The sequence below is a fragment of the Scandinavium sp. NPDC088450 genome, assembly GCF_044900545.1.
In the GTDB taxonomy this organism is placed as follows: Bacteria; Pseudomonadota; Gammaproteobacteria; order Enterobacterales; family Enterobacteriaceae; genus Scandinavium.
Genome location: NZ_JBJDNI010000001.1, coordinates 450588 through 507399, shown reverse-complemented (window position 1 = coordinate 507399; position 56812 = coordinate 450588). Strand labels below are relative to the sequence as shown.

The window sequence follows — 56812 nt, the reverse complement described above, 5'->3', positions numbered from 1 at the left end:
CACTGACGGGATTTATGTCTTCTGGTCGAAAGGAGACACCGCGACAGTCTACAAACGCGATCGTATCGTCCTGAATAACTGTCAGTTACAAAATCCGAAGCGTTGAGATTTTGCCAAGGGCAGCGCACAATAGCACTACCCGAAGACAACACTCTCAAACGCCATGTCTGATAACGACGACCTGCAGCAAATCGCGCATCTGCGCCGTGAATATACCCGTGGCGGCCTTCGCCGCCGCGATCTTCCTGCTGAACCTTTGGCTTTATTTGAGCGCTGGCTCGGACAGGCCTGTGAAGCGAAACTCGCCGATCCCACCGCCATGGTCGTCGCGACCGTTGATGAGAATGGTCAGCCGTACCAGCGTATCGTTCTGCTCAAGCATTATGATGAAAAGGGGCTGGTCTTCTACACCAACCTCGGTAGCCGCAAAGCGCACCATCTGGAGCAAAATCCTCGCATCAGTTTGTTGTTCCCCTGGCATACGCTCGAACGTCAGGTGATGGTCACGGGCAAGGCGGAACGCCTTTCCACCCTTGAAGTGGTCAAATATTTCCACAGCCGTCCGCGTGACAGCCAGATTGGTGCCTGGGTTTCAAAACAATCCAGCCGTATTTCGGCGCGCGGCATTCTGGAAAGCAAATTCCTCGAACTCAAACAAAAGTTCCAGCAAGGCGAAGTTCCACTGCCGAGTTTCTGGGGCGGATTCCGCGTCAGCATTGAGTCGATGGAGTTCTGGCAAGGGGGCGAACACCGCCTGCACGATCGTTTTCTTTACCAGCGTGAAAGCGACGCCTGGAAAATCGACCGACTCGCGCCGTAATTGCGTATTTTGTTGTTTTAAGCGCTGGCACAACACGGGCTGGCGTTTTATTCTATGACCCTTTCGCATCTGGCGAAACGTCGTGTACCGACTAAGGTGCAGTCTGTTTTATACATGGAGACTTTGATGGCGAGCAGTAACTTGATTAAACAATTGCAAGAGCGGGGCCTTGTGGCTCAGGTGACGGACGAGGAAGCGTTAGCAGAGCGACTGGCGCAGGGCCCGATCGCGCTCTATTGCGGCTTCGACCCAACCGCTGACAGCTTGCATTTGGGGCATCTCGTTCCCCTGTTATGCCTGAAACGCTTCCAGCAAGCAGGCCACAAGCCTGTGGCATTGGTAGGCGGAGCAACCGGTCTTATCGGCGATCCGAGTTTCAAAGCGGCCGAGCGTAAACTGAACACCGAAGATACCGTTCAGGAATGGGTTGAGAAAATCCGCAAGCAGGTCGCGCCGTTCCTCGATTTCGACTGTGGCAGCAACTCCGCTATCGCGGCCAACAACTACGACTGGTTTGGCGGCATGAACGTGCTGACCTTCCTGCGTGACATCGGTAAACACTTCTCCGTGAACCAGATGATCAACAAGGAAGCGGTAAAACAGCGTCTGAACCGTGACGACCAGGGGATTTCCTTCACCGAATTTTCCTACAACCTGCTGCAAGGCTATGACTTCGCGTGCCTGAATAATCTGCACGGCGTTGCGCTGCAGATTGGCGGTTCCGACCAGTGGGGTAACATTACCTCAGGTATCGATCTGACGCGTCGCCTGCACCAGAATCAGGTGTTTGGTCTGACCGTTCCGCTGATCACCAAAGCTGACGGCACTAAATTCGGTAAAACCGAAGGTGGCGCGGTGTGGCTGGATCCGAAGAAAACCAGCCCGTACAAATTCTACCAGTTCTGGATTAACACCGCCGATGCCGACGTGTATCGTTTCCTGAAGTTCTTCACCTTCATGGACATTGCTGAAATCAATGCGCTGGAAGAAGAAGACAAAAACAGCGGGAAAGCACCACGCGCACAGTACGTGCTGGCGGAAAACGTCACCCGTCTGGTGCACGGTGAAGAAGGCCTGGTGGCGGCAAAACGCATCACCGAAAGCCTGTTCAACGGCACGCTGAGTGACCTGAGCGAAGCCGATTTCGAACAACTGGCGCAGGATGGCATGCCAATGGTCGAAATGGAGAAGGGCGCTGATCTGATGCAGGCGCTGGTGGATTCTGAGCTGCAGCCGTCTCGCGGTCAGGCCCGTAAAACCATCGCGTCCAATGCTGTCACCATCAACGGTGAAAAGCAGATTGACCCGGAATACACCTTCGTCGACAGCGACCGCCTGTACGGCCGTTATACGCTGCTGCGTCGCGGTAAGAAAAACTACTGCCTGATGTGCTGGAAATAAATTCAGGTGAAGTCATCGCCCGGTTGCGCAAGCTTACCGGGCCTACACGCCATCGCGTATCGGTGTCTACGTATTTCCAGGCCTGTGCAAACGAAGTGCCGCCAGGCATTTCTTCGGGCAAACAAAAGGCCGCATCAGCGGCCTTTTTTACGTCTGTCGAAAGCGATTAACTGATCCCTTCCGCTGCCAGGGCCGCCGTCACGCCAGGGCGAGCTGCCACACGAGCCATATAGGCTTCGATGTTCTTCAGCCCACTCAAATCCAGCTTAACCGCACGCGCCCAGCGCAGAACGGTAAACAGATAGGCGTCAGCAATGGTGAAGCGATTGCCGCTGATCCACTCGCCGTCGCGCAGCGCTTCATTGATGTAAGCCATCTTTTTCTCAAGCAGTGAGCGCACAGTCGGTTTGTAATCTTCTGGGGTATCCGGGCGGAACAGCGGCGTGAAGCCTTTGTGCAGCTCGGTAGCGATGTAGTTAAGCCATTCAAGCGTCTTGTAGCGTGCAATGCTGCCAGCCGGAGCCAGAAGCTGGCGATCCGCTTTGTTGTCCGCGATGTACTGCATGATCGCCACGCCTTCGGTCAGCAGCGTATTGTCGTCCAGAAGCAGGGCAGGCACCTGACCTTTCGGATTGACCTGCCAGTAATCTTCACCGTTCTCCAGCTGCTTTTTCGCAAGATCAACACCGACCAGCGAAAAGTCCATTCCGCTTTCACGCAGCGTGATGTGCGAAGCAAGGGAACAGGCGCCGGGTTTGTAGAACAATTTCATGACGAACTCCTTTAGACAGAGATGTGCCTCTATCCTAGTGTGCTGACAGATAAAAAAAAAGCCGCTGAACGTGTCAGCGGCTTAATTAATTTTGTTTCCCGGAGGGGTTAAGCAGTGGCTGCTTCGCGAGCTTTCTCGGCAGCATCATCGCTCAGGGTCATACGGTTCAGTTTTGGTGCCGTCAGCAGCATCAGGACAGCGATAACCGCGGTGGCGATACCAATCTGCATGAACACATGGCCGTAGACATTCAGAGACAGCAGTGGGTCAGTCACGTTCTCAGGAACGGCCATCAGGTTTGCGATTTTACCTGCAATGATGGCTGCACCCGCAGTGGTCAGGAACCAGCTACCCATGATGAAGCCCATCAGACGCTGTGGAACCAACTGTGCCACCATCGCCAGACCCAGACCGGAGATCATCAGCTCACCGATAGACTGCAGTGCATAGCTCAGGATCAGCCAGTTTACAGACACGATACCCGCGTCACTGGCAAACTTGGTACCCAGTGGCAGCACCAGGAAGGCACCGGAGCACAGGACCATACCGATAGCAAACTTGTGCGGCATCGGCATACGGTCGCCCATCTTGTTATAGATAGCGGCCAGAATCGGGCTACCAATCATGATCCAGAATGGGTTCAGGGCCTGGAACTGCTCTGGCTCGAACGCGATACCCAGAATGGAGTGCTCAACGTTACGGATAGCAAAGAAGTTCAGAGAAGTTGGCATCTGGCTGTACAGCACGAAGAACACAATCGCTTCAACCATCAGGATGAACGCCACGATCATTTTACGACGTGCAGCACCCTGCATTGCGAAGGTTTCTTTCGCAAAGACACAAACGATACCCAGAGCGACGACACCCAGAACCATACGAGCGATGCCCTGGTTGTGCAGCAGCCAGGTAGCGATAGCGACCAGAACCACGACACCAGCGATGGTAGCCAGCAGTTTGCCGTAGTTAACCGGCGCAAAGTCAGGTTTAGAACCGTAGTTTTTGACCCACTTCTGGCAGAACGCAAAGTTCACAACGGTAATCAGCATCCCGACAACGCTCAGTGCGAACGCAGTGCTCCAGCCGTATTTCGCGGCGAGCCATGGCGTTGCCAGCATAGAGAAGAAGGAACCGATGTTGATGGACATGTAGTACATGGTGAATGCACCGTCCAGACGCGGGTCATCCTTGTCATAGCAGGTAGACAGCAGGGAAGACGGGTTCGCTTTGAACAGGCCATTACCGACAGCAATGGCGGCCATACCCATGTAAACCATACCGGCATCGTGTCCAGAGAAGGCAACCATCGAATAACCGATAGCCAGCACGATGGCACCCAGCATAATGACGCGTTTGGTACCCAGAACTTTATCACCCAGCCAGCCACCGACGGCAACCAGGCCATAGACCAGAGCACTGAAAGAAGAGAACAGTGTGATGGAGTCTGCTTCGGACATACCCAGTTGTTTAACCAGGTAAACAGCCATGATTCCTTGCAGGCCGTAATAACCAAAACGTTCCCAAAGTTCGATAGAGAAAATGAGATAGAACGCTTTAGGTTGTTTGAAAGCGTTCAGACTGACACTTTCTGTTGGTTTGTTGTTTGCAGTAGACACATATACCTCTTTTTTTAAGTCCCGCAGTAACGGGGGTCATCCGGCGTGACGATCGTGTAGTCATCCGCCTTATAGTTATTCTTGGAGGGGAAAACGGCAGGTAATGTTCACTATCCTGTTCAATCACACAAGTGCTTTGTAATACTCTGTTACACATAACGAGGGCGTTATAATCGTCCGTTCATACAAATGTTATTCAGCGTTTAACTTCGCCGTTTCGTTTCTTCCAGATTTTTTCACTATTGAAGTGGGGGTTTTATCGGCAAATGGCGATATGTTCTGCTGGTTTGTCAATATTGTAGTGATATAGGCCATTAATACGAAAGTTAGTGGTGATATCTCTGGTTAAAAAACAGTTAACCACTGCATCGGCAAAGGCTTAAGCGTTTTCTCGTAACGATAATTTAACGTGATGTTATCGAAGTGATCTGTGTCACATTTGTATAGAAATTTTCGTTGATAAAAAAACGATTAACCTGCCTGAGCGGTAAACAACCCGATCATCGGTTAGTTTTAGGTGTGATGTGTGGTCAATAAAACGGCAAAAGCGCCGTGCAGGAACACGGCGCTGAAAGAGTCAGACGTCGGTCTTCTCTTTGAATTCGCAAAGGTCTTCAATCAGGCAGGAGCCACAGCGGGGCTTGCGGGCAATACAGGTATAACGTCCGTGCAGAATGAGCCAGTGATGGCAATCCACTTTAAACTCGGCGGGAACGACTTTGAGCAGTTTCTCCTCGACCTGTTCGACGTTTTTACCGGGCGCAAAGTTAGTGCGGTTACAGACGCGGAAGATGTGCGTGTCGACAGCAATGGTCGGCCAGCCAAAGGCAGTATTGAGCACGACGTTCGCTGTTTTACGCCCGACACCGGGCAGGGCCTCGAGCGCGGCACGATCTTCGGGTACTACGCTGCCGTGTTGTTCAATCAGGATCCGGCAGGTTTTAATCACGTTCTCGGCTTTGCTGTTAAACAGACCGATGGTTTTGATGTACTCCTTCACACCGTCCACGCCAAGTGCCAGCATGGCTTCGGGCGTGTTGGCGACAGGGTAGAGTTTTGCAGTGGCTTTATTGACGCTGACGTCGGTTGCCTGAGCAGAAAGCAGCACGGCAATCAGCAGCTCAAACGGCGACGTAAAATTGAGTTCGGTCGTCGGGTGCGGGTTATTGTCCCGCAATCGCGTGAGGATTTCCTGACGCTTCTCTTTGTTCATTACGCTTTCCCTGTCGTGGTTTTCACATCCGGCGCGACTTCACAGTGATTTCTGACAGCACTGGCTTTTTGTTTGGCGCGCTGATCAATCAGGTATTTTACGGCCAGCAGCATGCCAAGGCCAATAAATGCACCGGGTGGCAGCATCGCCAACAGGAAAGGCGTATCAGTATGGAAGACTTCAATGCGCAGCACTTTCGCCCAGCCACCCAACAGCCCATCCGCGCCATCAAACAGCGTGCCGTTACCCAGGATTTCGCGCAGAGAGCCCAGCACAAACATAGCGCAAGTTGCCCCCATGCCAATGGAGAATCCATCGAGAGCGGAAAGCATCGGCCCTTTTTTAGCCGCAAAAGCTTCGGCGCGACCGACCACAATACAGTTGGTCACAATCAGCGGAATAAAAATGCCCAGAGACTGATACAGCCCGAACGCATAGGCGTTGATCAGCATCTGCACACAGCTCACCACCGAGGCGATGATCATCACATAAATCGGGATACGAATTTCGGACGGCGTCCAGCGGCGAAGCAGCGAGATAAACAGGTTGGTCAGTGTCAGCACCAGCGTCGTTGCCAGGCCGAGACCGAGGGCATTCGTCGCGGTGGAGGTCACCGCCAGCAGCGGGCAAAGGCCCAGCAGTTGCACCAGTGACGAGTTGTTTTTCCATAATCCCTGGACAATAACGTCTTTAATTTCGCTCATGATTTACTCTTCGCAGGGGCTAAGTTCATTGATCTGTGAGGGCAGGGTTTGCGCATACAACCCGGCACGCTTAACGGCATTCACGACGGCTCGTGGGGTGATCGTCGCACCGGTGAACTGGTCAAAATCACCGCCGTCTTTTTTCACCGCCCAATGGCTGTCGTCCGCACCATGAATCATCTTCCCGGCAAAGCGGGTAATCCAGTCGGAATGGCGCATTTCGATTTTGTCACCAAGGCCAGGCGTTTCATGATGTTCCGTCACGCGAGAACCCAGAACTGTGCCAGTAAAGTCGGCACCGACCAGAAGCTGAATGGCACCGGAATAGCCGTCCGGGGCGGTCGCTTCCATCACCACGGCGACCGGCGTATCGTCTTTGCGGGCGATATAAATTTTATGGCTGCCTTTGCCAAGCGTTGGCTCGGTGACCACATAACAGCTTTTCAGCAAATCGTTATTATAGCGATCTTGCGGGACCACCTGGTCGAACAGGGCCATCTGCTGTTTGGCAGACTGCTGGTCGATGGTGCTTTTGGTCATCTGGTTGATGACTGCCGTCGCGCCCGTCGCGCCAGCGGCGAAAAGGGCAAGGGTGATACCGTGTTTGCGAATAGTCGTCAGCATGGTCTGTCTCAGCGATGTCCGTAAACGCGTGGGCGTGTGTAGTAATCAATCAGCGGAACGGTGATGTTCGCCAGCAAAGTGGCGAAGGCCACGCCATCCGGATAGCCGCCGAAGCTGCGAATCAGCCACACCAACACACCAGCCAGAGCACCGTAGAGCAGTCGACCCCGGTTAGTGGTTGAAGCCGTGACCGGGTCAGTCAGAATAAAGAAGGCGCCCAGCATGGTTGCGCCTGAGAGTAAATGCATCTGCGGCGAAGCAAGGCTTTCTGGCGAAAATACCCAACCCAGCGTAGAACAGACCGCCAGCGTCAACAGGAAGCTGACCGGAATGTGCCAGCGAATAGTGCGCTGCCACAGCAGGAACAGCCCGCCGAGAAGGTACGCTGCATTCACCCACTGCCAGCCAATGCCTGCCAGCGCGCCCTGATAAATGGCCGAATGCATAATTTCATTGACGCTATGACCCGCGTGAAGCGACGTTTTAAAGGTATCGAGCGGTGTTGCCTGGCTGATGCCATCCACACCCATGCGCAGCGTGTTGATATCCGCACCAGTGGCGGTGTGGCCAGCAAAAATAATCTGCAAAGTGTCCAGCAGGTCTGGCGTCGTAATCGCGATGTCATGCGGCGGGAGCCAGGAGGTCATTTGCACCGGGAAAGAAATCAGCAACACGACATAGCCAATCATCGCCGGGTTAAACGGGTTATGCCCAAGACCGCCATACAGCTGCTTAGCGATGATCACTGCGAAAGCTGTTCCCAGAACAACCATCCACCATGGCGCGAGCGACGGAATACTGACTGCCAGCAACAGGCCTGTCAGTAACGCGGAGTTATCAGCCAAAGACTGAGCCATGTTCTGTTTACGCAGACGTACGATAGCGGCTTCCGCAACCCAGGCGGTCAGGCTGGCGATCACGATTTGAACGAGGGTGCCCCAACCAAAAAACCAGGTCTGAACGGCGATGCCTGGGACCGTCGCCAGCAGCACCAACAGCATAATACGCGAGGTCTGGCGATGGTTGTGGGTGTAAGGAGAGCTTGCGATTTTAAAAACCATTTATTCCTCGTTCACTGCCTGTTTTTCTGCTTTGCGTGCTTTCGCACGGGCGATAGCCGCTTCGACGGCGGCTTTACGCGGGTCGACGTTTTCAGCCGTAGGTTCATTGGCTGCTTGTTGTTCAGCTTTGCGAGCTTTAGCGCGAGCGATTGCCGCTTCGACGGCGGCTTTACGCGGGTCGACAGCTTCAGCCGCTGGTTCTGCGGGCGCTTGTTGTTCAGCCTTGCGAGCTTTAGCACGAGCGATAGCCGCTTCAACAGCTGCTTTGCGTGGGTCGACAGCTTCAGCCGCTGGTTCCGCAGGAGCCTGCTGTTCAGATTTGCGAGCTTTAGCACGAGCGATTGCCGCTTCCACAGCGGCTTTACGCGGATCGACAGCTTCAGCCGCTGGTTCTGCGGGCGCTTGTTGTTCAGCTTTGCGAGCTTTAGCACGAGCGATTGCCGCTTCAACAGCTGCTTTGCGTGGATCGACAGCTTCAGCCGCTGGTTCTACAGGAGCCTGTTGTTCAGCTTTGCGAGCTTTAGCGCGAGCGATTGCCGCTTCAACGGCTGCTTTACGCGGATCGGTAGATTCGCTGGTTGATGTTTCTGTGGCGGAAGTCTGCTGTTTTTCAGCCTGAGCAGCACGTGCCTGGGCTTTACGAGCTTCACGAGCGGCGATCACTGCGCTGTTATTCGGTTTTTCGCCAGCCTGAATCACAATCGGTTCGTTGGCTTGTTGCTGCTTTTCACGTACGCGGTTCAGGGCGGCATTGATAGCGTCCTGATCTTTGGCGGCAGGTTGAACGGCAGACTGCTTATGGCGCTCAAGTCGGGCCGCTTTCTCACGCTCAAGACGTTCCTGACGTGCTTCAAAACGCGCTTTAGCGTCGGCAGCTCGCTTCTCTTCCTGACGAATCGCGGCAATCTCGGCTTTCTCCTGGCGGAAATACTGCACCAGAGGAATATTACTTGGGCAAACCCAGGCACAGGCCCCGCATTCGATGCAATCCGCCAGATTGTGGGCGGTCGCTTTATCGTGCTGCTGGCCTTTACTGAACCAATAGAGTTGCTGTGGCAGCAAGTCGGCAGGGCAGGAATCAGCACAGGCGCTGCAACGAATACAGCCTTTCTCTTCCTGAGTTTCGCCGATTTCATTCGCAGAAGGGGCAAGCAGACAGTTGGTAATTTTGACGACAGGCACATCCAGCCACGGCAAGGTAAAGCCCATCAGCGGGCCGCCCATGATCACCATCTGGTCGGGCGATGCACAGAAACCGGCATCTTCCAGCAGATGACGAACAGGCGTGCCGAGACGAGCCCAGACATTACCAGGACGAGACACGGCTTCCCCGGTCAGCGTGACAACTCGCTCAGTCAGCGGTTCACCATCGATAACTGCGCGTTTGACGGCAAAAGCGGTGCCGACGTTTTGCATCAACACGCCGATATCGGAAGAACGGCCACCGTGAGGCACCTGTTTGCCGGTCAGAATTTGGGTAAGTTGCTTTGCACCACCGGAAGGATATTTGGTGGGAATGACGCGCAGAGTAATGCCGTGTGTTCCCTCAAGAACAGCACGCATCATGGAAATCGCCTGCGGTTTGTTATCCTCGATGCCAATCAAAACCTGCTTAGGCTGCAGGATATGAGCAAGAATGCGCACCCCTTCAATGATTTGCGCCGCGCAATCCTGCATCAGACGATCGTCTGCGGTGATGTACGGTTCGCACTCCGCCGCATTGATGATCAGCGTGTCAATTTTGTCGCCGCCGCCGCGCAGTTTTGTCCCTGTCGGGAAACCTGCACCACCCAGCCCAGCCACGCCAAAATCGTGAATACGCTCAATCAGTGCGTCACGGCCTTTCTGCTGCCAGTCGTTCCAGCCGTCACGCTCCATCCACAGATCTTCGCCGTCCGCTTCAATGACTACGCTCATTTCTGCTAATGCAGAAGGGTGTGCGGTGGAGTGGGGCGCAATGGCGACGACAGTACCAGACGTTGGGGCGTGAATGGGAAGCATGCGGCCCCAGCCGCGCGTCAGCGGTTGCCCACGCAGCACGCGATCGCCGACCGCGACACTCAGTTCGCCTTCGCTGCCAATATGCTGCTTCAGCGGAATGACATAGCGTTGTGCCAGAGGAACCTGACGCAGCGGGGTGCCATTGGACTGGGTCTTCATCTCTGGCGGATGAATGCCGCCATTGAAGTCCCAGATTTTGTCCTTTCTGAACGCGGAAAATAACTTAAGCATGGTGTTCCACAGGAATAATACGGACTGGAATGGATTGCAGATCCCACTTCCAGCTTTCGGTCGTCTCGACGACCGGGCGTAATTCAATGCACTGCGTTGGGCAAGGGGCCACGCAGAGATTACAGCCGGTACAAAGATCGCTCACCACGGTGTGCATGGCGCGAGTCGCACCGACAATGGCATCCACCGGGCAAGCCTGAATGCATTTGGTGCAGCCGATGCAGTTAGGTTCGTCAATGACAGCGAGCATACGCACCGGCTCAACGGCTTGTTCATCACCGTCAATCGGCTGCGGTTCTACGTTAAGCAACGTGGCTATTTTGAGCATTACCGCTTCGCCGCCTGGTGCACAGCGGTTAATTTTTTCGCCGTTGCTTCCTACCGCTTCTGCATAAGGGCGACAGCCGGGATAGCCGCACTGCCCACACTGGCTTTGCGGTAAAATTTCATCAATTTTTTCTACGATCGGGTCGTCTTCAACCGCAAAGCGGCGCGAAGCATACCCGAGAATGCCGCCAAAAATCAGGCCGAGCAGGCTCAGAGCGGCGATGGCAATCCACACTAACGTCATTACAACTTCACCAGTCCACTAAAGCCCATAAAGGCCAGAGACATCAGGCCTGCGGTAATCAGCGCGATGGCATTACCCCGGAATGGAGCTGGCACATCAGCGACAACGAGGCGTTCACGAATGGCGGCAAACAGCACCATCACCAGCGAGAACCCGACCGCGGCGGAAAAGCCGTACAGCGCGGATTGCAGGAAGTTATGCCCAAGGTTGATGTTGAGCAACGCAACGCCAAGCACCGCGCAGTTGGTAGTGATCAGCGGCAGGAAAATACCCAACAGACGATACAACGCCGGGCTGGTTTTACGCACCACCATTTCGGTGAACTGCACCACCACGGCGATAACCAGAATAAAGGCCAGCGTACGCAGGTAAATCAGGTTGAGCGGAATGAGGATCCAGGTGTCTATCAGCCACGCGCAGACCGAGGCCAGCGTCATCACGAAGGTGGTGGCGAGTCCCATTCCCATGGCGGTTTCCAGTTTTTTGGAAACACCCATAAACGGGCACAGTCCAAGGAACTTCACCAGAACGAAGTTATTCACCAGAACAGTGCCGATAAAGAGCAGCAGGTAATCAGTCATATTGAGCCTGAAACGAAAAAAAGCCGCCTATTATCGGTCAAACCGCGTCAGGCGACAACAGATTATCTGTAGGGTTATTACGGGTTCACGAAGGTGCGTTTTACGCGCGCGGAGCGTTTGAAGTAGGGCACCAGTATGGCTGTCGCCAATAAAGGGAAAATCAGCTGGCGCACGGCGATGGCATCAGAGACAGGCGCAAAAGCAAAGGCTTTCACGGCCAGCAGCACGGAGATTAACAGCCAGATGATGTAATGCTTCGGCACTAATGACCGGCGCTTAAAGAACGCCGCGGTCAGCCAAAGGGTATAACACCACATCGCCACGGCGAACAGCGCGGACACCACCCAAAGGCTCAGGTTAGTGGGGTTCAGCGCTTTCAGGTTTGTCAGCGCCTGGGGTGAAACCACCACACCCACATACAGCAGAATGGCGAGCGATGCACTTAACAGCGCGACAAGAAGCCATGCCAGCGGGGCCAGCAACCAGCCCCCAATACGTTCTGCGGGTTGTGTCGTCATCACTACTCCTGAAAGCGTCAGTCAAAAAAGCAGGTCGGGAAGTATAAGCAACTGACGCTACAGAAAACAGTGTTTATTGCACGTAACGCCAGACTGTTTTGGGCACCTGGCCAATATCGAACAAGCGGCCGCCCGACACCAGTTCCGCGCGGCGATGATCAGCAGCCCGGTACATATTGACGATTTCGTGGGTATCACTGATTGAGTAATTAAGATGATCAAACAGTTTTTCCAGACTTTCGAGGGAACTTATCTTTCGGAATTTTAATAAATAGTCCTGAACGGTCATTTAGCGCGTTTCCATTTTATCGTATTGTATTTATTGGGTAAGAATAACCATCTTTCAGCATTATCTGGCGACTTCACAGCCAAATGAGCTCGGATAACTCGAACGGATTATTTCGGCTATAAATGGCAAAAACAAGAACAGAAAGTGGTTCTGTCGGTGTAAAATTTAATTTAAGATTTTTCTGGGGTAATAACAGGCGCCGGACGGCGCCTGGGAAAGAAGATTAACGCTGTTCACCGCGGGTGGCAATCACGTTTTGATACCAAAAAAAACTCTTCTTACGTTTTCGGGCAAGATTCTGATTATGATCAACATAAACGAAGCCGTACTGCTTTTTGTATCCGTTTAACCAACTGAGTAAATCAATAAACGACCAGGGATAATATCCGCGCACATCGGCGCCTTGCTGCATTGCGTTTTCCATTGCCTCAATATGCATCTTTAAATAATCAATGCGTGGATCATCCATAATCTCACCATTAATTATCGGGTCTTTTGCGCCCAGACCATTTTCGGTGATGTACATCGGGATATTGCCGTAGCGTTCCTTGATCATCATGATGCCGTCGGTCAAACCCTGCGGCCAGATTTCCCAGTCCCAGTCGGTGTAGACGCCATTCGGGTTACGCACAAACTTGAACAGGTTTTTGAAGCCAAATTCGTTGCCACTGTTCGGTTCGCCATCATGATTGCTGGCCGTTTTGGTTTCATCTGGATTGGCGACAACCGTTTCTCGGCGGTAGTAATTAAGCCCGATAAAGTCACAAATGTTATTGCGCAGCAGCTCATCGTCGCCCGCTTCAAAGTGCGGGACACCCCACAACGCCTGAGTTTGTGCCAGCAGTGCTTGCGGATATTCACCTTTCAACACCGGGTCATACAGCCAATGGGTATGAATGGCATCGGCAATGTCCGTCGCGATTTTATCTTCGGCGCTGTCAGTCAAAGCCGTGTGCGGTTGCAGCACGTTCACAAAACCAATCTGACCCGCCACGTTCATTTCACGAAACGCTTTTACCGCCAGCGCGTGAGCGATAAACACCTGATGACAGGCCTGAACCGCTCTGGCCGGATCACGGACAGAAGGAGGATGGCTACCGGTAATGTAACCATGACCAATAAACACGATGGTTTCATTGAACGTTGCCCACAGCTTCACGCGATCGCCGTAACGGGAATAACACAAGCGGGCGTACTCTTCGAAGGCTGTCGCGGTAGAGCGAACTTCCCAGCCGCCTTCGTCCTGCAAGGCCTGCGGTAAATCCCAGTGATACAGGGTGATCATCGGTTCGATGTTATGCGCCAGCAACGTATCTATCAGGTCGCTATAAAACTTCACGCCGGCTTCATTCACCTTGCCACGTCCCTCAGGCAACAGGCGAGGCCAGGAAATGGAAAATCGGTAGCTTTGCAGGCCCATTTCCGCCATTAACGCGACATCTTCCTGCATACGATGATAGTGATCGACGGCGACATCGCCATTGGTGTTTTGATAGGTGGTGCCGGGGAGATGAGAGAACACGTCCCAGATGGAAAGACCTTTGCCGTCTTCGTTGTGTGCGCCTTCAACCTGATAGGCGGCGGTTGCCGCGCCCCAGAGAAAGTCTTTCGGAAATGCAGCCATGACAAGCTCCTTATCGATGAGATAACGAGAGTTTACGAAGTCAGGCTTTGAATCTGCAACCGGTTTCAGAAACCGGTTACATAGTTGCGATCGCTATCACTTTCTGCGGTGATTTATTTAGGCTGATTCGCCACGACAGGGGGCTCAGGAGCCTTGTAGTTGTCAATATGATGCGCTGCAATAAGCAGCAAAACGCACACTCCCAGCACAATCCAGCCAACCAACTCGACGATGCGATTAAATACCATAGTCATAACAATCACTGTCCCAAAATATCCAGACTGCAAATGTTACCAGGAACAGGTGATCCGTGCCAGGGCAGGAAGCGCGCAAAGTGTCTCTTTTTTGACCTTTTGCCGAAAGATGCGCCGATTGCGCAAAACGAAGGGGGATAATGTTAATAAGGAGTTGTGAGGTTCTTGCAGATGTTGTGAAATGACAGGCATCCACAGATGAGGGCTACAAGATGAGCGACACTATCCGCGTCGGATTAATAGGGTACGGCTACGCGAGCAAAACGTTCCACGCGCCGTTGATTAGCGGCACGCCGGGCATGGAACTGGCAGCTGTTTCCAGCAGTGATGAAGCGAAAGTTAAAGCGGACTGGCCGGGCGTTAAAGTAGTCTCCGAGCCGAAGCATCTGTTCAATGACCCGAGCATTGACCTGATTGTTATCCCCACCCCCAATGACACGCACTTCCCGTTAGCCAAAGCGGCGCTGGAAGCGGGCAAACATGTGGTGGTCGATAAACCCTTCACTGTGACACTGTCACAAGCGCGTGAGCTGGATGCGCTGGCGCGCAGCCTTGGACGCCTGTTATCCGTGTTCCACAACCGTCGTTGGGACAGTGATTTCCTGACCGTCAAAGCGCTGATTGCCGAAGGCACGCTGGGCGAAGTGGCTTACTTTGAGTCGCACTTCGACCGTTATCGCCCTGAAGTCCGTAACCGCTGGCGTGAACAAGGCGGCCCGGGCAGCGGCATTTGGTACGATTTAGGCCCGCATCTGCTCGACCAGGCAATTTCACTGTTCGGTTTGCCGGTCAGCCTGAATGTCGATCTGGCGCAGTTGCGCCCTGGCGCACAATCAACCGACTATTTCCATGCGGTACTGACTTACCCGCAACGTCGTATTGTGCTGCACGGCACTCTGCTGGCGGCCGCAGAAACGGCACGTTATATCGTGCACGGTTCACGTGCGAGCTACGTGAAATACGGCCTGGATCCGCAGGAAGAACGCCTGAAAAACGGGGAGCGTCTGCCGCAGGAAGACTGGGGTTATGACATGCGTGATGGCGTGGTGACCCGTGTCGATGGCGATGAACGTCTCGAAGAAACCTGGTTAACCGTTCCGGGTAATTATCCGGCTTACTACGCAGGGATCCGCGATGCGCTGAACGGCAGCGGTGAAAACCCGGTGCCAGCAAGCCAGGCCATTCAGATTATGGAATTGATTGAGTTGGGTATTGAATCGGCGAAGCATCGCGCGACGCTGAGTTTGACCTGATTCCCGTCAAAAAACGAAGCCGCTCATTGAGCGGCTTTTTTTATATCAAATGAAATGACAATCAGGCGGCATTCACTTTCTCAATCAACGCCTGTTTTTCCTGAGCGGAGAGGAAAGCAATTTCCAGCCCATTGATCTGTGCCTGACGAATTTGCACCGCAGACAAACCAGCTGCCGGCGCGGCGATTTCATACTCGTGAATAATATCGACCCCCTGAACCGCCGGGTCATCTGTATTCAGGCTCGCCAGAACGCCGTGTTCGAGGAACGTTTTCAGCGGATGGCGTGTAAGCGTAGGGACCGTGCTGGTCTGAATGTTTGACGTCAGGCAAGATTCAATCCCGATGCGTTGTTCCGCCAGGAAGTCCATCAATGCCGGATCCTCAACAGCTTTCACACCATGGCCAATACGTTCCGCCCCAAGCTCACGGATAGCCTGCCAGATGCTTTCCGGGCCAGCCGCTTCACCTGCGTGAACGGTAATTCGCCAGCCCGCATCACGAGCACGGTTAAAGTGATTGAGGAACAGGCTGCCAGGGAAACCAAGCTCGTCACCGGCAAGATCAAGGGCGGTAATGCTGTCGCGATGAGCGAGCAGGGCGTTAAGTTCCTGCTCGCAGGCGGTCTCGCCAAAGGTGCGACTCATGATGCCAATCAGATTCGCTTTGACCGGGAAATCCTTGCAGCCTTGCTGCACGCCCGCAATAACAGCTTCCACCACACCGGCCACTGGCAGTCCGTGCGTCATGGCCATGTAGCCAGGGGAGAAACGCAGTTCGACATAGTGCAGGCCATTACGTGCCGCATCTTCGATGTTTTCATAAGCGACGCGGCGGCAGGCATCAAGATCGGCCAGCACTTTCACACCCCAGTCGAGTTTGCTGAGGAAGCTGACCAAATCGGGTTCCAGGCTGGTGACCTGAACATGAGGACGTAATGTTTCCACGGTGGTGGCAGGCAGAACAATATTATGCTGGCGACCGAGTTCGAGAATGGTTTGTGCGCGGATGTTGCCGTCAAGGTGGCGGTGAATATCAGTCAGGGGCAGGTCTTTATGAATCATGGTCGCACTCTTATTTTTAGGTAAAGTGCGACTCATTATAAATTCAAATACGTTGAAAAAGCTATTTTGCGCAACTAAAAATAGTGTTGCGCAACTTAATTAGCGAACGGCATGCAGCGCGTTGATTAAACCCTGAACACCTTTTTCGAGTTTGCTGCGCGGGCAACCAGCATTGAGACGCACAAAGCCATTCCCTTCTTCGCCGTAGGTGTAACCCGGCATGATGGCGACTTTTTGTTGCCCAATCAGCACTTTTTGCAGCAGCTTGTCGTCAATGTGCAACGGACGAAGATCAATCCAGGCCAGGTAAGTGGACTCCGGCGGCTGCCAGTTCAGCTCAGGGAACGCGGCGTTCAGCTCACAGGCAATAAAGCGCATGTTGCCTTGCAGGTAATCACGCAGCGCATCCAGCCAGCCTTCACCTTCGGTATAGGCCGCAATATGGGCCACCAGAGCAGGTACAGAAGGGGATGACAACCCATCGCGACCTTTTAAGGCGTTAAGATAAGCCGTGCGTGAGGTTTCATTGCCAATCAGGCCATAAGCCCCCGTCAGTGCCGGGATGTTGAAACTTTTGGAACCGGAAGTGAACAGCGCCCAGTCGTTACCCGCCACGTCGCACCACGGGATGTGCTTGCGACCATTCCAGGTCATATCCATGTGAATTTCATCGCTGATAACGCGAACGCCATGCTTCTCACAGAGAGCCGCCATGGTGGTCAGTTCTTCACGAGTCCAGACTTTACCGGTGGGATTATGCGGGCTACACAGCAGCAGGATTTTATTCTCTGGCTGAGAGAGCGCCGTTTCCAGCAGCGTCATGTCGCACTGCCAGCCTTCGGCTGTTTGATGCAGTGGCACCGCAGCGACTTTGCGGCCGTTACCTTCAATGGCTTTATAAAACGCATCGTAAGCCGGGGTGTGAACCACGATGCCGTCATCGGCATTCGACCACTGGCGGATCAGTTCGGCCACCATATAAATCACGGATGGGCCGTACACCACGTGTTCAGGGTTGATGCGGCTGTTGAAGCGTTGCTGGTACCAGTGCTGAATGGCGCCAAGAAACTCATCGTTTTTCCAGCGGCTGTAGCCCAGCACGCCGTGGCTCAGTCGCTTGCTGATGGCGTCAATCACGCAAGGGGCGGTGGCGAAATCCATATCCGAAATGGTAAAGGGCAGAAGATCGGCTGCGCCAAAGCGGTCAGCAACGTAGTCCCATTGTGTGCACCAGGTGCCGTGGCGATCGATAACCGTCGAGAAGTCAAACATCGGAAACTCCATTTCAGTCAAACAGGAGGGGAAAACATTGTCCCCCTTCAGGGCGAAGGGGGAAAGGGGAATTACGCTTCTACACTGTGCATCAGCGAGGCAATTTCATCTTTAACCGACTGAACCTGAGTGCCGATGACGACCTGCAGGCTGGTCTGGTTCAGCTTGATAACGCCAATGGCGCGGTTAGCTTTCAGCGCAGCGTCATCGACTTTGCTCATATCAATAACGGACAAACGCAGACGAGTCAGGCAGTTGTCGAGGCTGGAAATATTATCTGCTCCGCCCAACGCAGCAAGGATTGCCGGAGAGTTGTAACCCGATTTACCGGCCACGCCTGCCACGGCAGTTTCAACTGCACTTGAAGTGTCAGTATCACGACCTGGGGTCTTGATGTTGAAGCGAGTAATCGCGAAGCGGAAAATCGCGTAGTAGGCCACAAACCAGATAGCCGCTACAACCGGCACCAGATACCACTTGGTCGCCAGACCGTGCAGGATACCGAAGACCACGAAGTCGATAATGTTGCCGTCGGTGTTACCGATAGTCACACCCAGCACCGCCATGATGGTGAAGCCCAGACCTGTCAGCAGCGCGTGGATAACGTACAGAACCGGAGCCACGAACAGGAACAGGAATTCCAGCGGTTCAGTGGTGCCGCCAACCACACAGGCGATAACGCCGGAGATCAGCAGGCCTTTAATTTTGTGACGATTTTCAGGGCGAGCACAGTGATACATCGCCAGCGCCGCACCAGGCAGGCCGCCGAGGAAGGCCGGCATTTTGCCCTGAGACAGGAAGCGCGTTGCGCTTTCAGAGAAACCGTGGGTAGTCGGGCAGTTCAGCTGCGCCTGGAAAATAGTCAGTGCGCCGCTTACCGAGTGGCCGCAGACGTCCATCGTGCCGCCCGCTTCGGTGAAGCGAATCAGGGCTACCAGAATGTGGTGCAGGCCGAAAGGTAACAGCAGACGCTCACCGGTACCGAAAATCATCGGGCCAAACTCGCCAGCGCCGTTGATAACATAGCCCAGGCCGTTAATGCCTTTAGCAAAGAAAGGCCAAATCATTGGGATCGCCAGACCGACCAGACCCATCACCACGGTGGTGATAATAGGCACGAAGCGGGTACCGCCGAAGAACGCCAGCGCATCCGGCAGGCGGATAGCGTGGAAGCGGTCATGCAGCAACCAGACGATAACGCCGCAAATCACCGCACCCAGAATACCGGTGTCGATGGACTGAATACCGATGATGTTCTGGATGTTGTTCGCTTTCAGCACCAGCGCATCGGTGGTTGGCAGAATGCCTTTCGCGGTCAGGGAAAAGTTAACCGCCAGGTTCATTACCGCATAGCCAACAAAACCGGCAAAGGCTGCAACACCTTTGTTGTCACGCGCCAGGCCCAGCGGGATGGCGATACAGAACATCACTGGCAGGAAGGTAAAGGCGAAGGAGCCCACTTTTCCCATCCAGATAAACACGGCCTGCAGGAACGGCGTGTCGAGCCACGGAAGCAGAGTGGTAACGTCATGGCTGCTCAGGGAGCTGCCAATGCCCATCATGATCCCGCAGAAAGAAAGAAGGGCTACCGGCAGCATAAAGGTCTTGCCTAGCTGCTGGAAAAATTCCCAGAGAGTAATTTTGGGTGCTGCTTTTGTCGTCATGAAACGACTCCTTGTCCTGGTGAAAATAGGTGTTGTTGTTGGTTTTTAGTACACGGCCGACAAGATAAAACGTTTAACCCAATTTTAGTGCGAGCAATATCACATATTCGTACGATGATTAGGTTTATAAAGGTAACTCATTGATAAAACGTTTTAGCACATGCAGGGAGTGGCTCGCGGGTTATGGCTATCGCAAAGAAAATCACCATTAACGATGTGGCACATGCGGCGGGCGTTTCTGTTGCAACGGTGTCACTGGTGTTAAGTGGTAAAGGCCGTATTTCGCAGGCGACAGGGGAAAGGGTTAACCACGCGATTGAGCAACTGGGGTTCGTGCGTAACCGTCAGGCAGCCTCGCTGCGGGGGGGGCAATCCGGGGTGATTGGGCTGATTGTCGGCGATCTCTCCGCGCCATTTTATGCTGATCTGGCCGCTGGGCTGATTGAGTCACTAGAGTCGCAAGGCAAAATCGTGTTTCTCACCCAGGGTGGGCGTAAAGGCGAGCACATGTTACAGCGCTTTGATGCGCTGGTTTCCCAGGGCGTGGACGGCGTGGTGATTGCTGGCGCTGTAGACAGGGCTGCGGAACTGCGCGATAAAGCCGATGAGAACGCGATCCCGTTGGTGTTTGCTTCGCGAGCCAGCTATCTGGACGATGTCGACCTGATTCGTCCGGACAACATGCAGGCCGCGCAATTGATAACCGAACATCTTATTCGTCGCGGGCACCAGCGCATTGCGTGGTTGGGTGGTCAAAGCGCATCGTTAACGCGTGCTGAGCGGGTCGGCGGTTATTGCGCCACGCTGCTGAAATTTGGCTTACCGTTTCACAGTGACTGGGTGGTGGAGTGCGAAACCAGCCAAAAGCAGGCCTCACAGGCGTTATCACAATTATTACGTCACAACCCAACGATTACTGCCGTGGTCTGCTACAACAGCGTAGTGGCGATGGGAGCATGGCTTGGCCTGATGCGTTCCGGCTGGCAGAGTGGTGAAGAGGGCGTGGACAGCTACTATGACAAACGCGTGGCATTAGCGGCGTTTGCGGAAGTCCCTGAAGAAGATCTTGATGATGCGCCAATGAGCTGGGTGATTACGCCTGCGCGAGAAATGGGGCAGCAAGTGGCGGAACGAGTCCTGCAAAGGATAAGAGAAGAAAAGAGCGCGGCGCGTAATCAAATTATGCCGCCGCGTCTGGTCAAACAGCAGTAATACCGGCAGGCTGGCTGCCGGTAGTCAGACTTAATCCGGGCTGTCTGATGGGGTTTCCGGGAAATCAGCCGGTGGCTGAGGAGCAGTTTGCCCTTGCTGAGCTGGGGCAGCGTCACTCTGCGGCGCAGGCACCGCGATATCCGGTACGCCAAACATGCCAACGAAATCAGCCAGCGGCATTTTGTCCCCGTTCAGCGTGACCTGACCGTTAGCGTATTGCAGGCTTGCCTGAATGTTGTTGTCCTGCTGAGTGGTAATGCGGAACATCTGTCCCATTGCCGCCAGGCCTTTGACCTGCTGGCTGGCGAGCTTCTCAGCATCCGCCTGCTGATACCCTTCCAGACGCGCGACCTGAGTCATAAACTCCGTCGCCATATCCATCGGGATAACCAGTTTGCTGTCGAGCGATTTCACGCTGCGATCCACTTCCTGCGCCAGCGTTTGCGGTGCGGTGGTGGCCTGTGACGGATCTTTCAGGAACAGCGAAAGGTTAAAGGTGGTTTCACCCTTACTGTTTTTCCAGCTCAGTGGCGCAATCGTCACCACCGGCTCGCCTTTCAGCAGCAGCGGCAGCGCCCCGAAGAAGGCTTCAGTCACTTTCTGCTGATACACTTCCGGGTTCTGCATCACGTCCGGCTGACCCAACAGCGCCTGAACCTGACCGTTATACTGCTGGCTGAACTGGTGCCAGGCCTGGCCATCAATCTGGCCGACTTTCAGCGCCAGCTTGCCGCTGCCCATATCCTGACCCTGAAGCTTCAGGCTGTTGAGGGTATAGTTCAGCGTGCTATCGATGGTTTTGCCGTCTTTCGACAGGTCGGCATTGCCGTCTAGGGTCGTGCCTTCCATCACGGCCAGCTCTTTGCCTTCAACGGCAATAGCGACTTTATCCAGCGTCATTTTCTGGCTGCCGATGCGCTCATTGAAGCTGGTCAGCTTGCTGCTGCCTTCGGTCTTCAGATTGTTGAAGGTTAACTGCACCTTCTGATTGTATTCATTAACCGCATGCACCAGGCCGCTTTCAGCATTGCCGCTCAGCGAGAAAACGTTACCTTGCTGGTCGGCGTTAAGTTCGAACTCACCGCCACTGAACGCGACTTTCTCTTCGCCTTTCTCGTAATTCAGCGCTTTGAGACTGATGTCCGAACGGGTGTCGCCGGAGTAGCTGATGCGGGTGCTGATATCAAACGGCGACTGGCCTTTTGCGATATCAAACAGGTGTTGGCTGGCTTCATTTTTCACCAGCACCGTGTCGACGGTTGCCATCGCAGGCGCGAGGTTAAAGTGTTTCAGCGACGCTAACGGGAAGGGGCCGTGAGAGACATTTTCGTCCAGAACGACAGTCTGGCCCGGTTTGAGCCAGCTGCTTTTCGCGCCATCTGCCGGTTTGACAACCATCTGCAACTGGCTGCTGAATACGCCGCGCTGATAGTTCTGGTACGCCAACTGAAGACCTGCTTCCGGTGCATTGCTTGCGAGCTGCGCATTTGCCTGCGCAACCATATCGGCGATGCGGCCTTCAAGTTGCTTACCGGTATACCAGGAGCCCCCGGTCCATACCACTCCTAAAGCCACAATGACGCCAACGGCAACCAGCGATTTTTTCATAGTGTTTGTCCATAAATGAAAACAGGCGGAGAAGTCCGCCTGTTGTGTAATCAAAATCAGGCAGCCTCAAGCTTAGCAAGAGTTCCCTGAATGTTCAGTATTTACTTAAGCTTATTGTAAACGCGGGCTACGCGTCCAACGCCGCTCAGACTGACCGGAGACTCGTTCGCGGCTACAAAAGCAGATTCACCCGCTTTCAGAACCAGCTGCTGCTCGCCTTTACGCAGAACCGCTTCACCTTCCACACAGAACAGGATCGCCGCGCTTTGCTGCGCTACGTCCGCGCCAGCGGTGTTGAGGTCGTGCAGGGAGAACGCGAAATCGTCGACCGGAATCGGGAAGTCCAGTTCCGCACCGTGTTTGGCGGGTTGAGTCAGCAACTCTGCGGCGGGTTTCGGGGTGAATTTCACATTCGCCACCAGTTCCGGAATATCAATATATTTCGGCGTCAACCCTGCACGCAGCACGTTATCCGAGTTCGCCATCACTTCCAGCGCCACGCCTTGCAGATAAGCATGCGGTGTTTCCGCAAACAGGAACATGGCTTCGCCTGGGTTCAGTTTCACCACGTTCAGCAGCAGCGGAGAGAACAGGCCGCTGTCATCCGGGTAGAACTGAGCGATAAAGCGAATGGTTTCCCACGGCTCGCCCTGTTGGCTGTTGAGTGCCGCTTTCAGCACGCCCAGCGCGCGAGATTTTTCTTCGCCTTGCATGTTGAGCAGGCTGGCGAACAGCTGGCTCAGACGCTCAGCGTTGGGCTCCTGCAGGAAATGCGCAATAGAAGTATGGGCACCAGACACCGGCTGCAGCAGAGAAACGATATCGGAGAACTCGCGGAAGGCGTTCATCGCCAGGAATGGGGTGAGGGCGAACACCAGCTCCGGTTTGTGATTAGGGTCTTTGTAGTTACGCTCTGCCGCGTCCAGCGGAATGCCAGCAGCGTTCTCTTTGGCAAAACCTTCTTCAGAAGCTTTCTTGTTCGGATGAACCTGAATCGAAAGCGGGTTATCAGCACAAAGCACTTTAAACAGGAACGGCAGTTCGCCAAAACGAGTAGCGACTTCGTTGCCCAGCAGCGCGGATTTATCGGCATCAATGACATCACGCAGGCTCTGCACCTGGCCGTTAGCATCGGTGATTTTTGAGCTGCTTTTCGGGTGCGCGCCCATCCACAATTCTGCCATCGGCAGGTGTTCCGGGTTGGCGATACCGTAGAGTTCCGTTAACGCACTTTTGCTGCCCCAGGCATAGTTCTGCACTGAGTTAATGAGTTTTTGCATTATCAAGCCCTGTATTCAAAGGAATTATCTGCCGTTATTAAACCAATAAACCGCGCGGATGTAACCCACTCCCGGAAAAAGTCGTCCTTGTCTCAGTTTTTGTTAAAAAATTGTGTAGGATAAGCGGACTCGCTTTTCCCAGGGCAGGCGGAACGTTGCCCGATAAATAATCAGCTAATGTCGTAAGTGAGAGCACAATGTCGAACAAACCTTTTGTCTATCAGGATCCTTTTCCGCTGAAAAAGGATGACACTGAGTACTACCTTCTCAGTAAAGACCATGTCTCCGTGGCCGAATTCGAAGGCCAGCAAATCCTCAAAGTCGACCCACAGGCGCTGACGCTGTTGGCAAAACATGCGTTTCACGATGCATCGTTCATGCTGCGTCCGGCGCATCAGCAGCAGGTCGCGGATATTCTTAACGATCCGCAAGCCAGTGAAAACGATAAGTACGTGGCGCTGCAGTTCCTGCGCAATTCGGATATCGCGGCGAAAGGCATTCTGCCGACCTGCCAGGACACCGGCACTGCCATCATCGTTGGCAAAAAAGGCCAGCGAGTCTGGACCGGCGGCGGGGATGAAGCCGCGTTAGCGCGTGGGGTCTACGACACGTACATCGAAGACAACCTGCGTTACTCGCAGAATGCGCCGCTGGATATGTACAAAGAAGTGAACACCGGCACCAACCTGCCTGCGCAGATTGACCTCTACAGCGTAGACGGTGACGAGTACAAATTCCTCTGCATCGCCAAAGGTGGCGGTTCAGCGAACAAAACCTATCTGTACCAGGAAACCAAAGCGCTGATCACCCCGGCGAAACTGAAAAATTACCTGGTAGATAAAATGCGTACCCTGGGCACCGCGGCTTGCCCGCCGTACCACATTGCGTTTGTTATCGGCGGCACGTCCGCAGAAGCGACACTGAAAACCGTTAAGCTTGCCTCAACCAAGTATTACGACGGTTTGCCAACCGAAGGGAACGAGCACGGTCAGGCGTTCCGCGATATCGAACTGGAAAAAGAACTGTTGCTGGAAGCGCAGAATCTTGGCCTGGGCGCACAGTTCGGCGGCAAGTACTTTGCCCACGATATTCGCGTTGTTCGTCTGCCGCGTCACGGCGCATCCTGCCCGGTCGGGATGGGCGTGTCCTGTTCCGCAGACCGTAATATCAAAGCGAAGATTAACCGTGAAGGCGTGTGGATCGAGAAACTTGAGCACAATCCAGGGAAGTACATTCCTGAAGAGCTGCGCAATGCAGGCGAGGGCGAAGCCGTACGCATCGACCTGAACCGTCCGATGAAAGATATTCTCGCCCAGCTTTCTGATTTCCCAGTGTCCACTCGCTTGTCGCTGAACGGCACCATCATCGTGGCGCGCGATATTGCCCATGCCAAACTCAAAGAGCGCATGGACAACGGTGAAGGGCTGCCGCAGTACGTAAAAGATCACCCAATCTATTACGCAGGCCCGGCGAAAACCCCGGAAGGTTATGCGTCAGGTTCACTCGGCCCAACCACCGCAGGGCGTATGGATTCGTATGTTGATCAGCTTCAGGCGGAAGGCGGCAGCATGATCATGCTCGCCAAAGGCAACCGCAGCCAGCAGGTGACCGACGCGTGTCATAAACACGGCGGTTTCTATCTGGGCAGCATCGGCGGCCCGGCAGCTGTGCTGGCGCAGGGCAGTATCAAGAGCCTGGAATGTGTGGAATACCCGGAACTGGGGATGGAAGCTATCTGGAAAATCGAAGTCGAAGACTTCCCGGCGTTTATCCTGGTGGATGACAAAGGCAACGATTTCTTCCAGCAGATTAAACCTGGGCAGTGCTCTGCCTGTCTGAAATAACCCTCTCGCCCGGCGGCGCTCACGCTTGCCGGGCCTACAATACAAGGCCCGGTAAGGCAACGCCGCCACCGGGCATTTCAAAGAGCGCACAAAGCGCCATGCAGGCAACCCGAAGTCAACAATACTTATTCTTTGAAGCCATGTGAGCCCGTTTATTCACCTCATTTTGTTATCAAGGAGCAAGTCATGACCACCAATCGCCGCGAAAGCGACTCCATGGGCGCCATCGAAGTCCCGGCGGACAAACTCTGGGGCGCACAAACTCAGCGCTCGCTCGAACACTTCCGTATCTCCACTGAAAAAATGCCGGTGGCACTGATTGCCGCGCTGGCGTTAACGAAACGCGCTGCCGCTAAGGTGAATCAAGACCTTCAATTGTTACCCGCTGAAAAAGCCAATGCCATTGTGGCTGCCGCCGATGAAGTGCTGGCAGGCAAACATGCAGATGAATTCCCGCTGGCTATCTGGCAGACCGGTTCCGGCACGCAGAGCAATATGAACATGAATGAAGTGCTGGCGAACCGGGCCAGTGAGCTGCTCGGTGGCGTGCGTGGCATGGAACGTAAAGTTCATCCGAATGATGACGTGAACAAAAGTCAGAGCTCCAACGACGTTTTCCCGACGGCCATGCACGTGGCGGCCGTCATCGCGCTGCGCGAACATCTCATTCCGCAGTTGCAGGTACTGAAAAAAACGCTGAACGATAAAGCCAACGCCTTCGCCGATATCGTCAAAATCGGGCGCACGCACTTGCAGGACGCCACACCGTTAACGCTCGGACAGGAAATCTCCGGTTGGGTCGCGATGCTGGAGCACAATCTGAAGCATCTCGACCTGACGTTACCGCATCTTAGCGAGCTGGCTCTGGGGGGCACAGCAGTTGGCACAGGCCTCAACACACATCCTGAATATGCCAAACGCGTAGCTGATGAGCTGGCGGCCATCACCTCGCAACCCTTTGTGACCGCGCCAAACAAATTCGAAGCGCTGGCAACGTGTGATGCGCTGGTTCATGCGCATGGAGCGTTGAAAGGGCTGGCGGCCTCGCTGATGAAAATCGCCAACGATGTGCGCTGGCTGGCCTCTGGCCCACGCTGCGGGATCGGTGAAATTTCGATACCGGAAAATGAACCGGGTAGCTCCATCATGCCGGGCAAAGTAAACCCAACGCAGTGCGAAGCGATGACTATGCTGTGCTGTCAGGTGATGGGCAACGATGTGGCCGTCAATATGGGCGGGGCTTCCGGTAACTTTGAGCTGAATGTTTATCGCCCGATGGTTATCCATAATTTCCTGCAATCGGTGCGCCTGCTGGCTGACGGCATGGAAAGTTTTAATGAACACTGCGCGGTGGGGATTGAACCAAATCGTGCGCGTATCGATCAGCTGCTGAATGAATCGCTAATGCTGGTGACGGCACTGAACACGCACATCGGCTACGACAAAGCGGCTGAAATTGCGAAAAAGGCCCACAAAGAGGGCCTGACGTTAAAAGCTTCAGCCCTGAAGCTGGGCTATCTCACCGAGGCTGAATTTGATGAATGGGTTCGCCCGGAAGCGATGGTGGGCAGTATGAAAATCAGTCGTTAGCCAGATACAGGTGCAGCCGAGGGATCATCAACGTCAGCGACTGCGCCTGTGGCTTGTAACGATACTGCACGTTATCCGCATCGTAATTAAGTAACTCACCTATATCCGGCACGCTGACACCCTGAGTGCCGGAGATCAACGCGATCATCGGGCCGGGGCAGGCATATTGCACCTGCTTTTGCTGCCCGGCATACCAGACGCGTGAAATGGGCTGCACCTTCACCGGACGTTTGATTTTCAGCCTGGCTTTTTGTGGCAGCGAGGCAATGTCCTGATATTCCCGTTCGAGTTTGTCCTGCCACTGCTCGCGCGTATAGGGCGGCACAGAACGCGGTGAACGCAGGCTATTTTCCAGCTGTTTCAACACCTCATCGCGGGTGAAATTTTTAATGATGTGCTTATTGGCCCAGCCGAAACGGATGGTTGCCGGGTCACGCAGTAGCGTCAGCGAGCGATAAGCCTTAAGCGTCAGCAGGCCGGGCAGATGATGATGAACCCACTCAAAACGAGCGCCAGTGGGCAGGCCCGACTCGACGGTAACGATGTGTTCAAACGTGGCTTTCAGGGTGTTAATGACGTTGATTCTGCTTTCTAACGCCTGCAATTGTTCTGCTTCTGTCTGCAAACAAATGACACCCGGCAAACGCACCGCAGCCTTACTACTGCGGTGCTCCGACTGCTGCTGGATAAAAAGATGACGATAGTGATTAAGCGCCAGTTGACGCGCTTTATCGCCCAGATGCTGGACCACAGGAATGGTGGCGAGTGGGGCGTGCTCGTGCTCTTTACGCACTTCCGGCAGTTCAAATACGCGGGCAGCGAGCAACCGGCACTCCGCCAGTTGCTGCTCCAGTGTCAGCAGTTCCTGTTCCACCTGACGAAAGGTCGATGTTAAGCGCTCAATTAAGTCGTATTCGGCCATAACTCCCCGCATTAGTTACAACATACTCTTTGGGTTTAACTGTATACCAGGGTCAGGCATTGTGCAATGTTCGGTCAGGCAGGGGATGTGGCGCTAAGTTGATGATTCACCGGCCAGCTGAAGCTAAAGCGTGCACCACCGAGAGGACTGGCGTCGCAGATAACGTCCCCCGACATCGCCTGAGCAACGGAATGCACGATAGCCAGACCCAAACCACATCCACCGGTAGCGCGATCCCGGCTCGGATCGAGACGTACAAACGGCTCGAACACGCGCTCACGTTCTTCAGCAGAAATCCCTGGACCATCATCATCAACGGTTAACGTCGCACGTCCGGCTTGTTGAGTCAGGCTGACCTGAATCTGCTGCTGGCTATAGCGCATGGCGTTATTGACGAGATTATCCAGCACACGTTCCATCAGGCGCATATCCAGTGCGCCATAGTGACCGTGAGTCAGTTGTACCAGCGTGACGTCGCGCTGAGGATTGACGGCCTGAATATCATCCACGTGATGAGTAATCCACTCGGGGAAATCGGGTGTGGTAAGGATCAGTTCGTTTTGCGGGCGGTCGAGGCGCGCATAGGTCAGCAGCTCATCAATCAGGCCTTCCAGTTGACCGATATCCCGATTCAGCGCCTGAGATTCCGCTTCTGTCAGGTTCTCGCTCATTTCCAGCCGATAACGCAGGCGAACCAGCGGCGTGCGAAGTTCATGCGCGATGCCGTCGGTGAGCTGTTTCTTACTGGCAATCAGCGTGTTGATGTTGTCTGCCATTTGGTTGAATACCACGCCAAGCCGTTCGAAGCTCGACATGCTGTCAAAATGAATACGTTCGGCCAGGTGACCTTCACCGAACCGTTGTGCGGCAGTTTCCAGCCTGAGCATGTCCTGCCAGTGCGGTCTCATCCAGATAAACACCGGGAAGGCCAGTGACACGGCGATAAAGGCCAACAGCGCCATGTCGAGCAAGCGCATTTCATGCAGATAATAGAGATAGGGCACTGGGCCCACAGCCAACACATAATGGCTGCGAGGAATGCGCTGGATGAACGTGTATTGATCGTCGAGCGCGACAATATCGCCTTTGCGTAAATGCGCCATCGAGCTTTCAGCCAGATTAAATTTACTCAGTGGTTCAATGCGTAAATCGAAAGAGAGATTGAGATCGAGCTCTTTAAGGGTCTTGCTCCAGTCCTTGGGCGGGATCTCACGCAGTTCGCTGCGCATCAGGTACAGCGAACTTTTCATCAAGTCGTCGAGGGATTGTCGGCCTGCGCGCTCGGCGGTGAATTTGTACACCAGACCGACCAGCATGGTCATCACCAGAAAGCAGACAAACAGCAGCAAATAGAACTGCACAAACAACTTTTTCATTTCTGGCCCCGGAAGTGGTGCAACTCAGTTATCCCATGCGTGTGGGGCAAACAGGTAGCCCTTATTGCGCACGGTTTTGATTCGATAAGGTTCCGTCGCGCTGTCGAGCAGCTTTTTACGCAAGCGGGAAATCGCTACGTCGACGCTGCGATCCATCCCGTCATAGGTCACGCCGCGCAGGTTTTTGAGCAGCGCATCGCGGTCCATAATTTGTCCGGCGTGGGTGGCCAGTTCCCACAGCAAATCAAAATCAGCAGTGGAAAGTGTGACGTTTTCACCGCTCAGAAGCACCTGGCGGTTCACCGGATCGATAGCCAGCGTGCCAAAGCGAATGGCTTTGTGGGGAGTCAAACCCGAGGCTGGTTTTTCACTGACTGGCATGGCGACGCGCTGACGTAAATGCAGGCGTAAACGCGCCAGTAAAACAGCCGGTGGGGTGGTTTTGAGAATATAGTCACTGGCGCCCATTTCCAGCGACAAAATATGGTTCATGTCGCTGTCGAGCGAGGTGAGCAGCACGATCGGGCCTTGCCATTGAGCACGTAAATCACGGCAAATGGTCATCCCGTCTTTTCCGGGGAGCATAATATCCAGCAGCACCAGGTCTGGCTGTTCGCGCAGAACAACTTCTTCGGCACGGTCGCCGCGCGGTTCAACGATAACGTCAATATCATGCTTGCCGAGGTAGGCGGCGATCAACGACCCGACTTCCGGATCATCTTCCACAAAAACGATCTTATTCATATCCGCTATGCACAACGAAAAAAGGTAAAATACACCGACAAAATGCAGGGTGCCATTAATCTTTCATAAACAATGTAACTTCCGTTATCCTGCACACATTCACGAAATGAATTTCAGGCTGGATAATGGCATTACTGATTAAAGCCGTATTGGGCGCGCTGGTGGTGTTGCTGATTGGCGTGCTGGCGAAAACAAAAAATTACTACATTGCCGGGCTCATTCCGCTGTTTCCAACTTTCGCGTTGATCGCACACTACATTGTTGCCAGCGAGCGCGGCACCGAAGCGCTGCGCACCACCATCGTTTTCGGCATGTGGTCCATCATCCCTTATTTTCTTTATCTGCTGTCGCTGTGGTATTTCACCGGTTTTATGCGCCTGCCGTGGGCACTGGCAGGCGCGGTAGCGTGCTGGAGTTTAAGCGCCTGGGTGTTGATCGGCGTCTGGAGCCGTTTCCACTAGCGCAGCGGACGGCCGCCATCCACGCCGAAAGAGCGCCCGGTCACATAGCAACTGCTCAGCAGATACTCGACCAGGTCAATAATCTCTTTCTCGCCGGGCTCGATTTTCATCAATGATTTGTTCAGTGCCTGCTGGCGATAGTCTGCGTCATCATGCTCATTGAACAGGATAAGCGCAGGCGCAATGGCGTTAACTTTGACTTCCGGTGCCAGTTTGCGGGCAAACGAGCGGGTCATATTATCGAGTGCGGCTTTGCTGGCGGCATAGGCGATGTGCTTATCACTGCCTTTTTCGACCACGTAATCGGTGAAATGGATAATGTCGCTTGCCGCATGGCCGTGACCGCGCAGGAGCGGTTCCAGCGCGTGGTTCAGCAGATAAGGTGCGTTGACGTGAATTTGCATCATCTGGTGCATCACATCGGATAATGGCAGGCCCGGCTTTTCAGGCACCCAGGCGCTGGCATTGTGGATAAGCGCGCGCAGGCCGTCGGTCTGAGATTTCACTTGTTCAGCAAAAGCCAGAATCCCTTCGTCGGTAGAAAAATCAGCAGGAAGGCACAGCGCACCTGCTTTTTCGAGTACGCCGATGGCGTCATAGCGCGTGCGATAGCTCACGATGACGGGCTGCTGCTGATTGACAAAATGATGGGCAAGGGCGAGGCCGATACGGCGGCCTCCACCGGTAATCAGGACTGGGCGGGTTTTACGTTCTCCCATCGTTCTCTCCTTAGCATCGCGATGGGGGACCGTTGTCACCCCACTAACATCCACGTTGCCGGCACAGCGGCAACCAGTAAAAAGCCAATCAGTGCCATTTCACGGCGCTTGAGCGTGGCATTCAGCTCATGAGTACGTCGTGCATAAATAAACACCAGCAGGCCCGGCGCATACAGCACCACGGACAGCAGCAGATGCATTGGCCCTGAAGCGTACAATAACCATAAGCCATAAATGCAGGCCCCGACACCCACGGCTTTATGCAGGGGACGAGTCGCCATCTTCAGCAGGAACGCGCCCACCAGGAAGTAAGGCACCAGGATCATCTCTGAAGCGATGGTCAGCAGCGTATTATAGTCTGAACCGGTAAACCAAATAAGAATCAAGCATACCTGAACGCTGATATTTGTGAGCCACAGCGAAGAGGACGGCGCATTGTTTTTATTCTGGCGGCCAAACACTCGCGGAAACGCTTTATGCGTCGCCGCCAGATACGGCACTTCTGCCGCCATAATCGTCCAGCTCAGGTAAGCGCCACAGACAGAAACAATCAGCCCGGCAGCAATAATCACCTCTCCCCAGGAACCCATCATGCGCACCATCAGGCCGGCCATCGAAGGGTTACGCATTTCAGCAAGCTCAGGACGTGGCACCACGCCGAGCGACAGCAATGTCACCAGCAGATACACGCTAAGCGCAGAAAGCACCGCCAGCAAGGTTGCGCGCCCAACATCTTTCTTATTACGCGCACGCGCAGAAACCACCACCGCACCTTCAACGCCGATAAACACCCACAGTGTAATGAGCATGGTGTTTTTGACCTGTTCCCACACCGGCACGCCGAGTGCGAGGCCGCTGAAATCCAGGCTAAACGTGTCGCTGCTGAACGCCTTTGCCGCCAGCACAATAAACAGGCCCAGAGGAACAAGCTTCGCCAGCGTGGCGACCAGGTTAATGCTGGCGGCGGTTTGCACACCGCGTAGCACTAAAAAGTGGACGAACCACAGTAGAAATGAGGCTCCGACCATCGCCTGCCAGGTATTGCCATCGCCGAACAGGCGCAACTCTGGCGTATCGGTAAAGAAGCTCAGCGCCGAGAAAACAATAACGAGGTAAGACACGTTGGCAATCACCGCGCACAGCCAGTAACCCCAGGCGGAGCAGAAACCGATCAGTTCACCGAACCCTTCACGCGCGTAAGTGAAGATGCCGCCGTCCAGGTCCGGGCGAATGCGTGTCAGCAACAGCATCGCAAACGCGAGGAATAAAATGCCTACACCCGTAATGGCCCAGCCAATGAGCAGTGCAGAAGGGCTGGCCACTTCGGCCATGTTCTGCGGCAAACTGAAAACGCCCGCGCCCAGCATTGAGCTGAGAACCAGGGCCGTCAGGGCACTAAGGCCGAGTTTCTTTTCCATTGGCATCCTGTTGGAAGAAGGGTGAAAGCCAGAATATTTATTTGGTTAAAACGCATAAATAGGGAGAAATGCGCTAAGTCGCGGGATTTTACGGAGTGTGCTGCTGGCATGCAACGATTGCTGTCAGAAAACAACAAAAAAGGCAGCCGAAGCTGCCTTTCACTTATCAGACGGACCTTATTTGTACAGGTCGGCGCTGATGGTCATGTTGCCACCACGTTCCTGCCACTGGCGGGTAATGTGGTAGAACTTCGCGCCTTTCTTCGCGGCACGCTTCGCAACCTGATAGGAGATTTCAGTCATGTTGCCGTAGTTACCGGTGAACTGAACGCTGTCAAACGGCACCATCTGTGCCGCCGCAACTTTGTTCAGTTCTTCAATTTTGGTGCCATCCGGTAAAGTGACAGCGTAACGTCCACCTTTGGTTGACTGAGTTTCAAAGAAACGACCCACACCTTCTGAGGACCCGACAGTAGCTGATGACGCTACGCCCGGGATTTCAACGGCGGCGGCAGTTGCGCCACCGGCAGCCAGAGCGGCTTTACCTGCCTGAGAGTTGGCAGGAATGGCGTCTGCGCTCTGAACCACACGTTTTTTCGCATCGGCTTTATAGACGTAAGCGGTGATACGCTGGTTACCGCCACCGTTCGCATCAACCTGGCGCACGATAAAGAAGGACGCAGCGTCTTTCTGTTTTGCGGCTTTGGCGATGGCGGAGTTGACGTCAGGCTGGCTGCGGTAGAAGCCCTGAACGGTCACGGTATCGAAAGGTTCAAGCTGAGCGGCCTGGTCTTTCGGCAGTTCCATCACGCCGTCAATGATACGATTTTTTGGCGCATCGGCTTTCTGAGCATCTTCTTTATAGAAATCAGCGGTCACACGCCAGTTACCACTGCCAGAAAAATCAGAGGTATCGACAACATAGAAGGACGCAGCGCCTTCTTTATCCGCTTTACGGGAAACGGCCTGAACGGCATCACCAATAGCATTAAAACGACCGGTGATAACCACACGATCGTACGGCTTGAGGGCTGCCGCTTGCTCCGGCGTTAACTCGGTGGCGGCAAAGGCGCTAAATGCCGTTGCAGACAGAAGAGCGGACGCCAGGAGGGTGTTCTTAAGCTTCATAAAAATAATCCTTCGCCTTGCGCAAACCAGGTACTGGTCGTTGTTAGTGACTAAAACGCCGATGATTATTGCATTTAAACAACGTGACTGTCTGCGGGATTTTGTTCATCTTGTGCGACTGCTTTAACAAGGCGCGATAACTTTTCATGATATGTTGCAGAAACAGGCCGTTGACCAGCAAAAGCGATAATCAATATGACTTTTATAAGTTAATGTAATGTTAAAATCCTGAAACACTGCCGAGAATAATCACGTTTTGCCGCTTCGCTTAAGCGATTTATCAGGCCTGCAGGTGAAAATCAGGTAAATATTGCTACCTGAGCGCGGCACAAGTCAGTTTTCCCTAATAAAATCAAAATTACTTTTTCTGGCTGTGGATCACGGCGGTTATTTTCAGTAGGTTATAGAAAGTTTGTTACCGTTTTATTTTTCCGGGCGCTCGCCTCTCAGCCACAGCACGCGGCCAGGGACGGAACCCGACCTTATAACAAACCATCATTACTCTCCGATGGAAGGGAAAACTATGCGTATTGCAGTACCTAAAGAGACGCTGGCCCTTGAAACCCGAGTGGCAGCCACACCGAAAACGGTGGAGCAATTGCTGAAACTCGGTTTCACGGTCGCCATTGAAAGCGGGGCAGGCAAACTTGCGAGCTTCGAAGATCGCGCCTTTACCGACGCGGGTGCCGAGGTGGTCAGCGCGGCAGAAATCTGGCAGTCCGAGATTATTCTGAAGGTGAATGCGCCGACTGAAGCAGAAATAGCGCTGCTGAACCCGGGCACCACGCTGATTAGCTTTATCTGGCCAGCCCAGAACCCTGAGCTGATGGCGAAACTGGCCGAGCGTCAAATTAATGTGATGGCGATGGATTCCGTGCCACGCATTTCCCGTGCGCAGTCACTGGATGCCCTGAGCTCCATGGCAAACATCGCCGGTTACCGCGCGATTGTGGAAGCCGCACACGAATTCGGCCGCTTCTTCACCGGGCAAATCACTGCGGCAGGTAAAGTACCGCCAGCCAAAGTGATGGTTATCGGTGCCGGTGTGGCCGGCCTGGCTGCCATTGGCGCAGCCAACAGTCTGGGGGCCATCGTTCGTGCCTTCGACACCCGTCCGGAAGTCAAAGAACAAGTCCAGAGCATGGGCGCGGAATTCCTCGAATTAGATTTCGAAGAGGAAGCAGGCAGCGGCGATGGCTATGCCAAAGTGATGTCTGAAGCGTTCATCAAAGCCGAAATGGCCCTTTTTGCCGCCCAGGCTAAAGAAGTCGATATCATCGTCACCACGGCGCTGATCCCAGGGAAACCTGCACCGAAGCTGATTACCCGCGAAATGGTCGATTCCATGACCCCGGGCAGTGTGGTTGTTGACCTGGCTGCGCAAAACGGCGGTAACTGCGAATACACCGTGCCGGGCGAAGTCTTTACCACGCCTAACGGGGTGAAAGTGATTGGTTATACCGATCTCGCCGGTCGTCTGCCGACACAGTCTTCTCAGCTCTACGGCACCAACCTGGTAAACCTGCTGAAACTGCTGTGCAAAGAGAAGGATGGCAACATCACTATCGACTTTGACGATGTGGTTATCCGTGGTGTGACCGTTGTTCGTGAAGGTGAAATCACCTGGCCTGCGCCACCGATTCAGGTTTCCGCCCAGCCGAAAGCCGCGGCAAAAGTTGAGGCTGAACCTGTCGAACCAGCAAAACCGGCTTCTCCATGGCGTAAATATGCGCTGATGGCGCTGGCGATTATTCTGTTCGGTTGGCTGGCTGACGTGGCACCGAAAGAATTCCTCGGTCACTTCACTGTCTTCGCGCTGTCTTGCGTGGTGGGCTATTACGTAGTGTGGAACGTGTCACATGCGCTGCATACGCCGTTGATGTCGGTCACCAACGCCATTTCCGGGATCATCGTGGTCGGTGCTTTGCTGCAAATTGGGCACGGCGGATGGGTGAGCTTCCTGAGCTTCATCGCCGTGTTAATTGCCAGCATTAATATTTTCGGTGGTTTCACCGTGACTCAGCGCATGCTGAAAATGTTCCGCAAAGGGTAAGGGGTAACACATGTCTGGAGGATTAGTTACAGCTGCATACATTGTTGCCGCGATCCTGTTTATTTTCAGTCTGGCGGGGCTTTCAAAGCATGAAACCTCACAGCAAGGGAACTATTTCGGCATCGCCGGGATGGCCATCGCGCTGATTGCGACCATTTTCGGGCCGGAAACCGGCAACGTCGCGTGGATCCTGGTGGCGATGATCATCGGCGGCGCGATTGGTATTCGTCTGGCGAAACGTGTCGAAATGACCGAAATGCCAGAGCTGGTGGCGGTGCTGCACAGCTTCGTCGGTCTGGCGGCGGTGCTGGTGGGCTTTAACAGCTACCTGTATCACGAACCGGGTCTGGAGCCGATTCTGGTCAATATTCACCTGACCGAAGTGTTCCTCGGCATCTTCATTGGTGCGGTAACCTTCACCGGGTCTATCGTGGCGTTTGGCAAACTGCGCGGTAAGATCTCTTCTAAGCCGCTGATGCTGCCAAACCGTCACAAGATGAACCTCGCGGCGCTGGTGGTTTCCTTCCTGCTGATGGTGGTGTTTGTTCGGACTGAAAGCACGGGCCTGCAGGTGATGGCGCTGTTGATCATGACCGTGATTGCCCTGGCATTTGGCTGGCATCTGGTGGCTTCGATCGGCGGGGCAGATATGCCAGTCGTGGTCTCGATGCTGAACTCCTATTCCGGTTGGGCAGCCGCAGCGGCAGGCTTCATGCTGAGCAACGACCTGTTGATCGTCACCGGTGCGCTGGTGGGTTCTTCTGGTGCCATTCTGTCGTACATCATGTGTAAGGCGATGAACCGTTCGTTCTTCAGCGTTATTGCGGGTGGTTTTGGTACAGATGGCTCGTCTACCGGCGCAGATGAAGAAGTCGGCGAGCACCGCGAAATCAGTGCGGAAGACACCGCGGATATGCTGAAAAACTCGCAGTCGGTGATCATCACCCCGGGCTACGGCATGGCAGTGGCGCAGGCGCAGTATCCCGTGGCGGAAATCACCGAGAAGCTGCGTGCACGTGGCATCAAAGTGCGCTTCGGCATTCACCCGGTTGCGGGCCGTCTGCCAGGGCACATGAACGTGCTGTTGGCGGAAGCCAAAGTGCCTTACGACATCGTGCTGGAAATGGATGAAATCAACGATGATTTCACCGACACCGATACCGTGCTGGTGATTGGCGCGAACGACACCGTGAACCCGGCGGCGCTCGACGATCCGAAGAGCCCGATTGCCGGTATGCCAGTGCTGGAAGTGTGGAAGGCGCAGAACGTTATCGTCTTCAAGCGCTCCATGAACACCGGTTACGCTGGCGTCCAGAACCCGCTGTTCTTCAAGGACAACACCCACATGCTGTTTGGCGATGCTAAAGCCAGTGTGGATGCGATCCTGAAAGCACTGTAATCCGTCAATTTTTAACGCTTAAAGCCGTCTTCCGGTAAAAGGAAGGCGGCTTTTTTGTTATGATGGCGGTCACATTTCGAAGCAGGCTGCAGCAAAAGGGAGAGCAGGGTGTTTTCAGATTTTGGTGTACTGAATTACTGGACCTATCTGGTCGGGGCGATTTTTATCATTCTGGTGCCAGGGCCAAACACATTCTTTGTGCTTAAAACAAGTGCGGCGTATGGCATCCGGACCGGCTATCTGGCGGCGCTGGCGGTGTTTATTGGCGATGCCGTGCTGATGTTTCTCTCCTATGCGGGCGTCGCGACGCTGATTAAAACCACGCCGGTGTTGTTTAATATCGTGCGCTACCTTGGCGCGTTTTATCTGCTGTATCTCGGCATCAAAATGCTGTGGTCGGTCATTAAACAGCAGGGCGGTCAGCACGAACATTCCGCCGATCAGCGCAGCACCATCTTCAAGCGCGCGCTAACGCTGAGCCTGACGAATCCGAAAGCGATTTTGTTTTATGTTTCGTTTTTCGTGCAATTCATCGACGTTCACGCCACTACGCCAGGCCTGGCATTCCTGATCCTCGCGGTCACGCTGGAAATAGTCAGCTTTGTCTATCTGAGTTTCCTGATTGTGTCAGGGTCGCTGGTGACACGCTTTGTCGGCAGCCGTAAGAAGCTGGTTAAACTCGGAAACAGTTTGATTGGTTTAGTCTTCGTAGGGTTTGCTGCCCGGCTCGCTTCGTTGCAGTCTTAACCTGAAAGGATGCTGGCCGCCTGGTCAGCATCCTGATACCCCCACGCGATTTTCTGCCCAGTCATTCGGTTATTTCCGCTGCTATCTTTTCGATGAAGGCTTTCGCCTCACTCTCCTTTACGCAATAAGTTTTGCTGGTGCGTGTCGATGAGGCATGAAGACACTCCCGTTCGCTGCTGTAGGCGCCAATTACGGCGGCCTGGTTCCCGCCCGCATTCAGGGAGACGGCAAGGATGAGATAATAAAGAGAAGTCATAATAGGGGGACGAGCATCCATTTCGTCTGGAAAAGTAAAGCAGTGTAGCGCTCCCCTCATCCAGTGTGCAGTCCCGATTCGGATACTCTTTGATCAAGATGCTGATTGCAGAGAAAAAAAGACTCCGCAGTGATAGCCATGAAAGGCCCGAACTCCTGGCCATTTTTACTTATTTCTGAGAACGTATTTACTCAGTCGTATAACCAACGACCTGCCGCTGCGGATTCAGCAAACATCCGTACAGTTAGCGGTAAGCGTGTCGCTTCTATCTCTTCCCGCTTCACCTTGAAGTGTCTGGTGAAGAATGGGAGGTTTTGCCAGGGGTAGTAACAAGACCAATCCACGCTTGACAGATCAACGTTGAAATCCTTCTCGTAGCGGTCTAAAACTGCGTGAAGGTCATCACCTGCAAGTTCATACAGACTCGAATCAAGTTCTAAGGGAATCACGTTCCCGTTCTGGTCAATGTCATGTGACACTTCATCGTTGAACATTTCCAGAACCTGAGCGCTTATTGAAGTCATCAGAATGAAGTCCACTGTATGCGGTCTTTTGGTCGGGCGATCAAATTGTACTTATCTTGTGTGCGGGTCGATACCCTGTAAAGGGTTGTCACCAGACCAGCCCAACCTAACCAGGGAACGTAACGCGCTATGACGGCTGCAAGGCTGGTTGTCTTCTTCATGCGTACACCAACAGGTGTTTGAACTCGAATCCCAAAAGGAACCTTTGCACCCTTGAGAACTATCCGCGCATATTTGGAGATAACACTTGTTCCTTCAATAGCGCCGCCTGGTTTCGTTCTGGTCTTTAGCCACGGCTGACCAGAGAGAATTACCGCACCTGTCACGGCATCAATGCCCAACTCCTTACAGAACTCTTCAAGGAAAATTATTTCGAGTAATTCACCTGGTGTAAGGTTCGGTAGTCCTCTGTAGAAATACGATCCATTAAGTTCTTCAGTAGTGTCCATTTCCTAACACTCCATCGTTAAGCAGTGGGGCGCTCATTCCATGCGTCAGAGAAAATAATATTTCCGTCGTTATGCTTCCACGTGATCCTCTCATAACGGAACTCCACAGTCTCCAGATGGTTGTTATTCTGATCTTCAGGGGATGCCATCGCAGGCGATACGGAAACAATTCTCACGCCCTCCAGCAGAATGTTGAAATATTCAACTTCCTGTCCCGCATCATTAATTTTGTAGAATTTCAGCTCGGCTTTTTCCAGTGCTTGTCCCGTAGCAACCGCTTTGTATAGATATGGGCTGGAATAATCGAACTCTTTCACGATCATCAGAGGCGAGTGAATGCGCTTGCCTGTTGGCTTGCCGGTGAGATTGTCGGTAGGAGTCGATAAGTTGTGGTGAAAGCCCTTGAACTCGATGCTGAACTCTCGGTTCTGGACATCACACCCACCTTTGATAAGAGCGCCGCCATCGTCGTACAACCACATGTTTCCAGGAATAGCCATTTCGTTTGATCCTTCAAGTCTATGATGTGAGTAAAAAAAGCACAGACACTATAAAATTGTTAGAAACAACAATCCAGAAAAATTCATATACATCAATGCGATACGAGATTGCTTTGCATTCGTGGCGTAAATGATTGCAATAAATTCTGTATATCTAACCAGTCCTCATTGGAGGGCCGAATGCCACGCTATTATGAAATTGAGCCTGCCTTTTGGGCGGCTATGGTGATATCGCACCGGACGGCAAAAAGACGGTGAAGACTGAGGACTTTGTGCGATTGCCAATTTAACTTATTGCCATATCTAACCAAGAGCATCTCGTTGATGCTCTTTTTTTTTGCAAAATTGGGGGCTGGATTGGGGGCAACTAACCGAATGAGGGCAAAAAAGGGGCAGTAGAAAGTCTGTTTGTGTCCGGTAATAGCTCTTACTGGAACGCATCAACTGGCTGATAACCCTATAAAAATTAATGTATACAGAGAGATGCTAAAAAAGTTACCATACCCCCCTATAGTATATGGAGGGTCCCATGCCGCATTCACCTGAAGACAAAAAGCGTGCTTTGACGCGGGTTCGTCGCATTCGCGGGCAGGTTGAAGCGCTCGAACGGGCGCTGGAATCTGGCGATCCGTGTCTCACTATTCTGCAACAGATAGCCGCTATTCGTGGAGCCACCAACGGCCTGATGGGCGAAATGGTGGAAATGCACCTGAAAGACGAGCTGGTGGCGGGCGAAACCACTGCGGAACAGCGAGCTGTGCGCATGGCGGAAGTCGGCCATCTGCTACGATCGTATTTAAAATAACTGACAACAAGGGAAGAGACGGAAGATGAAATCACGTGCTGCAGTTGCGTTTGGCCCAGGCCAGCCGCTGAAAATTGTTGAAATCGACGTCGCACCGCCGAAAAAGGGCGAAGTGCTGGTGAAAATCACCCACACCGGCGTATGTCATACCGATGCTTTCACGCTGTCGGGCGATGATCCGGAAGGCGTATTCCCGGCGGTGTTAGGCCATGAAGGGGGAGGCGTGGTGGTGGAAGTCGGTGACGGTGTCACAAGTCTGAAGCCAGGCGATCATGTTATTCCGCTGTACACCGCAGAATGCCGCGAATGTAAGTTCTGCAAATCCGGTAAAACCAACCTGTGCCAGGCGGTTCGCGCCACTCAGGGTAAGGGTTTGATGCCAGATGGCACCACACGTTTCTCCTACAACGGTGAGCCAATTTATCACTACATGGGCACCAGCACTTTCAGCGAATACACCGTAGTGGCAGAGATTTCGCTCGCCAAAGTCAACCCACAGGCTCCGCTGGATAAAGTTTGTCTGCTGGGCTGCGGCGTGACGACCGGTATCGGTGCGGTCCACAACACCGCAAAAGTGAAAGAAGGCGATACCGTCGCGGTATTTGGCCTTGGCGGAATCGGTCTGGCGGTAATTCAGGGCGCGGTTCAGGCGAAAGCTGGCCGTATTCTGGCCATCGACACCAACCCGGAAAAATTCAAACTGGCGGGTGAAATGGGTGCGACCGATTTCATCAACCCGAAAGATTACGACAAACCGGTTCAGGACGTGATTGTTGAACTGACCGATGGCGGCGTGGACTTCAGCTTTGAGTGCATCGGCAACGTGAACGTGATGCGCGCGGCGCTGGAATGCTGCCATAAAGGCTGGGGTGAAAGCGTGATTATCGGCGTCGCGGGCGCGGGTCAGGAAATCAAAACCCGTCCGTTCCAGTTGGTGACAGGGCGCGTGTGGCGCGGTTCTGCATTTGGCGGCGTGAAAGGGCGCACCCAGCTACCGGGCATGGTGGAAGACGCGATGGCGGGTAAAATTAACCTCGATCCGTTTATCACTCACCGTCTGCCGCTGGACAAGATCAACGAAGCTTTTGACTTGATGCACGAAGGCAAATCTATCCGCACCGTTATCCATTTCGGCGATAACTAAGCACCAGGCCAGCGGGTTATCCCGCTGGCTTTAATGCGAATTGTCCAAAGTGTGACCGGTGTAGCGCTTTTACCGGTAAGCAATCTCCCAATCAGGCCGATGACAATCTTACGGGCGTGTGAGTACGCCTCTTACAATAAGAGAGTCGAGAGCCATGGAAAAATCAGCCGCAGGGCTTAAGCCGCAAACTGTCAGTTTCTTACATCACATTCGTCTGGTTCCGCTGTTCACCTCCATTCTTGGCGGTATCCTGCTGCTGTTCGCGTTAAGTTCAGGTCTTGCGGGCTACTTCCTGCTTCAGGCGGACAGGGATCAGCGCGACGTCACCAAAGAACTGGAAGTCCGTATGGGCCTTGCCAACAGTTCGAATCATCTTCGTACCGCGCGTATCAACATGATCCACGCCGGGGCCGCCAGCCGTATTGCCGAAATGGATGACATGAAGCGCAATATCGCCGAAGCCGAACAACGGATTAAAGAGTCTCAGGAAGGCTTTAAGCAGTACGTGAATCGCGACGTGAAAACGCCTGCCGATGAAGCACTGGATGGCGAAATCAATAAGCGCTTTACCGATTACGTCACCGGTTTGCAGCCGATGCTGAAATACGCCAAAAACGGCATGTTTGAGGCCATCATTAACCATGAAAACGAACATGCGCGTCAGCTGGATTCAGCTTATAACGATGTGCTGACCAAGGTTATTCAGATCCGTAGCGATCGCGCTCGTCATCTGACCGAAACCGCCCACAGCCGCACGCAAATGGGGTTAGTCTTTATGGTTGGCGCATTTGCCTTTGCGCTGGTCTTAACGCTGTTAACCTTCGTCGCCCTGCGCCGCACGGTAATTAATCCGCTGAAACGCGCCTTGCATCGCATCGAACAAATTGCCGATGGCGATTTAACTCTGGCCGACGAACCTACCGGGCGCAGTGAAATTGGCAAGCTGAGCTTCGATCTGCAAAAAATGCAGCACGCACTGGCGGAAACTGTCGGTACTGTGCGTCAGGGCACCGAAGAAATTTACCGTGGCACCAGCGAAATTTCAGCAGGTAACACTGATCTTTCTTCACGCACCGAACAGCAAGCAGCCGCCATCGAAGAAACGGCCGCCAGCATGGAACAGCTTACCGCGACGGTGAAACAGAACGCCGATAACGCGCATCATGCCAGCAAACTGGCAGAAGATGCCTCCGGCAAAGCGACGCGCGGAGGGCAGATTGTCTCTGGCGTGGTGTCTACCATGGGCAATATCTCCGCCAGCTCGAAGAAAATCTCTGAGATTACAGCGGTGATTAACAGCATCGCCTTCCAGACCAACATTCTGGCGCTGAACGCCGCAGTCGAAGCAGCGCGTGCAGGTGAACAAGGCCGTGGCTTTGCGGTGGTCGCCAGTGAAGTTCGCACCCTGGCAAGCCGTAGTGCTCAGGCAGCGAAAGAGATTGAAGGGCTGATCAGTGAATCCGTCACGCTGATTGAACGCGGCTCTGGCGAAGTGGTCGCGGCGGGCAGCACCATGAGTGAAATTGTCGATGCTGTAAAACGCGTCACCGACATCATGCTGGAAATTGCGGCGGCCTCCGACGAACAGAGCCGTGGTATTTTGCAGGTGAGCCAGGCGATCACAGAAATGGACAACGTCACCCAACAGAACGCCTCGCTGGTGGAAGAGGCTTCAGCCGCAGCCGGTTCGCTGGAAGAGCAGGCGGCCCGCCTGACAGAAGCGGTTGGGGCGTTTCGTGTGCTGAATAACAACAGCGTGATTCATCAACCGGAACCGCATACGGGTAAAGTGTTTGTGCCTCAGCGTCCAGCGCTGGCTTCAGGGGATAACTGGGAAACGTTCTGATCGGAACGCGTAAGGATGAAAAAGGGACCGAAAGGTCCCTTTGTTTTTACTGCTTATCAGGCAACGCATAAGCGATGATGTAATCGCCCCGGTCTGGCGACTGTCGTGCGCCGCCTGCGTTGATGATGATGTATTGCTTACCGGTTTTCGGTGACACATAGGTCATCGGGCCGGACTGACTTCCCACTGGCAGGCGAGATTTCCAGATTTCTTTGCCGTTCGCGGTATCGAACGCGCGCAGATAGAAATCCTGAGTGCCTGCAAAGAACAGCAAGCCAGACTGCGTGGAGAGCGACGCACCCAGCGTTGGCATCCCGATTGGGATTGGCATATGCATGCGGATACCCAATGGGCCAGTGTCTTCTACCGTGCCTACCGGAACCTGCCACACCAGCTTCCCTGATTTCAGATCAACGGCGGACATCGTTCCAAACGGCGGTTTCTGGCAAGGAATGCCCAGCGGTGACAGGAAGCGTTCGCGCATCGCACCAAATGGCGTACCGTCCATCGGCACGATACCCATCTCAATTCCGCTGGCGTTTTTGGCGACGTTTTCACGCGGAACCATATAGTTCGCCAGTCCCAGACGCATATCGTTGACGAACATCAGGCTGTTATTCGGGTCTACCGATACGCTGCCCCAGTTCATGCCACCCAACGATCCCGGGAATTGCAGGGAACGGTCGAGACCTGGCGGAGTGAAAATCCCCTGATGGCGCATCTCTTTAAACTGGATGCGGCACAGCAGCAGGTCAATCGGCGTTGCGCCCCACATATCAGACTCTTTCAGCGTCTGGTTGCCAATCATCGGCATTCCAACGGAATAAGGCTGAGTCGGGGAGTAACGCTCGCCCTTGATGTTCCCGGCCGGAACAGGACGCTCTTCAACTTTCGCGACTGGTTTACCCGTTTCGCGGTTGAGCATGAAAATCATGCCCTGTTTGGAGGTCTGCACCAGCACTGGCGTGGTGCCGCCTTTACCGTCAGGCAAGTCGTACAGCAGCGGCTGAGAAGGCAGATCGAAATCCCACAAATCGTGGTGAGTGGTCTGGAAATGCCAGCGAACCTGGCCGCTGGTGGCGTCTACGGCCACAATCGAAGAGCTGTATTTATCATCCAGCGCAGTACGTTCACCAGCGAAGAAATCTGGCGTGGCGTTGCCAGTTGGCAGATAAATCAAATTCAGCTTCGCGTCGTAAGACATCGCGGACCAGACGTTTGGCGTCCCACGGGTGTAGGTTGAGCCCGCTGGTGGCTCGCCCGTCAGTGCCGGATTACCCGGGTCCCAGGCCCATGCCAGTTTCCCGGTATGCACATCGTAAGCACGGACGACGCCAGGAGGCTCGCCGGTGGAGAAGTTATCTGCCACGCGCCCGCCAACCACCACGACGTTACCCGCGACCAGCGGGGTCGATGTTTGTTGGTAGTAACCCGGTTTGATATCACCCATGCCGATGCTGAGATCGACCACGCCGTTGTTGCCGAAATCTGCACACGGTTTACCGTTGTCAGCATCAATCGCAATCAGGCGTGCGTCAGTGGTGGGCAGGAACAGGCGGCGAGCGCACATCGCAGGTTGTGCCGAAGAGGCAGGTGCTACGGCTGTCTGGTTATCTTCGAAATACCCGAGCCCACGGCAACGCTGCCAGTTTGGCGCAGTGGCTTTCGAATCATAGCGCCATTTTTCTTTGCCGGAGTCGACATCCAGCGCCAGCACTTTGCTGTAAGGCGTGCAGACGAAGAGCGTATCGCCGACCTGGAGCGGGGTGTTCTGATCTTCCGCACCTGAGCCATTGCTCTGCGGAATATCGCCGGTGTGCGCGGTCCATGCGACCTGAAGCTGACTCACATTCTGCTTATTGATCTGATCCAGTGCCGCAAAACGATCGCCATGGGTGGTGTTCCCCCAATGCTCCCAGTTTTTCTGCGCTTCGCCCGGAGCGACGGGTTTCACCGGCACGGGTTCGTCGGCGCTGACCAGCGTTTGGGTGTGGAACATGCCGCCAGCGCTAACCAGCAACACCACGGCAATCACCGCAGCCAGGCTAAAAGCAGGGGCTTTACGCTTAGGTTGTGCCGAAAGGAAAGGCCAGACGAGGGCCGAAAGGAAAGCCAGCACGCCGAAAGTGAACAAGCGAGAAAACAGCGGCCAGAAATCCCATCCTGCATCGCTGATGGCCCAGATGATGGACGCCACAAAGGCGATGGCATACAGCAAGATCCCGCCACGACGGTTTCTGCTGATGAGCCAGGCGCTAATCAGCATCACAAGACCCATAATGGCGAAGTACCAACTGCCACCCACGCTGGCGAGTTTCACGCCCAGCCCGCCGACAGCCAGCCCGATGAGCGCCATCAATATCACTAAAAGCCACTTGAGGACTCCTGGGAATCCTTGTGGCGTACTGCCCGTTACCATGTCTGTCTCCTTAACGAGGCCTTTGTTCAAAATGAACCAGATGAATCATTTTTTCTGAGAAAGGCCAATGGAATGCGTTTTTTTAAGCTTGTAGTCGCTATAAAAGCACGCAATGAAAGATGGTGTGAACCATTTGGTTAATTGGCAGCATGATAGATCTGTTAAATTGCATTGCGCAATTGTTAATAAATAATTTCGCATTATTTGTTTACTCAATAGATGAACGTCGTATTCCTGCGACTGACGAAGGCTAAACTGTGATCGAGCGGGAGTAATTCAGTGTCGGCACGGATCGAGTTCACATTTTGCCGTATGAAAAGTGGGCGTAATGTCCTCAGCGTGATTAATACTATATCTATAATAGAAACACAGGAGAGGGCGACGATGAATAAGGCACAAACGCTGGAGAGCGTGTCGGCTCCGGCTGACATCCCTGTGGCGCGGAAGTTACGCAAAGTTTTGCTGGCAACTGGCGTAGGGCATTTCGTTGAGTGGTTTGACTTCGGCCTGTACGGCACTCTGGCGGCGATTATCGGTTTGCAGTTCTTTCATGCCGACAGCCCGGGTGTGGCGCTGCTTTCTTCATTCGCTGTCTTTGGCGCGGGTTTTATCATGCGCCCTCTGGGCGGGTTGTACTTTGGATCGCTCGGGGATCGGGTTGGACGGCAAAAAGTCCTGGCAACCGTCATCCTGCTGACCTCTGGCGCTACGTTCGTGATGGGGTTACTGCCAACGTATTCGCAAATTGGCGTCACGGCGACCGTGTTGCTGGTGATAACTCGTCTGGTTCAGGGTTTTGCTGCGGGCGGTGAAAGCTCCGGGGCGACCACTTATCTGGCGGAATATGCCCCCAATGACAAGCGCGGCTATTTTACCTGCTGGATAGATAACTTCGGCTTTATGGCGTTTGTCGCCGGATCAGGGCTGGTCTTTCTGCTAACGGCTTCACTTGGTGAAACGGCGATGAATGACTGGGGCTGGCGCATTCCGTTTCTCATTGCCGGGCCACTGGGTTGGGTGGGATTGTATCTTCGCCAGCATCTTGAAGATTCGCCGGAATACAAAGCGGCAGCGCAAAGCGGCAAAACGGAAAGTGCGCCTTTGCGTGCAGCCGTCACCAAAGCGTGGCCGGCATTATTGTTTTGCGTAGGATTTGTTGTCCTGAAGGCCGTGGGGCACTGGACGCTGCAAACTTTCATGCCCGGTTATCTTTCCACCGAACTGCATTTTTCGAAGCTAGATTCTTACGCGATAACCACGGCAGGGCTGTTTGGTATCGCCGTATTGGTGCCATTTATGGGCTATCTGTCCGATCGTTTTGGCCGTAAACCGCTGATGTTAGCTGGTTGTGCAGGTTTTATTCTTTTCAGCTACCCGGCGATGATGGTCATGGCACAGGGTAATTTTCTTTCCGCCGTGCTGGCCATGTTGTTATTGGGCTCCTTTATTGCCGCGTTCGATGGCGCCTGTAGCGCAGCGATGGCTGAACTGTTCCCCACCAGTGTGCGCTACGGCGGATTGTCCATCGCTTATAATTTTGCCGTCGCTTTCTTTGGCGGCATCACGCCGTGGTTCTCGGTATGGCTAATTGGCGCGACGGGCGACAAATTTTCACCGGCTTACTACGTGATGGGGGCGGCGCTGATCACCTTCCTGACCGTGCTGAAAGCAAAAGAGACCGCAGGCAAACCGTTACGGCGATAATGCTCATATTTACGTCAGTGTTGTTTTTGGTCAAAAAACAAACAGAGTTGGCTGCTATACTTATTGGGTTATCAACGTAAATGAGGATGCTATGGATACCGAGTTAACCCCTGCGCAGCTTGCCGTCGAATTTCTCCGCCGCGATGCGACCGCTTTAACACCCGCGCAATACCTGAAACGCGTTAAACAGTTAGAGCTGGAATTTGCCGATCTGATGGCGCTCTCCTCGCTGGAACTGAAAGAAGAGATCGACTACGCCTGGCGCATGGGTATCCACTGATCCTTGTAGCCTGCTAATGCCGGGTGGCGCCTGACGCCGGCCTACGGAGGGTATCGATCCTGTAGGCCTGGCAAGCGCAGCGCCGCCTGGCAATCAAGTAAAAAAAAGCCCGCCGGGCTTCCTCGGCGGGCTTTGTTGTTTTATACGCTAATCAATCGTCTTCTTCGTCGTCCAGCTCAACCGGCGTCTGGTACTGATCGGGTTTCAGCGCCAGCAGGTCGCAGCGCAGGTGGTCGATAACCTGTTCCGCAGTATTGCCGAGGAATGCCGCCGACAGCCCGGTGCGCCCCACAGTACCCAGCACCACAATCCCCGCTTGCAGATGTTCGGCGATATCCGGAATGACTTCTTCTGGCAGGCCTTTTTCCACATGGGTCATGTTTTCGCTGATGCTGTATTTCTGACGCAGCGCTTTCATCGCCAGCAGGTGCTGGCCGCGGATCGCGTCGTTGTACACGCTCGGGTCAAAATCAGGGAGCTCAATCGCAATGTTGATCGGAGTGACCGGATAAGCGCCAACCAGATGCACTTCGGTATGGTTGATTTGCTCTGCTAACTGGATGGTTTCACGAACCAGTTTATCGTTGAGGGCATTGTGATACTCCTCTTCGCTGGCAAGATTCACGGCCACTATCGCTTTGCCGCCTTCCGGCCACGGCTGGTCTTTGACCATCCATACCGGGCAAGGGCATTTACGCAGCAGATGCCAGTCAGTCGGGGTGAAAATCACGGCTTCCAGTTTGTCGTGCTGGTGGGCCATCTTCAGCAGCAAATCGTGCCCGCCGCTCATCACTTCCTGGATAATCGCTTCGAAAGGACGGTTATGCCACACGACTTTAATGTCAATCGGCACGCCCGCTTCAATGTAAAACTTGGCCTGTTCGCGGATCCACGCGGTCCGCTGGCTAATGACGCCCTGACGCATCGCAGTGCGTTCGTCAGGCGACAGAAGAGTGGTCATCTCGTAGGAAAAATCATAGATCGGCAAAAAGGCTTTAATCGATCCACCAATCCTTTGATGAAGGTAAACTGCGCGCCGCAATGCGGGTTGATCGTCCTGGTTAGGATCGATGGCTACCAGCATATTTTGATACTTTGCCATACAGGGTCTCCTTACAACTGTCACCACAGTCTGTAAATAAAAGATAACCCATCCGGAGTGATTGAAACAGGGGATAACCTTCGCCAGATCAATAAATCACAAAAATTTAGCGACCTGGCGGAAGGAAAGAGCAGGGGTCAGGCGACGTTGCGGGCCTGGCCTGCGAGAACAGACAGTGCATCGCTGTTTTCGATGGTGATGTATTTGCCTTTTACTGCCAGCATGCCGCTTTTCTGGAAACGACCCAGCAGACGGCTGATGGTTTCTACCGTCAGGCCGAGGTAGTTACCGATATCACCACGCGTCATGGTCAGACGGAATTCACGAGGCGAGAAACCGCGCTGTGCAAAACGGCGGGAGAGGTTATAGATAAACGCTGCCAGGCGCTCTTCCGCGTTTTTCTTCGACAGCAGCAGGATCATGTCCTGGTCGCCTTTAATTTCGCCGCTCATCAGACGCATCATCTGCTGACGCAGATTGGGCATCTTGCCGGAGAGGTCATCCAGCGTTTCGAACGGGATTTCACAGACCATGGAGGTTTCCAGCGCTTGCGCAAAGCTCGGGTGATGACCCGTGCCGATGGCATCAAAGCCGACTAAATCGCCCGCCAAATGGAAGCCGGTGATCTGCTCGTCGCCTTGTTCAGTGATGGTATAGCTCTTGATCGTACCGGAGCGAATGGCATACAGAGATTTCAGCTCATCGCCTGCTTTGAACAGGGTCTGGCCTTTCTGAATCGGCTTTTTACGCTCGATAATATTATCAAGCTGATCAAGCTCATGCTCATTCAGCGTGAACGGGATACAGAGCTGGCTGATGCTGCAATCCTGGCAGTGGATAGCACAACCGCCAGACTGAATGCGTCGTATAATTCGCTTTTCCGGGATCATAGATATGCTCGAGCTTTAATTGATATTGGTCAATTTTAACATCTTTTTGGTGAGCAAGTAAGTCTCGAAAACTCGAATCACGCAATATTAGCAAGGGAAATGAAGTATTACTCCTATCAGGCTGATATTGCACGATTAAATGAGGGATGCTTTGGGCGTAAAATTACCTAAAGTTTCTATTAAGGCACGGATCATCAAAGCAAAAGGTAGCCTTCGTGGCGCAGCAGCCACTCTTTTCGCTGCACGCCTCCGGCATAACCAGTCATGGTGCCATTGCTGCCGATAACACGGTGACAGGGAACCACCACGCTGACCGGATTCGAGCCATTTGCCGCGCCAACTGCACGGGCGGCACCTGGGCGACCAAGCAGTTGCGCAAGCTGACCGTAATGCATCACCTGTCCGCAAGGAATGGTGCGCAGTGCCTTCCAGACTTCACGCTGAAAAGGCGTGCCGCCGGTTTCACTCGGCAACGTATCAATCACGCTGAGATCGCCTTCAAAATAAGCTTTCATCTTGTCACTCAGGCCGTCTGGATTGCTCGCCGCGACGCGCTGATAACCTTCGCTGCGATAATGAAGCTCCAGCAATTGCACCATTCTGTCGCTGTGTTCTTCCCACTCGACGGCGCGCAGACGGAATTGTTCGTCGCACAGGAGCCACAAGGGGCCGAGTGGGGTGGTAATTTTGTCTTCCAGCAGTGTCAGCATTACGGTTCCTTTATTACAGTGGGAAGGCTGACAAGATATCACGCCACCGCTGTTCACTTAACCAGTATCTTGCTGGCTTGTTCGCGCTTTGCGTTGAGGGCGGGGCTGTTACAAAAGTGTAAAGTTAGAGCGACAAAAGTGGCGAGAATAATGGACTGATCGCCGAACAATAATTTTTAATTCTTACTGTTACCATCATTATTCCTGCTCTTTCAGTCGCGGCAGAGCATTTTCAATAATGAGTGCCAGGAAGCGGTGATGATATATTCTCGGGGTAAACCGCCGGATTAATAACGTGCTGCGGTTAATTATATTTTTAGTGAATATATTTCATATGAGTTATGTAATTAAGTTCACTGTCGCTTGCGTGGGGTCTGTTAACGGTGCGTCAGAGCCTTCAGGCTGTTGGTGTGAGCTGCAGTAGTCTTTGTTATGTTTTTCAAAGGCATTCATTAGAAAAGTTGCAGTGTTGAAAATGCTGAAAGGGAAAGAAACACGGGCAGAGTAATTATTTCAGTAGTGATTGTTTTTTGCGAATAAAAAAACAGGATCTGTCGACATCCGCCAGATCCCGCAGTATACACAGCAATATTTCCGTAACGTCGTCCCGCATTTTACTCCCCCATGCAGGTAATACAGTTATAGCGACTTTATAATTAATTACCAGCACTTTTAGGTGATAGATTTCACGAATTTTTAACATCACTGTTTCATGTTATCTGCCATTAATTTTAGTTAAGTGCCGGTTAACTCTTTTAATTCGCTGAAAGGTCAAAAAACAGGCAGTGATATATTCTTTCAGCAACCTGTTTTCTGGGAAGCCAAAACGCATTGAGCGCGAGGCAGGGCGCGGCTATAGTACGTTTTCAGTAGTCGCAGTAGCGGGAGGAGGTGAAGATGAACCCTGACGACAAATCGCTGTTTCTTGACGCCATGGAGGATGTCCAGCCCCTGAAACAGCCTGTTGATGTGCACTGGCAGCCCCATCGGAATAGCAAAGCGCCAAAGCAGATCGATACGCTGCAACTCGACAACTTCCTCACAACGGGGTTTCTCGATATCGTGCCGCTGGGCACGCCGCTGGAATATAAGCGGGAGGGCTTGCAAAACGGGGTGCTTGATAAGCTCCGGCTGGGCAAATACAGCCAGCAAGCGAGCCTGACGCTTCTTCGTCAGCCTGTTGAGCAGTGCCGTCAGATGCTGTTTGCCTTCATCCGTCAGGCGCACCAGGATGGGCTGCGTAATGTGCTGATCATTCATGGGAAGGGCAAAGCCGATAATTCCCACGCCAACATTGTCCGAAGCTATCTGGCGCGTTGGCTGACTGAATTTGAAGACGTGCAGGCGTTCTGTAGCGCGCTACCGCACCATGGCGGCAGCGGCGCTTGTTACGTGGCGCTGAAAAAATCGGAACAGGCCAAACTGGAAAACTGGGAACGCCACGCCAAACGCAGCCGCTAGCGCAGTAGTAGCGTCAGCTCTTTTGCCGCTTTTTGCAGTTCCGGCAGCACGCGCTCAATCATTTCCTGAGCCGACATCTGCCCGGCATGCACGCCAACGTTTAGCGCCGCAACATTATGCCCTTGTGGGTTAAACAGCGGCACAGCCAGTGAACGCAAGCCCATCTCCAGTTCCTGATCGTTAAGCGCGTAGCCTTGCTGACGCACGCGCTTCAGCTCCGTCCGCAGCTTGCTCACCGAATCCACCGTCTGCGGCGTATAACGAATCATCGTCACTCGCCCCAGCATATCGTTCAGTTTCTCTTCCGGTTGGTGGCTCAACAACACACGTCCCATTGATGTCGCCCAGGCAGGCAGACGACTGCCGATATCCAGATCGATAGTCATGATTCGCGAACTGGAGGCGCGGGCGATATAAAGAATATCGTCGCCATCGAGGGTCGCAATCGAGCAGGATTCATTCAGCATTTCGCTCAGATGTTTCAGCACCGGTTGCGCTGAACGGGCGAGCGGTGTCGAAGCCAGCCAGGCGTGACCCAGCGACAAAATGCGTGGGCGCAACTGAAAGTTTTTCCCGTCCTCCGCATACACAAACCCCAACTTACCCAGCGTATACAGGCAGCGACGTACAGCCGCGCGCGGGATACCGGTTTTCTGGCTGATTTGTGAAATCGACAAGACCGGGCGCTGCGGAGTGAACGCCTGAATCACTTCCAGCCCTCGTGCAAGCGAAGCCATAAAGTTGGGATCGCCCTTAAACGGATCGCTCTCTCCGTTCAGGAGATCGTCGGGATGTTTGGTCATGTTTTTGCCTCCGATCACAGTTTGAAAGCAAAGATACAGGATGTTCGATAATCGCACCATATTTCGATTATCGCCCTTGACCGACATCGTTAAGCGGGTCACATTTTGTGCGAACAACGCATAAAAGTGCGATAACCGCACAACAAGGAGCGACCTGATGATCGACAAAAGCGTCCCGACGCTGGAACGGGCCATCGCCGGGATACCCGACGGCGCCACCATCATGATTGGCGGCTTTGGCCCGGCTGGACAACCCACTTTTCTGATTGATGCCCTGATTGCTCAGGGTGCGCGCGACCTCACCATCATCAATAACAATGCAGGCAACGGCGAAGTGGGGCTGGCGGCGCTGCTGAAAGCCGGGCGGGTGCGCAAAATGATTTGCTCGTTCCCGCGTCAGGTGGATTCGCAGATTTTTGACGACCTTTATCGTCGTGGAAAAGTGGAGCTGGAACTGGTGCCGCAAGGCAATCTGGCGGCGCGTATTCAGGCTGCGGGTTCAGGGCTTGGGGCGGTCTTTACGCCGACGGGTTACGGCACGCCGCTGGCAGAAGGGAAAGAAACGCGTGAAATCGACGGTCGCCACTATGTGCTGGAATACCCGATTCATGCCGACTATGCGCTGATCAAAGCGCACCAGGCTGACCGCTGGGGCAATCTGGTGTATCGCAAAGCGGCGCGTAACTTTGGCCCGATTATGGCGACCGCCGCGAAAACCACCATCGCAGAAGTCTCGGACATCGTGCCGCTTGGCGGCCTTGACCCGGAAAATGTGGTCACGCCGGGGATTTTCGTCCAGCGCGTGTTTTCGCTGTCGAACCTGAATGCCGCGCAAAGCGCCTGAGGAGAAAATCATGCAAAAACTGACTCGTGACGACATGGCAAAACGCGTGGCGCAGGACATTCCCGAAGGCGCGTACGTGAATCTGGGCATCGGCCTGCCGACCCGCATCGCGAACTATCTGCCTGCCGACAAAGAAATTTTCCTGCACAGCGAAAACGGCCTGCTGGGCATGGGGCCCAAACCGCAGCCGGGAGAAGAAGATCCCGAACTGATTAACGCCGGAAAAGAGTATGTGACGTTGCTGGAAGGCGGCTGCTTTTTCCATCACGGTGATTCATTCACCATGATGCGTGGCGGTCATCTTGATATCTGCGTGCTGGGCGCGTACCAGGTTTCTGCCCGCGGCGACCTGGCGAACTGGAGCACGGGTGCGCCAGATGCGATCCCGGCGGTAGGCGGGGCGATGGATTTAGCGATTGGTGCCCGCCAGGTGTTCGTGATGATGGACCATTTAACCCGCGACGGTGAATGCAAACTGGTGGATCACTGCACTTACCCGCTCACCGGCGTGGGCTGCGTAAGCCGTATCTATACCGACCTGGCAGTTATCGACATCACGCCAAACGGCCCGGTCGTGCGGGAAATGTTCAACGGTCTCTCTTTTGAAGAGTTACAGCGTATCACTCCGGTGAAGCTGACCTTCAACCAACTGGCGGAAAGCGCATAAGGAATTATGATGAATCAGGCATTTATCTGCGATGCGGTGCGCACACCGTTCGGTCGGTTCGGTGGTACGCTTTCCGGTGTTCGTGCCGATGATTTAGCGGCGCTGCCGCTGAAAGCGCTGCTGGAGCGTAACCCAGGTCTTGATCCGGCGCGCATCGACGATGTGATTTACGGCTGTGCTAATCAGGCGGGCGAAGATAACCGCAACGTGGCTCGCATGGCGCTGTTGCTGGCAGGATTGCCGGACACCGTGCCGGGCAGCACCGTCAACCGTTTGTGCGGTTCAAGTCTTGATGCTATCGGCATCGCGGCACGAGCGATTAAAAGCGGCGAGACACAGTTGATGATTGCAGGCGGCGTTGAAAGCATGTCGCGCGCGCCTTTCGTGATGGGCAAGGCGGAAAGCGCATTTAGCCGCAGCATGAAAATGGAAGACACCACCATCGGCTGGCGTTTTATCAACCCACTGATGAAAGCGCTGTATGGTGTTGATTCAATGCCTGAAACGGCGGAAAACGTGGCCGAGGAATTTGGCATTTCCCGTGCCGACCAGGATGCGTTTGCCCTTCGCAGCCAGCAGCGTACCGCTGTAGCGCAGGAGAAAGGGCTGTTTGACGATGAACTTATCGCCGTCAGTGTTCCGCAGCGCAAAGGGGAAGCCCTGGCTTTCACCCGAGATGAACATCCTCGCAATACGTCGCTGGAAGCCCTGACTAAACTGAAAGGGGTTGTGCGCGCAGACGGCAGCGTCACGGCCGGAAATGCCTCCGGCGTGAACGATGGCGCGTGTGCGTTGCTGTTAGCCAGCGAGCAGGCGTTAATCTCAAATGATTTGCAGCCACTGGCGCGTGTTGTCGGGGTTGCCACGGCAGGCGTTGCGCCTCGCATTATGGGGTTTGGTCCGTCGCCTGCGGTGCGCAAAGTGTTAGCGCAAACCGGGCTGACGCTGGATCAGATGGACGTGATTGAACTGAATGAAGCCTTTGCGGCGCAGGCGCTGGCCGTCACGCGTTCACTGGGGTTGCCGGATAACGCGGCGCATGTGAATCCTAATGGCGGGGCGATCGCCCTGGGGCATCCGCTTGGCGCTTCAGGTGGCCGGTTGGCGATGACAGCGGCTTATCAACTCAAACGCACGGGCGGACGCTATGCGCTCTGTACTATGTGTATCGGCGTGGGTCAGGGGATCGCGTTGATTATTGAACGAGTCTAAGGAGCCTGGATGGATCTCTTAACGCCGTTGCTGCGCGAGAGCGCACTGACGGCTATTTTCAGCGACGAGCAAACCGTGCAGAGAATGCTCGATTTTGAAGCTGCGCTAGCGCGTGCTCAGGCCCGGTGTGACATTATCCCGGCAGCCTCAGTGACGGCCATTGAGCAAGCCTGCAAAGTGCAAAATATCAATCTACCTGCGTTAGCAGAAAGCGCCGCGAACGCAGGGAATCTGGCTATTCCACTGGTCAAACAGCTCACCGCCAAGGTCAAAGAACAAGACCCTCAGGCAGCAAAATATGTTCACTGGGGAGCCACCAGCCAGGATGTTATCGACACTGGTTTTGTGCTGCAACTACGCGAGGCGCTGGATCAAACCGATGAACTTTTGACCCGATTGCTATCTGCGCTGGCAGCACAGACAGCGCTACATGGCGATACGGTGATGCCGGGTCGCACCTGGATGCAACACGCGCTGCCAGTGACTTTCGGACTGAAACTGGCGGGCACGCTGGACGCCTTATTGCGCTGGCAGGTGCGTCTGCATGAACTGCGTGCGCGAGTGCTGGTTCTACAATTTGGCGGTGCGGCAGGAACGCTGGCTTCGTTACATGAACAGGGTCCGGACGTTGCGCAACAACTGGCGCACGAATTGAATCTGACGCAGGCGGATACGCCCTGGCACAGTCAGCGCGACCGGTTGCTGGAAGCAGGGCACTGGTATGCGGGTGTGAGCGCCACGCTGGGCAAATTCGCCAATGATTTCTCGCTGCTAATGCAAACGGAAGTTGCCGAAGTCAGCGAACCTGTTGCGGCAGGGCGCGGTGGCTCATCGGCAATGCCGCACAAACGCAATCCTGTGAGCTGCGCGGCGATCCTGACCGCCGTTCAGCGTATGCCTGGACTGATGGCAACGCTGTATTCCAGCCAGATCCAACAACACGAAAGGGCGCTGGGCGGCTGGCAGGCCGAATGGGAAGTGTTGCCGGAATTGCTGACGTTAGCAGGTGGTGTGCTGACCCAAAGCGAATACCTGATCCGTGGTATGCAGGTGGACAGCCAGAAAATGCGGGCAGACCTCGATATCACTCACGGCCTTATTATGGCGGAAGCGGTCACTCTGGCGCTGGCCGACTCGCTCGGCAAACAGGACGCGCATCATCTGGT

53 protein-coding genes (2 of these 53 only partly in view) are annotated in these 56812 nt (G+C 54.0%); 21 read left to right on the top strand and 32 right to left on the bottom strand.

The window, feature by feature from the left end:
• From mliC to tyrS, 3 genes are all read left to right on the top strand, one after another.
• On the top strand, positions 1-106 hold the 3' end of the coding sequence (gene mliC / locus ACI2I2_RS02340; protein ID WP_404656425.1) for a C-type lysozyme inhibitor. Its footprint begins 218 nt before the window's first position; 106 of the gene's 324 nt are visible here — the last part of the coding sequence; its start codon lies off the left edge, out of view; it ends in the stop codon at positions 104-106.
• Between the two features lie 57 nt (positions 107-163).
• Positions 164-820, top strand: a complete 657-nt coding sequence (pdxH, locus tag ACI2I2_RS02335; RefSeq protein WP_404656424.1) for a pyridoxamine 5'-phosphate oxidase — start codon at positions 164-166, stop codon at positions 818-820.
• Between the two features lie 126 nt (positions 821-946).
• Positions 947-2221 carry a tyrosine--tRNA ligase gene (gene tyrS, locus ACI2I2_RS02330; RefSeq protein ID WP_404656423.1) on the top strand — a complete coding sequence of 425 codons (1275 nt, stop codon included), beginning with the start codon at positions 947-949 and terminating at the stop codon, positions 2219-2221.
• 166 nt (positions 2222-2387) lie between these two features.
• Here the strand turns inward: tyrS and gstA are convergent, their stop codons facing one another.
• From gstA to blr, 13 genes are all read right to left on the bottom strand, one after another.
• Positions 2388-2993 carry a glutathione transferase GstA gene (gene gstA, locus ACI2I2_RS02325; RefSeq protein WP_404656422.1) on the bottom strand — a complete coding sequence of 202 codons (606 nt, stop codon included), beginning with the start codon at positions 2991-2993 and terminating at the stop codon, positions 2388-2390.
• A 107-nt stretch (positions 2994-3100) separates the two neighbouring features.
• Entirely contained in the window at positions 3101-4606 is a 1506-nt protein-coding gene (dtpA, locus tag ACI2I2_RS02320; protein WP_404656421.1) for a dipeptide/tripeptide permease DtpA, read from the bottom strand.
• Between the two features lie 577 nt (positions 4607-5183).
• Positions 5184-5819 carry an endonuclease III gene (gene nth / locus ACI2I2_RS02315; RefSeq protein WP_404656420.1) on the bottom strand — a complete coding sequence of 212 codons (636 nt, stop codon included), beginning with the start codon at positions 5817-5819 and terminating at the stop codon, positions 5184-5186.
• Entirely contained in the window at positions 5819-6523 is a 705-nt protein-coding gene (locus ACI2I2_RS02310) for an electron transport complex subunit E (RefSeq protein WP_330982592.1), read from the bottom strand. Before ACI2I2_RS02310 ends, nth begins: the two co-directional genes overlap by 1 nt.
• A 3-nt stretch (positions 6524-6526) precedes the next feature.
• On the bottom strand, positions 6527-7147 hold the full coding sequence (rsxG, locus tag ACI2I2_RS02305) for an electron transport complex subunit RsxG (RefSeq protein WP_404656419.1): 621 nt from the start codon (positions 7145-7147) through the stop codon (positions 6527-6529).
• Between the two features lie 8 nt (positions 7148-7155).
• On the bottom strand, positions 7156-8208 hold the full coding sequence (gene rsxD / locus ACI2I2_RS02300) for an electron transport complex subunit RsxD (protein ID WP_404656418.1): 1053 nt from the start codon (positions 8206-8208) through the stop codon (positions 7156-7158).
• A complete protein-coding gene (gene rsxC, locus ACI2I2_RS02295) occupies positions 8209-10440 on the bottom strand; it encodes an electron transport complex subunit RsxC (protein ID WP_404656417.1) in 2232 nt (743 codons plus the stop codon).
• Positions 10433-11011 carry an electron transport complex subunit RsxB gene (gene rsxB, locus ACI2I2_RS02290; RefSeq protein WP_404656416.1) on the bottom strand — a complete coding sequence of 193 codons (579 nt, stop codon included), beginning with the start codon at positions 11009-11011 and terminating at the stop codon, positions 10433-10435. Before rsxB ends, rsxC begins: the two co-directional genes overlap by 8 nt.
• Complete coding sequence (gene rsxA / locus ACI2I2_RS02285) at positions 11011-11592, bottom strand: electron transport complex subunit RsxA (RefSeq protein WP_110508395.1); 582 nt, start codon at positions 11590-11592, stop codon at positions 11011-11013. Before rsxA ends, rsxB begins: the two co-directional genes overlap by 1 nt.
• Before the next feature lie 77 nt (positions 11593-11669).
• Positions 11670-12110 carry a DUF2569 domain-containing protein gene (locus ACI2I2_RS02280; RefSeq protein WP_404656415.1) on the bottom strand — a complete coding sequence of 147 codons (441 nt, stop codon included), beginning with the start codon at positions 12108-12110 and terminating at the stop codon, positions 11670-11672.
• A gap of 73 nt (positions 12111-12183) precedes the next feature.
• Positions 12184-12399, bottom strand: coding sequence for a transcription modulator YdgT (gene ydgT, locus ACI2I2_RS02275; protein ID WP_404656414.1), 216 nt, complete (start codon positions 12397-12399; stop codon positions 12184-12186).
• 223 nt (positions 12400-12622) lie between these two features.
• Entirely contained in the window at positions 12623-14023 is a 1401-nt protein-coding gene (locus tag ACI2I2_RS02270) for a GH1 family beta-glucosidase (protein WP_404656413.1), read from the bottom strand.
• A gap of 113 nt (positions 14024-14136) precedes the next feature.
• A complete protein-coding gene (gene blr / locus ACI2I2_RS02265) occupies positions 14137-14277 on the bottom strand; it encodes a division septum protein Blr (protein ID WP_404656412.1) in 141 nt (46 codons plus the stop codon).
• Between the two features lie 212 nt (positions 14278-14489).
• Between blr and ACI2I2_RS02260 the strand changes: the two genes are divergently transcribed.
• A complete protein-coding gene (locus ACI2I2_RS02260) occupies positions 14490-15530 on the top strand; it encodes an oxidoreductase (protein ID WP_404656411.1) in 1041 nt (346 codons plus the stop codon).
• Between the two features lie 61 nt (positions 15531-15591).
• On the opposite strand, the gene add is transcribed toward ACI2I2_RS02260, so the two are convergent.
• The 3 genes from add to malX form a co-directional block, all read right to left on the bottom strand.
• Positions 15592-16593 (bottom strand): adenosine deaminase, encoded by a 1002-nt coding sequence (add, locus tag ACI2I2_RS02255; RefSeq protein WP_404656410.1) that lies wholly within the window; start codon positions 16591-16593, stop codon positions 15592-15594.
• Positions 16594-16692: 99 nt separating this feature from the next.
• On the bottom strand, positions 16693-17865 hold the full coding sequence (locus ACI2I2_RS02250) for a MalY/PatB family protein (RefSeq protein ID WP_404656409.1): 1173 nt from the start codon (positions 17863-17865) through the stop codon (positions 16693-16695).
• A 71-nt stretch (positions 17866-17936) separates the two neighbouring features.
• Entirely contained in the window at positions 17937-19529 is a 1593-nt protein-coding gene (gene malX / locus ACI2I2_RS02245) for a maltose/glucose-specific PTS transporter subunit IIBC (RefSeq protein WP_404656408.1), read from the bottom strand.
• Positions 19530-19712: 183 nt separating this feature from the next.
• On the opposite strand from malX, the gene ACI2I2_RS02240 reads away from it, so the two are divergent.
• The gene (locus tag ACI2I2_RS02240; RefSeq protein WP_404656407.1) at positions 19713-20741 is read left to right on the top strand and encodes a Mal regulon transcriptional regulator MalI; all 1029 of its coding nucleotides are present in this window, start codon (positions 19713-19715) and stop codon (positions 20739-20741) included.
• Between the two features lie 30 nt (positions 20742-20771).
• Here the strand turns inward: ACI2I2_RS02240 and ACI2I2_RS02235 are convergent, their stop codons facing one another.
• Together ACI2I2_RS02235 and manA are read right to left on the bottom strand one after the other, a co-directional pair.
• Positions 20772-22349, bottom strand: coding sequence for a YdgA family protein (locus ACI2I2_RS02235; protein WP_404656406.1), 1578 nt, complete (start codon positions 22347-22349; stop codon positions 20772-20774).
• A gap of 101 nt (positions 22350-22450) precedes the next feature.
• Positions 22451-23629 (bottom strand): mannose-6-phosphate isomerase, encoded by a 1179-nt coding sequence (manA, locus tag ACI2I2_RS02230; RefSeq protein WP_404656405.1) that lies wholly within the window; start codon positions 23627-23629, stop codon positions 22451-22453.
• 197 nt (positions 23630-23826) lie between these two features.
• Here manA and fumA point away from each other — a divergent pair, with 197 nt between their 5' ends.
• Positions 23827-25473: a class I fumarate hydratase FumA gene (gene fumA / locus ACI2I2_RS02225; RefSeq protein ID WP_404656404.1), complete on the top strand. Its 1647-nt coding sequence runs from the start codon at positions 23827-23829 to the stop codon at positions 25471-25473.
• Between the two features lie 186 nt (positions 25474-25659).
• Positions 25660-27063, top strand: a complete 1404-nt coding sequence (gene fumC, locus ACI2I2_RS02220; RefSeq protein ID WP_404656403.1) for a class II fumarate hydratase — start codon at positions 25660-25662, stop codon at positions 27061-27063.
• Here fumC and tus read toward each other — a convergent pair.
• The 3 genes from tus to rstA all read right to left on the bottom strand — a co-directional run bounded on the left by tus (position 27053) and on the right by rstA (position 30105).
• The gene (gene tus / locus ACI2I2_RS02215) at positions 27053-27985 is read right to left on the bottom strand and encodes a DNA replication terminus site-binding protein (RefSeq protein ID WP_404656402.1); all 933 of its coding nucleotides are present in this window, start codon (positions 27983-27985) and stop codon (positions 27053-27055) included. The two genes, fumC and tus, sit on opposite strands and share 11 nt — an antisense overlap.
• 74 nt (positions 27986-28059) lie before the next feature.
• Positions 28060-29361, bottom strand: a complete 1302-nt coding sequence (rstB, locus tag ACI2I2_RS02210; RefSeq protein WP_404656401.1) for a two-component system sensor histidine kinase RstB — start codon at positions 29359-29361, stop codon at positions 28060-28062.
• Between the two features lie 24 nt (positions 29362-29385).
• On the bottom strand, positions 29386-30105 hold the full coding sequence (gene rstA / locus ACI2I2_RS02205) for a two-component system response regulator RstA (RefSeq protein ID WP_330982572.1): 720 nt from the start codon (positions 30103-30105) through the stop codon (positions 29386-29388).
• A 125-nt stretch (positions 30106-30230) separates the two neighbouring features.
• On the opposite strand from rstA, the gene ACI2I2_RS02200 reads away from it, so the two are divergent.
• Positions 30231-30566, top strand: coding sequence for a GlpM family protein (locus tag ACI2I2_RS02200; RefSeq protein ID WP_404656400.1), 336 nt, complete (start codon positions 30231-30233; stop codon positions 30564-30566).
• Here the strand turns inward: ACI2I2_RS02200 and folM are convergent.
• From folM to ydgH, 3 genes are all read right to left on the bottom strand, one after another.
• A complete protein-coding gene (gene folM / locus ACI2I2_RS02195) occupies positions 30563-31285 on the bottom strand; it encodes a dihydromonapterin reductase (protein ID WP_404656399.1) in 723 nt (240 codons plus the stop codon). The genes ACI2I2_RS02200 and folM overlap by 4 nt on opposite strands.
• A 35-nt stretch (positions 31286-31320) precedes the next feature.
• Positions 31321-32703, bottom strand: coding sequence for an amino acid permease (locus ACI2I2_RS02190; RefSeq protein ID WP_404656398.1), 1383 nt, complete (start codon positions 32701-32703; stop codon positions 31321-31323).
• Between the two features lie 177 nt (positions 32704-32880).
• On the bottom strand, positions 32881-33831 hold the full coding sequence (gene ydgH / locus ACI2I2_RS02185; RefSeq protein WP_404656397.1) for a DUF1471 family protein YdgH: 951 nt from the start codon (positions 33829-33831) through the stop codon (positions 32881-32883).
• A 523-nt stretch (positions 33832-34354) separates the two neighbouring features.
• On the opposite strand from ydgH, the gene pntA reads away from it, so the two are divergent.
• From pntA to leuE, 3 genes are all read left to right on the top strand, one after another.
• Positions 34355-35884, top strand: coding sequence for a Re/Si-specific NAD(P)(+) transhydrogenase subunit alpha (gene pntA / locus ACI2I2_RS02180; protein ID WP_404656396.1), 1530 nt, complete (start codon positions 34355-34357; stop codon positions 35882-35884).
• Between the two features lie 10 nt (positions 35885-35894).
• Entirely contained in the window at positions 35895-37283 is a 1389-nt protein-coding gene (pntB, locus tag ACI2I2_RS02175) for a Re/Si-specific NAD(P)(+) transhydrogenase subunit beta (protein ID WP_404656395.1), read from the top strand.
• Positions 37284-37391: 108 nt separating this feature from the next.
• A complete protein-coding gene (gene leuE, locus ACI2I2_RS02170; protein ID WP_404656394.1) occupies positions 37392-38030 on the top strand; it encodes a leucine efflux protein LeuE in 639 nt (212 codons plus the stop codon).
• A 447-nt stretch (positions 38031-38477) separates the two neighbouring features.
• Here leuE and ACI2I2_RS02165 read toward each other — a convergent pair whose 3' ends face one another.
• Genes ACI2I2_RS02165 through ACI2I2_RS02155 form a run of 3 tightly spaced genes read right to left on the bottom strand, consistent with a single transcriptional unit; the run spans position 38478 to position 39759 of the window.
• Complete coding sequence (locus ACI2I2_RS02165; protein WP_404656393.1) at positions 38478-38810, bottom strand: DUF1493 family protein; 333 nt, start codon at positions 38808-38810, stop codon at positions 38478-38480.
• Positions 38810-39259 (bottom strand): STM2901 family protein, encoded by a 450-nt coding sequence (locus tag ACI2I2_RS02160; RefSeq protein ID WP_404656392.1) that lies wholly within the window; start codon positions 39257-39259, stop codon positions 38810-38812. Before ACI2I2_RS02160 ends, ACI2I2_RS02165 begins: the two co-directional genes overlap by 1 nt.
• Before the next feature lie 17 nt (positions 39260-39276).
• Complete coding sequence (locus ACI2I2_RS02155; protein WP_404656391.1) at positions 39277-39759, bottom strand: Hcp family type VI secretion system effector; 483 nt, start codon at positions 39757-39759, stop codon at positions 39277-39279.
• Positions 39760-40288: 529 nt separating this feature from the next.
• Here ACI2I2_RS02155 and ACI2I2_RS02150 point away from each other — a divergent pair.
• The 3 genes from ACI2I2_RS02150 (at position 40289) to ACI2I2_RS02140 (ending at position 43554) form a co-directional block, all read left to right on the top strand.
• On the top strand, positions 40289-40564 hold the full coding sequence (locus tag ACI2I2_RS02150) for a metal/formaldehyde-sensitive transcriptional repressor (protein WP_404656390.1): 276 nt from the start codon (positions 40289-40291) through the stop codon (positions 40562-40564).
• Positions 40565-40589: 25 nt separating this feature from the next.
• On the top strand, positions 40590-41708 hold the full coding sequence (locus tag ACI2I2_RS02145; protein ID WP_330982564.1) for an S-(hydroxymethyl)glutathione dehydrogenase/class III alcohol dehydrogenase: 1119 nt from the start codon (positions 40590-40592) through the stop codon (positions 41706-41708).
• 154 nt (positions 41709-41862) lie between these two features.
• Positions 41863-43554 carry a methyl-accepting chemotaxis protein gene (locus ACI2I2_RS02140; RefSeq protein ID WP_404656389.1) on the top strand — a complete coding sequence of 564 codons (1692 nt, stop codon included), beginning with the start codon at positions 41863-41865 and terminating at the stop codon, positions 43552-43554.
• Between the two features lie 46 nt (positions 43555-43600).
• Here ACI2I2_RS02140 and ACI2I2_RS02135 read toward each other — a convergent pair whose 3' ends face one another.
• On the bottom strand, positions 43601-45973 hold the full coding sequence (locus ACI2I2_RS02135) for a glucose/quinate/shikimate family membrane-bound PQQ-dependent dehydrogenase (protein ID WP_404656388.1): 2373 nt from the start codon (positions 45971-45973) through the stop codon (positions 43601-43603).
• Between the two features lie 384 nt (positions 45974-46357).
• Between ACI2I2_RS02135 and ACI2I2_RS02130 the strand changes: the two genes are divergently transcribed.
• Together ACI2I2_RS02130 and ACI2I2_RS02125 are read left to right on the top strand one after the other, a co-directional pair.
• A complete protein-coding gene (locus ACI2I2_RS02130; RefSeq protein WP_404656387.1) occupies positions 46358-47677 on the top strand; it encodes an MFS transporter in 1320 nt (439 codons plus the stop codon).
• Positions 47678-47768: 91 nt separating this feature from the next.
• Positions 47769-47957: a YdiH family protein gene (locus tag ACI2I2_RS02125; RefSeq protein ID WP_404656386.1), complete on the top strand. Its 189-nt coding sequence runs from the start codon at positions 47769-47771 to the stop codon at positions 47955-47957.
• Positions 47958-48108: 151 nt separating this feature from the next.
• Here the strand turns inward: ACI2I2_RS02125 and uspE are convergent, their stop codons facing one another.
• The 3 genes from uspE to ogt form a co-directional block, all read right to left on the bottom strand.
• Positions 48109-49059, bottom strand: coding sequence for a universal stress protein UspE (gene uspE / locus ACI2I2_RS02120; protein WP_404656385.1), 951 nt, complete (start codon positions 49057-49059; stop codon positions 48109-48111).
• Between the two features lie 137 nt (positions 49060-49196).
• Complete coding sequence (gene fnr, locus ACI2I2_RS02115; RefSeq protein ID WP_138097328.1) at positions 49197-49949, bottom strand: fumarate/nitrate reduction transcriptional regulator Fnr; 753 nt, start codon at positions 49947-49949, stop codon at positions 49197-49199.
• Positions 49950-50143: 194 nt separating this feature from the next.
• On the bottom strand, positions 50144-50659 hold the full coding sequence (gene ogt / locus ACI2I2_RS02110) for a methylated-DNA--[protein]-cysteine S-methyltransferase (protein ID WP_404656384.1): 516 nt from the start codon (positions 50657-50659) through the stop codon (positions 50144-50146).
• Positions 50660-51556: 897 nt separating this feature from the next.
• On the opposite strand from ogt, the gene smrA reads away from it, so the two are divergent.
• Positions 51557-52120 (top strand): DNA endonuclease SmrA, encoded by a 564-nt coding sequence (gene smrA, locus ACI2I2_RS02105; RefSeq protein WP_404656383.1) that lies wholly within the window; start codon positions 51557-51559, stop codon positions 52118-52120.
• Here the strand turns inward: smrA and ACI2I2_RS02100 are convergent.
• Positions 52117-52923, bottom strand: coding sequence for an IclR family transcriptional regulator C-terminal domain-containing protein (locus tag ACI2I2_RS02100; RefSeq protein WP_404656382.1), 807 nt, complete (start codon positions 52921-52923; stop codon positions 52117-52119). The two genes, smrA and ACI2I2_RS02100, sit on opposite strands and share 4 nt — an antisense overlap.
• 157 nt (positions 52924-53080) lie before the next feature.
• Between ACI2I2_RS02100 and ACI2I2_RS02095 the strand changes: the two genes are divergently transcribed.
• The 4 genes in view from ACI2I2_RS02095 to ACI2I2_RS02080 are tightly spaced (at most 10 nt apart) and all read left to right on the top strand, a layout consistent with a single transcriptional unit that may run on beyond the window.
• Complete coding sequence (locus ACI2I2_RS02095; RefSeq protein WP_404656381.1) at positions 53081-53767, top strand: 3-oxoacid CoA-transferase subunit A; 687 nt, start codon at positions 53081-53083, stop codon at positions 53765-53767.
• A 10-nt stretch (positions 53768-53777) separates the two neighbouring features.
• Complete coding sequence (locus tag ACI2I2_RS02090) at positions 53778-54434, top strand: 3-oxoacid CoA-transferase subunit B (protein WP_404656380.1); 657 nt, start codon at positions 53778-53780, stop codon at positions 54432-54434.
• Between the two features lie 9 nt (positions 54435-54443).
• Complete coding sequence (pcaF, locus tag ACI2I2_RS02085; RefSeq protein WP_404656379.1) at positions 54444-55646, top strand: 3-oxoadipyl-CoA thiolase; 1203 nt, start codon at positions 54444-54446, stop codon at positions 55644-55646.
• 9 nt (positions 55647-55655) lie between these two features.
• Positions 55656-56812: the 5' portion of a 3-carboxy-cis,cis-muconate cycloisomerase gene (locus ACI2I2_RS02080; protein ID WP_404656378.1), read on the top strand. The gene runs 208 nt beyond the window's last position; the window shows 1157 of its 1365 coding nt (coding positions 1-1157); it begins with the start codon at positions 55656-55658; the stop codon falls past the right edge of the window.

What these genes read in the sequence shown, in the direction of transcription:
- pdxH (WP_404656424.1), top strand. Translation starts at nt 164, where the DNA reads ATGTCTGATAACGACGACCTGCAGCAAATCGCGCATCTGCGCCGTGAA.
- tyrS (WP_404656423.1), top strand. Translation starts at nt 947, where the DNA reads ATGGCGAGCAGTAACTTGATTAAACAATTGCAAGAGCGGGGCCTTGTG.
- gstA (WP_404656422.1), bottom strand. Translation starts at nt 2,993, where the DNA reads ATGAAATTGTTCTACAAACCCGGCGCCTGTTCCCTTGCTTCGCACATC.
- nth (WP_404656420.1), bottom strand. Translation starts at nt 5,819, where the DNA reads ATGAACAAAGAGAAGCGTCAGGAAATCCTCACGCGATTGCGGGACAAT.
- ACI2I2_RS02310 (WP_330982592.1), bottom strand. Translation starts at nt 6,523, where the DNA reads ATGAGCGAAATTAAAGACGTTATTGTCCAGGGATTATGGAAAAACAAC.
- rsxG (WP_404656419.1), bottom strand. Translation starts at nt 7,147, where the DNA reads ATGCTGACGACTATTCGCAAACACGGTATCACCCTTGCCCTTTTCGCC.
- rsxD (WP_404656418.1), bottom strand. Translation starts at nt 8,208, where the DNA reads ATGGTTTTTAAAATCGCAAGCTCTCCTTACACCCACAACCATCGCCAG.
- rsxC (WP_404656417.1), bottom strand. Translation starts at nt 10,440, where the DNA reads ATGCTTAAGTTATTTTCCGCGTTCAGAAAGGACAAAATCTGGGACTTC.
- rsxB (WP_404656416.1), bottom strand. Translation starts at nt 11,011, where the DNA reads ATGACGTTAGTGTGGATTGCCATCGCCGCTCTGAGCCTGCTCGGCCTG.
- rsxA (WP_110508395.1), bottom strand. Translation starts at nt 11,592, where the DNA reads ATGACTGATTACCTGCTGCTCTTTATCGGCACTGTTCTGGTGAATAAC.
- ACI2I2_RS02280 (WP_404656415.1), bottom strand. Translation starts at nt 12,110, where the DNA reads ATGACGACACAACCCGCAGAACGTATTGGGGGCTGGTTGCTGGCCCCG.
- ydgT (WP_404656414.1), bottom strand. Translation starts at nt 12,399, where the DNA reads ATGACCGTTCAGGACTATTTATTAAAATTCCGAAAGATAAGTTCCCTC.
- ACI2I2_RS02270 (WP_404656413.1), bottom strand. Translation starts at nt 14,023, where the DNA reads ATGGCTGCATTTCCGAAAGACTTTCTCTGGGGCGCGGCAACCGCCGCC.
- blr (WP_404656412.1), bottom strand. Translation starts at nt 14,277, where the DNA reads ATGACTATGGTATTTAATCGCATCGTCGAGTTGGTTGGCTGGATTGTG.
- ACI2I2_RS02260 (WP_404656411.1), top strand. Translation starts at nt 14,490, where the DNA reads ATGAGCGACACTATCCGCGTCGGATTAATAGGGTACGGCTACGCGAGC.
- add (WP_404656410.1), bottom strand. Translation starts at nt 16,593, where the DNA reads ATGATTCATAAAGACCTGCCCCTGACTGATATTCACCGCCACCTTGAC.
- ACI2I2_RS02250 (WP_404656409.1), bottom strand. Translation starts at nt 17,865, where the DNA reads ATGTTTGACTTCTCGACGGTTATCGATCGCCACGGCACCTGGTGCACA.
- malX (WP_404656408.1), bottom strand. Translation starts at nt 19,529, where the DNA reads ATGACGACAAAAGCAGCACCCAAAATTACTCTCTGGGAATTTTTCCAG.
- ACI2I2_RS02240 (WP_404656407.1), top strand. Translation starts at nt 19,713, where the DNA reads ATGGCTATCGCAAAGAAAATCACCATTAACGATGTGGCACATGCGGCG.
- ACI2I2_RS02235 (WP_404656406.1), bottom strand. Translation starts at nt 22,349, where the DNA reads ATGAAAAAATCGCTGGTTGCCGTTGGCGTCATTGTGGCTTTAGGAGTG.
- manA (WP_404656405.1), bottom strand. Translation starts at nt 23,629, where the DNA reads ATGCAAAAACTCATTAACTCAGTGCAGAACTATGCCTGGGGCAGCAAA.
- fumA (WP_404656404.1), top strand. Translation starts at nt 23,827, where the DNA reads ATGTCGAACAAACCTTTTGTCTATCAGGATCCTTTTCCGCTGAAAAAG.
- fumC (WP_404656403.1), top strand. Translation starts at nt 25,660, where the DNA reads ATGACCACCAATCGCCGCGAAAGCGACTCCATGGGCGCCATCGAAGTC.
- tus (WP_404656402.1), bottom strand. Translation starts at nt 27,985, where the DNA reads ATGGCCGAATACGACTTAATTGAGCGCTTAACATCGACCTTTCGTCAG.
- rstB (WP_404656401.1), bottom strand. Translation starts at nt 29,361, where the DNA reads ATGAAAAAGTTGTTTGTGCAGTTCTATTTGCTGCTGTTTGTCTGCTTT.
- rstA (WP_330982572.1), bottom strand. Translation starts at nt 30,105, where the DNA reads ATGAATAAGATCGTTTTTGTGGAAGATGATCCGGAAGTCGGGTCGTTG.
- ACI2I2_RS02200 (WP_404656400.1), top strand. Translation starts at nt 30,231, where the DNA reads ATGGCATTACTGATTAAAGCCGTATTGGGCGCGCTGGTGGTGTTGCTG.
- folM (WP_404656399.1), bottom strand. Translation starts at nt 31,285, where the DNA reads ATGGGAGAACGTAAAACCCGCCCAGTCCTGATTACCGGTGGAGGCCGC.
- ACI2I2_RS02190 (WP_404656398.1), bottom strand. Translation starts at nt 32,703, where the DNA reads ATGGAAAAGAAACTCGGCCTTAGTGCCCTGACGGCCCTGGTTCTCAGC.
- ydgH (WP_404656397.1), bottom strand. Translation starts at nt 33,831, where the DNA reads ATGAAGCTTAAGAACACCCTCCTGGCGTCCGCTCTTCTGTCTGCAACG.
- pntA (WP_404656396.1), top strand. Translation starts at nt 34,355, where the DNA reads ATGCGTATTGCAGTACCTAAAGAGACGCTGGCCCTTGAAACCCGAGTG.
- pntB (WP_404656395.1), top strand. Translation starts at nt 35,895, where the DNA reads ATGTCTGGAGGATTAGTTACAGCTGCATACATTGTTGCCGCGATCCTG.
- ACI2I2_RS02165 (WP_404656393.1), bottom strand. Translation starts at nt 38,810, where the DNA reads ATGACTTCAATAAGCGCTCAGGTTCTGGAAATGTTCAACGATGAAGTG.
- ACI2I2_RS02160 (WP_404656392.1), bottom strand. Translation starts at nt 39,259, where the DNA reads ATGGACACTACTGAAGAACTTAATGGATCGTATTTCTACAGAGGACTA.
- ACI2I2_RS02155 (WP_404656391.1), bottom strand. Translation starts at nt 39,759, where the DNA reads ATGGCTATTCCTGGAAACATGTGGTTGTACGACGATGGCGGCGCTCTT.
- ACI2I2_RS02150 (WP_404656390.1), top strand. Translation starts at nt 40,289, where the DNA reads ATGCCGCATTCACCTGAAGACAAAAAGCGTGCTTTGACGCGGGTTCGT.
- ACI2I2_RS02145 (WP_330982564.1), top strand. Translation starts at nt 40,590, where the DNA reads ATGAAATCACGTGCTGCAGTTGCGTTTGGCCCAGGCCAGCCGCTGAAA.
- ACI2I2_RS02140 (WP_404656389.1), top strand. Translation starts at nt 41,863, where the DNA reads ATGGAAAAATCAGCCGCAGGGCTTAAGCCGCAAACTGTCAGTTTCTTA.
- ACI2I2_RS02135 (WP_404656388.1), bottom strand. Translation starts at nt 45,973, where the DNA reads ATGGTAACGGGCAGTACGCCACAAGGATTCCCAGGAGTCCTCAAGTGG.
- ACI2I2_RS02130 (WP_404656387.1), top strand. Translation starts at nt 46,358, where the DNA reads ATGAATAAGGCACAAACGCTGGAGAGCGTGTCGGCTCCGGCTGACATC.
- ACI2I2_RS02125 (WP_404656386.1), top strand. Translation starts at nt 47,769, where the DNA reads ATGGATACCGAGTTAACCCCTGCGCAGCTTGCCGTCGAATTTCTCCGC.
- uspE (WP_404656385.1), bottom strand. Translation starts at nt 49,059, where the DNA reads ATGGCAAAGTATCAAAATATGCTGGTAGCCATCGATCCTAACCAGGAC.
- fnr (WP_138097328.1), bottom strand. Translation starts at nt 49,949, where the DNA reads ATGATCCCGGAAAAGCGAATTATACGACGCATTCAGTCTGGCGGTTGT.
- ogt (WP_404656384.1), bottom strand. Translation starts at nt 50,659, where the DNA reads ATGCTGACACTGCTGGAAGACAAAATTACCACCCCACTCGGCCCCTTG.
- smrA (WP_404656383.1), top strand. Translation starts at nt 51,557, where the DNA reads ATGAACCCTGACGACAAATCGCTGTTTCTTGACGCCATGGAGGATGTC.
- ACI2I2_RS02100 (WP_404656382.1), bottom strand. Translation starts at nt 52,923, where the DNA reads ATGACCAAACATCCCGACGATCTCCTGAACGGAGAGAGCGATCCGTTT.
- ACI2I2_RS02095 (WP_404656381.1), top strand. Translation starts at nt 53,081, where the DNA reads ATGATCGACAAAAGCGTCCCGACGCTGGAACGGGCCATCGCCGGGATA.
- ACI2I2_RS02090 (WP_404656380.1), top strand. Translation starts at nt 53,778, where the DNA reads ATGCAAAAACTGACTCGTGACGACATGGCAAAACGCGTGGCGCAGGAC.
- pcaF (WP_404656379.1), top strand. Translation starts at nt 54,444, where the DNA reads ATGAATCAGGCATTTATCTGCGATGCGGTGCGCACACCGTTCGGTCGG.